55 protein-coding genes and 1 tRNA gene (2 of these 56 only partly in view) are annotated in these 56,936 nt (G+C 72.8%); 37 read left to right on the forward strand and 19 right to left on the reverse strand.

Going from position 1 to position 56,936, the window contains the following annotated elements:
* Nucleotides 1-1,141, reverse strand: the 5' portion of a protein-coding gene (locus tag OG989_RS06205; protein ID WP_151453785.1) for an FAD-binding oxidoreductase. The gene continues 257 nt to the left of window position 1, outside the view; 1,141 of the gene's 1,398 nt are visible here — the first part of the coding sequence; it begins with the start codon at nt 1,139-1,141; the stop codon falls past the left edge of the window.
* Between the two features lie 341 nt (nt 1,142-1,482).
* On the opposite strand from OG989_RS06205, the gene OG989_RS06210 reads away from it, so the two are divergent.
* The 7 genes from OG989_RS06210 (at nt 1,483) to OG989_RS06240 (ending at nt 10,137) form a co-directional block, all read left to right on the forward strand.
* Complete coding sequence (locus OG989_RS06210; RefSeq protein ID WP_151453784.1) at nt 1,483-2,913, forward strand: FAD-dependent oxidoreductase; 1,431 nt, start codon at nt 1,483-1,485, stop codon at nt 2,911-2,913.
* A gap of 230 nt (nt 2,914-3,143) precedes the next feature.
* Nucleotides 3,144-3,944 carry a DUF6202 family protein gene (locus OG989_RS06215; protein WP_151453783.1) on the forward strand — a complete coding sequence of 267 codons (801 nt, stop codon included), beginning with the start codon at nt 3,144-3,146 and terminating at the stop codon, nt 3,942-3,944.
* A gap of 100 nt (nt 3,945-4,044) precedes the next feature.
* The gene (locus OG989_RS06220) at nt 4,045-5,172 is read left to right on the forward strand and encodes a DUF6421 family protein (protein ID WP_151453782.1); all 1,128 of its coding nucleotides are present in this window, start codon (nt 4,045-4,047) and stop codon (nt 5,170-5,172) included.
* 65 nt (nt 5,173-5,237) lie between these two features.
* Entirely contained in the window at nt 5,238-6,083 is an 846-nt protein-coding gene (locus OG989_RS06225) for an aspartyl/asparaginyl beta-hydroxylase domain-containing protein (RefSeq protein WP_327029960.1), read from the forward strand.
* 8 nt (nt 6,084-6,091) lie between these two features.
* Nucleotides 6,092-7,357 (forward strand): hypothetical protein, encoded by a 1,266-nt coding sequence (locus OG989_RS06230; protein WP_151453780.1) that lies wholly within the window; start codon nt 6,092-6,094, stop codon nt 7,355-7,357.
* Between the two features lie 78 nt (nt 7,358-7,435).
* Nucleotides 7,436-8,797, forward strand: coding sequence for a hypothetical protein (locus OG989_RS06235; protein ID WP_151453779.1), 1,362 nt, complete (start codon nt 7,436-7,438; stop codon nt 8,795-8,797).
* Nucleotides 8,798-8,889: 92 nt separating this feature from the next.
* Nucleotides 8,890-10,137 carry an MFS transporter gene (locus OG989_RS06240; RefSeq protein ID WP_327029961.1) on the forward strand — a complete coding sequence of 416 codons (1,248 nt, stop codon included), beginning with the start codon at nt 8,890-8,892 and terminating at the stop codon, nt 10,135-10,137.
* Here the strand turns inward: OG989_RS06240 and OG989_RS06245 are convergent.
* Complete coding sequence (locus OG989_RS06245; RefSeq protein ID WP_327029962.1) at nt 10,127-10,954, reverse strand: PhzF family phenazine biosynthesis protein; 828 nt, start codon at nt 10,952-10,954, stop codon at nt 10,127-10,129. The two genes, OG989_RS06240 and OG989_RS06245, sit on opposite strands and share 11 nt — an antisense overlap.
* 17 nt (nt 10,955-10,971) lie before the next feature.
* Nucleotides 10,972-12,441 (reverse strand): circularly permuted type 2 ATP-grasp protein, encoded by a 1,470-nt coding sequence (locus OG989_RS06250; protein ID WP_151453776.1) that lies wholly within the window; start codon nt 12,439-12,441, stop codon nt 10,972-10,974.
* A gap of 231 nt (nt 12,442-12,672) precedes the next feature.
* Here OG989_RS06250 and OG989_RS06255 point away from each other — a divergent pair, with 231 nt between their 5' ends.
* Nucleotides 12,673-13,476: a cyclase family protein gene (locus OG989_RS06255; protein ID WP_327029963.1), complete on the forward strand. Its 804-nt coding sequence runs from the start codon at nt 12,673-12,675 to the stop codon at nt 13,474-13,476.
* 59 nt (nt 13,477-13,535) lie between these two features.
* Nucleotides 13,536-14,054, forward strand: a complete 519-nt coding sequence (locus OG989_RS06260) for a hypothetical protein (protein ID WP_327029964.1) — start codon at nt 13,536-13,538, stop codon at nt 14,052-14,054.
* 38 nt (nt 14,055-14,092) lie between these two features.
* Here OG989_RS06260 and OG989_RS06265 read toward each other — a convergent pair.
* A tRNA-Ser gene (locus OG989_RS06265) sits at nt 14,093-14,179 on the reverse strand.
* Nucleotides 14,180-14,264: 85 nt separating this feature from the next.
* Here OG989_RS06265 and OG989_RS06270 point away from each other — a divergent pair.
* A complete protein-coding gene (locus OG989_RS06270; protein ID WP_327029965.1) occupies nt 14,265-14,816 on the forward strand; it encodes an AAA family ATPase in 552 nt (183 codons plus the stop codon).
* 9 nt (nt 14,817-14,825) lie between these two features.
* Nucleotides 14,826-15,803 (forward strand): NAD(P)H-quinone oxidoreductase, encoded by a 978-nt coding sequence (locus OG989_RS06275; RefSeq protein ID WP_327029966.1) that lies wholly within the window; start codon nt 14,826-14,828, stop codon nt 15,801-15,803.
* Nucleotides 15,804-15,824: 21 nt separating this feature from the next.
* On the opposite strand, the gene soxR is transcribed toward OG989_RS06275, so the two are convergent.
* Entirely contained in the window at nt 15,825-16,289 is a 465-nt protein-coding gene (soxR, locus tag OG989_RS06280; protein ID WP_327029967.1) for a redox-sensitive transcriptional activator SoxR, read from the reverse strand.
* Between the two features lie 46 nt (nt 16,290-16,335).
* Here soxR and OG989_RS06285 point away from each other — a divergent pair, with 46 nt between their 5' ends.
* Together OG989_RS06285 and OG989_RS06290 are read left to right on the forward strand one after the other, a co-directional pair.
* Nucleotides 16,336-17,100: a transketolase gene (locus tag OG989_RS06285; RefSeq protein WP_327029968.1), complete on the forward strand. Its 765-nt coding sequence runs from the start codon at nt 16,336-16,338 to the stop codon at nt 17,098-17,100.
* Nucleotides 17,101-17,102: 2 nt separating this feature from the next.
* Nucleotides 17,103-18,005, forward strand: a complete 903-nt coding sequence (locus OG989_RS06290) for a transketolase family protein (RefSeq protein ID WP_327029969.1) — start codon at nt 17,103-17,105, stop codon at nt 18,003-18,005.
* Nucleotides 18,006-18,074: 69 nt separating this feature from the next.
* Here OG989_RS06290 and OG989_RS06295 read toward each other — a convergent pair whose 3' ends face one another.
* Complete coding sequence (locus OG989_RS06295) at nt 18,075-18,782, reverse strand: glycosyltransferase family 2 protein (RefSeq protein ID WP_327031122.1); 708 nt, start codon at nt 18,780-18,782, stop codon at nt 18,075-18,077.
* A gap of 121 nt (nt 18,783-18,903) precedes the next feature.
* On the opposite strand from OG989_RS06295, the gene OG989_RS06300 reads away from it, so the two are divergent.
* Both OG989_RS06300 and OG989_RS06305 read left to right on the forward strand, forming a co-directional pair.
* Nucleotides 18,904-21,069 carry a hypothetical protein gene (locus tag OG989_RS06300; protein WP_327029970.1) on the forward strand — a complete coding sequence of 722 codons (2,166 nt, stop codon included), beginning with the start codon at nt 18,904-18,906 and terminating at the stop codon, nt 21,067-21,069.
* A 156-nt stretch (nt 21,070-21,225) separates the two neighbouring features.
* A complete protein-coding gene (locus tag OG989_RS06305; protein ID WP_327029971.1) occupies nt 21,226-22,824 on the forward strand; it encodes a ricin-type beta-trefoil lectin domain protein in 1,599 nt (532 codons plus the stop codon).
* A gap of 96 nt (nt 22,825-22,920) precedes the next feature.
* On the opposite strand, the gene OG989_RS06310 is transcribed toward OG989_RS06305, so the two are convergent.
* The 4 genes from OG989_RS06310 to OG989_RS06325 all read right to left on the reverse strand — a co-directional run bounded on the left by OG989_RS06310 (nt 22,921) and on the right by OG989_RS06325 (nt 26,251).
* Nucleotides 22,921-23,511 carry a hypothetical protein gene (locus OG989_RS06310; RefSeq protein WP_151456805.1) on the reverse strand — a complete coding sequence of 197 codons (591 nt, stop codon included), beginning with the start codon at nt 23,509-23,511 and terminating at the stop codon, nt 22,921-22,923.
* A gap of 55 nt (nt 23,512-23,566) precedes the next feature.
* Nucleotides 23,567-24,985, reverse strand: coding sequence for a sensor histidine kinase (locus tag OG989_RS06315; RefSeq protein WP_327029972.1), 1,419 nt, complete (start codon nt 24,983-24,985; stop codon nt 23,567-23,569).
* Nucleotides 24,978-25,670, reverse strand: a complete 693-nt coding sequence (locus tag OG989_RS06320) for a response regulator transcription factor (RefSeq protein ID WP_151456807.1) — start codon at nt 25,668-25,670, stop codon at nt 24,978-24,980. The genes OG989_RS06315 and OG989_RS06320 overlap by 8 nt, the downstream gene beginning before the upstream one ends.
* Nucleotides 25,671-25,738: 68 nt before the next feature.
* Nucleotides 25,739-26,251 (reverse strand): hypothetical protein, encoded by a 513-nt coding sequence (locus tag OG989_RS06325; protein WP_151456808.1) that lies wholly within the window; start codon nt 26,249-26,251, stop codon nt 25,739-25,741.
* A 27-nt stretch (nt 26,252-26,278) separates the two neighbouring features.
* On the opposite strand from OG989_RS06325, the gene OG989_RS06330 reads away from it, so the two are divergent.
* Nucleotides 26,279-26,548, forward strand: a complete 270-nt coding sequence (locus OG989_RS06330; RefSeq protein ID WP_327029973.1) for a PP2C family protein-serine/threonine phosphatase — start codon at nt 26,279-26,281, stop codon at nt 26,546-26,548.
* A 78-nt stretch (nt 26,549-26,626) separates the two neighbouring features.
* Here the strand turns inward: OG989_RS06330 and OG989_RS06335 are convergent, their stop codons facing one another.
* The 3 genes from OG989_RS06335 to OG989_RS06345 all read right to left on the reverse strand — a co-directional run bounded on the left by OG989_RS06335 (nt 26,627) and on the right by OG989_RS06345 (nt 30,761).
* Nucleotides 26,627-27,229 (reverse strand): hypothetical protein, encoded by a 603-nt coding sequence (locus tag OG989_RS06335; protein WP_327029974.1) that lies wholly within the window; start codon nt 27,227-27,229, stop codon nt 26,627-26,629.
* Nucleotides 27,230-28,443: 1,214 nt separating this feature from the next.
* A complete protein-coding gene (locus tag OG989_RS06340; protein WP_327029975.1) occupies nt 28,444-29,511 on the reverse strand; it encodes a phosphotransferase in 1,068 nt (355 codons plus the stop codon).
* 77 nt (nt 29,512-29,588) lie between these two features.
* Nucleotides 29,589-30,761: a thiolase family protein gene (locus tag OG989_RS06345; RefSeq protein ID WP_311409871.1), complete on the reverse strand. Its 1,173-nt coding sequence runs from the start codon at nt 30,759-30,761 to the stop codon at nt 29,589-29,591.
* An 88-nt stretch (nt 30,762-30,849) separates the two neighbouring features.
* On the opposite strand from OG989_RS06345, the gene OG989_RS06350 reads away from it, so the two are divergent.
* Nucleotides 30,850-31,278 carry a PH domain-containing protein gene (locus OG989_RS06350; RefSeq protein ID WP_151457294.1) on the forward strand — a complete coding sequence of 143 codons (429 nt, stop codon included), beginning with the start codon at nt 30,850-30,852 and terminating at the stop codon, nt 31,276-31,278.
* A 26-nt stretch (nt 31,279-31,304) separates the two neighbouring features.
* Here OG989_RS06350 and OG989_RS06355 read toward each other — a convergent pair whose 3' ends face one another.
* Both OG989_RS06355 and OG989_RS06360 read right to left on the reverse strand, forming a co-directional pair.
* Nucleotides 31,305-32,219: a rhomboid family intramembrane serine protease gene (locus OG989_RS06355; protein WP_151457295.1), complete on the reverse strand. Its 915-nt coding sequence runs from the start codon at nt 32,217-32,219 to the stop codon at nt 31,305-31,307.
* 94 nt (nt 32,220-32,313) lie between these two features.
* Nucleotides 32,314-32,844: a peptidylprolyl isomerase gene (locus OG989_RS06360; RefSeq protein WP_151457296.1), complete on the reverse strand. Its 531-nt coding sequence runs from the start codon at nt 32,842-32,844 to the stop codon at nt 32,314-32,316.
* A gap of 84 nt (nt 32,845-32,928) precedes the next feature.
* On the opposite strand from OG989_RS06360, the gene OG989_RS06365 reads away from it, so the two are divergent.
* A complete protein-coding gene (locus tag OG989_RS06365; RefSeq protein WP_327029976.1) occupies nt 32,929-33,741 on the forward strand; it encodes a hypothetical protein in 813 nt (270 codons plus the stop codon).
* A 126-nt stretch (nt 33,742-33,867) separates the two neighbouring features.
* Here the strand turns inward: OG989_RS06365 and corA are convergent, their stop codons facing one another.
* From corA to OG989_RS06380, 3 genes are all read right to left on the reverse strand, one after another.
* Nucleotides 33,868-34,926, reverse strand: coding sequence for a magnesium/cobalt transporter CorA (corA, locus tag OG989_RS06370; protein WP_327031123.1), 1,059 nt, complete (start codon nt 34,924-34,926; stop codon nt 33,868-33,870).
* Nucleotides 34,927-35,363: 437 nt separating this feature from the next.
* Complete coding sequence (locus tag OG989_RS06375) at nt 35,364-36,458, reverse strand: aminotransferase-like domain-containing protein (protein ID WP_121397512.1); 1,095 nt, start codon at nt 36,456-36,458, stop codon at nt 35,364-35,366.
* Nucleotides 36,459-36,564: 106 nt separating this feature from the next.
* Nucleotides 36,565-37,023, reverse strand: coding sequence for an ester cyclase (locus tag OG989_RS06380; protein ID WP_151455569.1), 459 nt, complete (start codon nt 37,021-37,023; stop codon nt 36,565-36,567).
* 180 nt (nt 37,024-37,203) lie between these two features.
* On the opposite strand from OG989_RS06380, the gene OG989_RS06385 reads away from it, so the two are divergent.
* The 5 genes from OG989_RS06385 (at nt 37,204) to OG989_RS06405 (ending at nt 40,983) form a co-directional block, all read left to right on the forward strand.
* A complete protein-coding gene (locus tag OG989_RS06385) occupies nt 37,204-37,653 on the forward strand; it encodes an NUDIX domain-containing protein (protein WP_089002894.1) in 450 nt (149 codons plus the stop codon).
* Nucleotides 37,650-38,420, forward strand: coding sequence for a hypothetical protein (locus OG989_RS06390; protein WP_327029977.1), 771 nt, complete (start codon nt 37,650-37,652; stop codon nt 38,418-38,420). The genes OG989_RS06385 and OG989_RS06390 overlap by 4 nt, the downstream gene beginning before the upstream one ends.
* A gap of 79 nt (nt 38,421-38,499) precedes the next feature.
* On the forward strand, nt 38,500-39,231 hold the full coding sequence (locus OG989_RS06395; protein ID WP_151455571.1) for a phosphocholine cytidylyltransferase family protein: 732 nt from the start codon (nt 38,500-38,502) through the stop codon (nt 39,229-39,231).
* Nucleotides 39,219-40,286: an iron-containing alcohol dehydrogenase family protein gene (locus OG989_RS06400; RefSeq protein WP_151455572.1), complete on the forward strand. Its 1,068-nt coding sequence runs from the start codon at nt 39,219-39,221 to the stop codon at nt 40,284-40,286. Before OG989_RS06395 ends, OG989_RS06400 begins: the two co-directional genes overlap by 13 nt.
* Entirely contained in the window at nt 40,261-40,983 is a 723-nt protein-coding gene (locus OG989_RS06405; RefSeq protein ID WP_327029978.1) for a CDP-alcohol phosphatidyltransferase family protein, read from the forward strand. Before OG989_RS06400 ends, OG989_RS06405 begins: the two co-directional genes overlap by 26 nt.
* Nucleotides 40,984-41,283: 300 nt before the next feature.
* On the opposite strand, the gene OG989_RS06410 is transcribed toward OG989_RS06405, so the two are convergent.
* Nucleotides 41,284-42,543: a glycosyltransferase gene (locus OG989_RS06410; protein WP_327029979.1), complete on the reverse strand. Its 1,260-nt coding sequence runs from the start codon at nt 42,541-42,543 to the stop codon at nt 41,284-41,286.
* Between the two features lie 24 nt (nt 42,544-42,567).
* On the opposite strand from OG989_RS06410, the gene OG989_RS06415 reads away from it, so the two are divergent.
* The 14 genes from OG989_RS06415 to OG989_RS06480 form a co-directional block, all read left to right on the forward strand.
* Complete coding sequence (locus OG989_RS06415; protein ID WP_151455575.1) at nt 42,568-43,428, forward strand: Fpg/Nei family DNA glycosylase; 861 nt, start codon at nt 42,568-42,570, stop codon at nt 43,426-43,428.
* 265 nt (nt 43,429-43,693) lie between these two features.
* Nucleotides 43,694-45,265, forward strand: coding sequence for a sugar transferase (locus OG989_RS06420; protein ID WP_151455581.1), 1,572 nt, complete (start codon nt 43,694-43,696; stop codon nt 45,263-45,265).
* A 38-nt stretch (nt 45,266-45,303) separates the two neighbouring features.
* The gene (locus tag OG989_RS06425) at nt 45,304-46,554 is read left to right on the forward strand and encodes a sensor histidine kinase (protein WP_151455576.1); all 1,251 of its coding nucleotides are present in this window, start codon (nt 45,304-45,306) and stop codon (nt 46,552-46,554) included.
* 17 nt (nt 46,555-46,571) lie between these two features.
* Nucleotides 46,572-47,333, forward strand: coding sequence for a LytR/AlgR family response regulator transcription factor (locus OG989_RS06430; protein WP_151455582.1), 762 nt, complete (start codon nt 46,572-46,574; stop codon nt 47,331-47,333).
* A gap of 81 nt (nt 47,334-47,414) precedes the next feature.
* The gene (locus OG989_RS06435) at nt 47,415-48,080 is read left to right on the forward strand and encodes a DUF5701 family protein (protein WP_327029980.1); all 666 of its coding nucleotides are present in this window, start codon (nt 47,415-47,417) and stop codon (nt 48,078-48,080) included.
* Between the two features lie 287 nt (nt 48,081-48,367).
* A complete protein-coding gene (locus OG989_RS06440) occupies nt 48,368-48,757 on the forward strand; it encodes a DUF485 domain-containing protein (protein ID WP_151455584.1) in 390 nt (129 codons plus the stop codon).
* 1 nt (nt 48,758) lies between these two features.
* The gene (locus OG989_RS06445) at nt 48,759-50,399 is read left to right on the forward strand and encodes a sodium/solute symporter (RefSeq protein ID WP_327029981.1); all 1,641 of its coding nucleotides are present in this window, start codon (nt 48,759-48,761) and stop codon (nt 50,397-50,399) included.
* A gap of 155 nt (nt 50,400-50,554) precedes the next feature.
* Complete coding sequence (locus tag OG989_RS06450) at nt 50,555-51,319, forward strand: ABC transporter ATP-binding protein (RefSeq protein WP_151455374.1); 765 nt, start codon at nt 50,555-50,557, stop codon at nt 51,317-51,319.
* Entirely contained in the window at nt 51,304-53,004 is a 1,701-nt protein-coding gene (locus tag OG989_RS06455; protein WP_327029982.1) for an ABC transporter permease, read from the forward strand. The genes OG989_RS06450 and OG989_RS06455 overlap by 16 nt, the downstream gene beginning before the upstream one ends.
* Before the next feature lie 23 nt (nt 53,005-53,027).
* A complete protein-coding gene (locus OG989_RS06460) occupies nt 53,028-53,522 on the forward strand; it encodes an SRPBCC family protein (RefSeq protein ID WP_327029983.1) in 495 nt (164 codons plus the stop codon).
* 116 nt (nt 53,523-53,638) lie between these two features.
* Nucleotides 53,639-54,046, forward strand: a complete 408-nt coding sequence (locus OG989_RS06465) for a hypothetical protein (protein ID WP_151455377.1) — start codon at nt 53,639-53,641, stop codon at nt 54,044-54,046.
* 99 nt (nt 54,047-54,145) lie between these two features.
* Nucleotides 54,146-54,709, forward strand: a complete 564-nt coding sequence (locus OG989_RS06470) for a flavin reductase family protein (protein WP_442791943.1) — start codon at nt 54,146-54,148, stop codon at nt 54,707-54,709.
* Nucleotides 54,710-54,919: 210 nt separating this feature from the next.
* On the forward strand, nt 54,920-55,291 hold the full coding sequence (locus OG989_RS06475) for a DUF485 domain-containing protein (RefSeq protein ID WP_327029984.1): 372 nt from the start codon (nt 54,920-54,922) through the stop codon (nt 55,289-55,291).
* Nucleotides 55,269-56,936 carry the 5' portion of a solute symporter family protein gene (locus tag OG989_RS06480; protein WP_327029985.1) on the forward strand. It continues 6 nt past the right edge of the window, so only the first 1,668 of its 1,674 coding nucleotides appear in the window; the start codon lies at nt 55,269-55,271; the stop codon falls past the right edge of the window. The genes OG989_RS06475 and OG989_RS06480 overlap by 23 nt, the downstream gene beginning before the upstream one ends.

Raw genomic sequence — 56,936 nt, forward strand, 5'->3', positions numbered from 1 at the left:
CGGCGTGGCCGACCACGCCGATGGTCACGTCGCACTCCGCCGCGATCCGGGCCACCCCGTCGAGCAGCGCTGCCAACGCCGCCCGGGGCACCGCCACGTCGTCGATCACCATCCCACCGTTGCCGGCGGGGAACGACTCCCTGGCGAACTTCTCCATCGCCGCGTGCCCCAGCCGGCGGGCCTGCAACAGGGCCGCCGCCTCCACGGCGTCGGTGGCCGTGTGGATCTCGTCGGCGCCGGCCGCCTCGCACAGCTCGGCGAGCCGCGCCAGGTCCCCGGCGGCCTGGGGTCCGGTGTCCGCCGACGCCAGCAGCAGCGCCTCGACGTCGGTACGCAGGCCCATCGGCCGGTACGCCTCGATCGCCCGCAGGTACGTGCGGTCGATCAGTTCCAGCAGGCTGGGGGTGAGTCCGTGTTCAGCGATCCGGGCGACCGCCCGACCGGCGGCGGCGGTGGTCGGGAAGACCGCCACCATGGTCAGCGACTCCGCCGGCGCGGGCCGCAGCGCCACAGTCACCTCCGTGATCACCCCGAGGGTGCCCTCGGAACCCACGAAGAGCCGGGTGAGGTCGTACCCCGCCACCCCCTTGGCGGTACGCCGACCAGTACGCAACACCTCCCCGGAAGCCAACACGACCTCCAGACCCAACACGTACTCGGTGGTCACGCCGTACTTGACGCAGCACATGCCACCCGCGTTGGTGGAGACGTTCCCACCGATCGTCGACATCTCCCACGATCCCGGATCCGGCGGATACCACAACCCCTGTTTCGCCACCTCCGCCGACAACGCCGCATTGACCACCCCGGGCTGCACCACGGCGATCCGGCTGACCGGGTCGATCTCCAGCACCGCGTCCATCGCGACCATGCTGATCACCACCGCGCCGTCAACCGCGTTCGCCGCGCCCGCCAGCCCAGTACGCGCCCCCTGCGGCACCACCGGCACGCCGTACCGCCCGGCGATCGTCACCGCCTCGACCACATCGGCCGTGCGACGTGGACGGACGACGACCAGCGGGGTGCCGGCCTCGCACAGATCGGCCTCGTCCTTGCGGTGCATCCGGAGCAGGTCGGGGTCGGTCAGCACGGCGTCGCCGAGCGCCGCACGCAGGTCGTTGACGAGGGGGGAACCAGACATGGCAGAGAGGGTACAGATCGGCGTCATCCGCTCCGGAGCGCGAACGTGGGCGCCCCCGATCCGGCATCGGCGCTGGTGAGAGCGGTGTGAGCGGGCCCGGTCGCTCGAACCCCTGTCCTATCGGAAGATCCTTCCGGGGTTGATCGAAGTTTGTTACCGTCTACCGCCAACGAGGGCACCCCTCCTCCAGCCAACGTCCCCCGGCCTGCCACCTCACCGCTCTTCCACCCCAAGATCCGCAGCAGGACGCGCTGTCCGGCCGGGCACGGTGTCGAAACCGGGACCTGGTTCAGCTCGTGTTGCGGCAAAGGATCGTTGCCCATGACAGAGGGATTGACAGAGTGAAGCGAACCGAGCTGCACATCGTGATCGGCGGAGGTATCGCGGGCTGCCTGACCGCGATCATGCGTAGCCGCGCGGGATACCGGGTCCTTCTGCTGGAGCGGGCCGAGGCCCGCTCGCCCGAGGCCCACCCGATCTGCACGGGGGCCAGCAACATCGTCAGCGAGAACCACAGCGGTGCCGAGTATCCGTTCGATCCGCAGAGCGCCCGGGACTGCTTCGACGGGCGCCTGGTCAACGAACGCTTCTTCCCCGACCTCGTCTTCGGTGGCAAGGACCACAGCCGGGTCATCGCCTCCCAGGCCATGCAGGACAGCGGCACCGACATCATCGGCCAGTGCCGGGAGAACATGCGGGTCATCCAGGACCGTTACGCGCAGCTCTGCGCCGAGGACCCGGCCAACTCGTTGTTCGGCGCGCCGGAGCAGGTCTGCCGCGAGATCCCCGCGCCGGACGGGGTCGCCGACGTCGGCGCCGCCTTCGTCACTCCGCAACGGGGCATCAACCCGGTCGTGGTCACCGCGCTGCTCGACCAGGAGCTGCGCCGCAGCGGCGTCGAGGTACGCGGTGGCGCCGACGTGACCGGGGTGAGCCGCCGCTCCGACGGCACCTACGAGGTGGAGTACGTCGAGGACGGCGCGCGGCAGACGATCGTCGGCGACCAGGTCGCCCTCTGTGCCGCCACCGAGACCCCGGCGATCGCGCGCCGTCTCAACCCGTCGCTCGCGCTGCCCCCCATCTACATGGCGCTGCGCCAGATCCTCTTCGTCGAGCTGCCCGAGCGCACCACGAAGAACTACACGTGCCTGAAGCTCGAGGACGAGTACGGCGGCATGTTCAGTCCCTTCAGCCAGGACACCGCGCTCGTCTACTACCCGCCGGCGGCGCACATCGCGGTGCACCGCGTCGACCCGACGACCTACGCGCTGCCCGACGACTTCCGGCACTTCCTGCGCAACGGTCACCCCGAGGCGGCCGAGCGCGCTCAGCTGGCGCTCCGTCAGCTCAGCCAGTGGTATCCGGAGGTGCGCGGCGCGGAGGTGGTGTCCGCCCACCTCAAGGTGGCGATCAACACCACCGACTCGTCGCGGCTGCGGCGCAACGCCGGGGTGCTCGACGTCGCACCCGGTTGCACCGCGACCGTCCTGCTCAAGTGGACGATGTGCGTCGTCAACGCCCAGCGCGACCTGGAGGCGGCCCTCCGGCACTCGATCGCCACCGGCAACGCGGATCGCGACGAGTACGCCGAGCTGGTCGCCCGCGGCACCGTGCCGATCGCGCCACCGACCGATGTGCCCGCCTGGCAGCGCCGGCTCGGGATCTTCGCGCGCAACATGGGGGTGCCGGAGCGACTGGCGGCGCCGTTCGTGGACGCCGACGAGCCGGACAGCGGTCTGGCCCGCGCCGTACCGTCGCTCGCGTCGAGTTGACGCTGGTCACGCTTAACTGGCGGGAACTACTACCCGCTCCTGAGGCAACGCACGAGGGGTCGCCACCCGCTTAGGGGGCAGCACAGGGGTTCGGCCGTCTTCCCGTTGCGCGATACACCAGATTCGATGATCATAGGCCCGCGTCGACTCGATGACCTTCGTCGACATCGGCCTGTCCTGGCGGGCTTCGGGGAGCACTCCGCCTGGTCCCTACAAGCGAGGAGGGCACGATGACCACCGCACTCGACCTGACCGACCTCCGTGTGCAGGCCGACGCCACCATCGATCGACTGATCGACGAGGCAGGCCTCACCCGACGCAACAACCGGTTCTTCGCGGGCGCGAAGGAGGCCACCTCGGTGAGCCCCGCCGGTGCGCTGCGCATCGCGGAGAAGTGGCAGCGGACCACTCAGGCGTTCATGTTCACCACCATCTCCAGCCTCGGTGCCCACGGGCGACGCCTGGCTCGCGACTACACAGTGAGTCGAGAGGTACTCGGAGCGTATCAGATGGCGTACCGAGTCATCGGGGACGATCTGGACAATCGGGCGGCGGCCTTCGCGGAGGTCGCGCCGGAGGGTGTGGACGGTGTCCACTACCTGTGGTGGGCGGACACGATCTGCGCGCCGCTGCGCTCGGCCCTGGGCAGCGCGGACGCGCCCGCCGAATCCGCCGCGCTGACCCGCATCCTCGACGTCATGGACTCCATGGCGGCCGAGGAGCTGGGTGGCGCGGTCCAGCTCCGTGTCGTGGAGACCATCGCCCTCGACATCGCGGTCGCGTTCCGGCGCCTGTACGGCAAGGTCACCGTGGATGGTCGCCAGGTCCTTCCCGAGCAGCGCGACTACGCCTGGATCGACTCGCACATCCGGGCGGAGACGGGCCACGCCGCGTCCGTCAGCGACGACGAGGCCGGTATGAGTCACCTGGTCTCCACCCCGGCCGAGGCGGAGCACTTCGTCGCGCTCGCGGAGTCGTACGTCCCGGCGTGGGCGGACCTGCTGGACGACTTCGCCCGGGACCTGTCGTAGCGCGACCAACCGAGAACGGCACTGACGGCCGCCACCGACGACGCCCCGGGCCCGTGGTGGCGACCGCCGGAGTCATCCGGTTCCGAGGAAAGGAGCTGCCATGCGATCGTCCCTGCCAACAGTGGAAACAGACGCCGTCGTCAACGAAGTGAACGAGCTGCGTGCCCGCTACCAGCGCGAGACCGAGCCTGGATCGCCGGAGGCGCTGCGCCGGCTGGCCGGTTGGATCGCCGACTCGGCGTCGCTCGGTGCCCAGCCCGTGGCCAGGGCACTCGTCGAGGACCTGTCCGGCGCACACGACACGCCGCAGCTCACGGCCACGAAGCGGCACATCAACTCGCGGGCCGACAACAGGCTCCTGTCCGTGTTCTCGGCCGCGTACTTCCCGACCCTCGGTCTGGACTACCTGGAATACGAGCCCATCCCGTCCGACCCCGTGCTGGTGGACCGCTACCCGAGCCCGACGATGCCGGTCAACCTGCTCCGGCACAGCGCCGGCTTCGACAGTCGGGTCGTCGTGGCGCTCTTCCCGGAGAACCACATCGACGGGCGCCAGGAACCGGACGACCTGATCTTCTACTTCATCGACAAGTTCGTCGCCCGGCACCGCCTCACCCGCCGGCTCATCGACGCCGCCATGGTTCCGGGCTCGTTCCCGCTGCTGTCCGGCGTCGACGACTCCGGCGTCGAGCGGGCCGCCGGTTCCTGGGTACGGCTGCACGAGTTCCACCACCGCACGGGCAGCATGCCGATCCCGCAGTTCCTGTCCGCGAAGAGCTACAAGCCGCTGGCCGGCCTGGAGGAGATGCGGGTCGACGTCAAGTCGATGCTGGTCTGCCTCGACGACGCGGACATCGATCGTGAGCTCGCCGCGCTGACCTTCGAGTTCGTCCTGGCCGAACGGCTGCTGCGGTACTCGGTCGAGGGGATCCCGAAGCCGAACTACGACGCGATCGCGTCGCAACTGCTCTTCAACTACCTGCGCGGGCAGGGCGCCCTGACGATCGACGAGGGGCGGATCCGGCTCCTGCCGAGCCTGCCCGAGGCGCTGAGCACGCTCGTCACCGAGATCACCGAGCTGGAGGACGTCGTCCTGACCGAGGGGGTCGAGGCCGCCCGCGCGGGACTGATCGACTTCACCCGCCGGTACACCCGGTACGACGAGGAGAAGCGGGAGTTCCTCCACGTGCCCTTCTTCGCCGAGCTCAAGGAGCGACTCGGCGTGTGAGTCACGCCGGCCGCCCTCCCGACGACGTGCGGCTCCGCCCCTCACCCCGCTGGAAGGTACCGACCATGACCACCGTTATGAACTCGACCGAAACCGGCATCCTCGGCACGTGCGACATCGACGCCGACAGCCTCGCCACGGACCTCGACACCATGGCGTCGTTTCCCTACACGGACAAGTACAGCGACTTCGTCTGCGGCGCCTGGAAGAGTTGCGCGGTGTGGAACGGCACGGGCCTCGGCCTCGACGCGGGACTCGACCCGTTCGAGGGCCCGGCCGTCGTCACCGACCTGGGGCAGCGCCTGCCGTACGTGCGGCACCTGGTGGGTGAGCTGTTCGACATGTCCCGCCTCAAGTACGGCCGGCTCGCCCGGCTGACCCCCGGCAGCGCGCTCGTGCCGCACCGGGACTACCTCGAACTCGACAGCAACCTGATCCGGATCCACCTTCCGCTGGAGACCCACGAGTCCTGCGTCAGCTCGCACAACTCGACGCTCTACCACATGAACGTCGGTGAGATCTGGTTCCTCGACGCCACCCAGGCCCACAGCGCGGTCTCCGGGTGGACGAAGGACCGCACCCACCTCGTCCTCGACTTCGAGGCCGACTCGCTCGCCGCCTGCTTCACCGGCGAGGTCCAGTCGCCCCGCATCCCGAGCACCCACCAGGTCGCGCGGCAGCCGATCGACCAGGAGGAACTCGCCGCGTTCGAGCGCGCCGGGGTGCTCATGGACACCACCAACTACCGGGACTTCCTGAAGATCGCCATCAAGACGATGTTCACCCGGGACATCACCCCGGACAACGTGTTCGACCTGCTGGAGGGGGCGGCCCGGCACTCGCCCGTGGCCGCGCGGCTCGACATGATCCCCCCGATGCGGACGTACTTCCTGCTGGCCCGAGAGTCCTGAGGCGGATCATGCGACACGCCAGCCAAGTCTGTGTCGTCGTGGACGGGTACTCGACGGCCAACGCGCTCGCGCCGGCCCTCGCCGGTTACGGCTTCGGCGCGGTGCACGTGCAGAGCGACCCGGACCTGCCGCAGTTCCTCCTGCGTACCGGCGTCGACCACGCCTATCTCGACAACTACCTCCACGACGGCGACGTCAGCACCATCGTCGACCGGCTCGACCGGGCGGGCCTGCGCGCGCGCAGCGTGGTGGCCGGCGCCGAGACCGGGGTCGAGCTGGGTGACCAGCTGGCCAGGGCGCTCGGCGTGCCCGGCAACGATCCGGCGACCACCCGGTGCCGCCGCGACAAGCACCACATGGCACGCGCCGCGGCGGCCGGGGGCGTCGCCGTCATCCCGCACCTGAGCACCGCCTCCCGCGACGAGGCGGCGGAGTGGCTGCGCGCGGGGGGCTGGCTCGGCGACGCCGTCGTCAAGCCCCGAGCCAGTTCCGGCAGCTTCGGCTTCCTGCGGTGCCGCTCCGAGGCGGACCTCGACACCGCGTTCAAGAGCTGGCTGGGCGCACCCGACGTGTTCGGCGACCCGATCGGGGAACTGCTCGTCCAGCCGTTCATGACCGGCGACGAGTACGCCGTCAACACCGTGTCGGCGGGGGGCGGGTACGTCGTCTCGGACATCTGGCACACCAGGAAGCGGCACGAGGGCGGGACGGCGCTCTACGACCTGGAACGGCTCGTCGATCCGCGCGATGCCGTCTTCGACCAGCTGCACGGCTTCGTCGGGACCGTGCTCGACGCCCTGGACATCCGCGAGGGGACGGCGCACACGGAGGTCATGATGATCGCCGGTGAGCCGGTGCTCGTCGAGACCGGCGCCCGGTTCATGGGCTCGATCGACATCTCGCAACTGACCGAGGCGACGGGCACCAACGCGGTGCAGTTGGTGGCCGAGACGATCGTGGCCCCGGACCGCTTCGCCGCCCGGGTCCGCGAGGGCTGGCGTCCCGTGCTCCGCCGGCACGCCGCCATGGTGCAGTTGCTGTCCCGCCACTCGGGGACCCTCGCCGGCTACGATCTGCGCCTGCTGCGCGGGCTGCCGTCCTTCCACACCGTCGACACCTACCTGGAGACCGGCGACCCGTTGCAGGTCACCGTCAACTCGTACACGACCCCGGGCCTGGTCTTCCTGGTCCACGAGAGCCCGGAGACGATCTCGGATGACTACCGCCAGCTACGCGAACTGGAGGCAGCGGGTGCCCTGTTCCTGTCGGCCTGACCAGCGCACGCCACGGCTGACCGTCGGCGGCACCGCATGCGCCCGCCGGCGGGCCGCCGCCACGCGGGAGGCAGCCGCATGAGCGCGCCGCACCGGTCGGCGTCGCAGGACCCGGCGACCGACTACCTGCGGGCGATACGCGACGGTGAGCTGCCACCGGATCTGCCGGCGCGCACCGCCGGCCGGGTGCTGGGGCCCGACATCGAGGCACAGAGCTTCCACCGGGTGATGTTCGTCGACGAGCGGGAGCTCACGTCGTTCTACGCCGACTTCACGGTGCTGCTCGACGTCGTGGGGCGGCTGCCGCACCTGCTCGCGGGTGGCAGCACGGCCGCGTTCGGCGCGCTGACCGACGTGCCGGAGGTGCTGCGCCCGCTGTTGGCCGGAACCGACCTGCCCGCCCTGGTGCCGTACGGCCGCGCCGACCTGATCCACGACGGGACCGGCTTCAAGGTCCTGGAGCTGGGCCTGAGCCCCGCCGTCGGCGGTGCCGAACGCACCGCCTGGCTCCCCGCCGTCATGGCGGAGCCGGCCTTCCGGCCCTTCGCCGAGCGGCACGGACTGCGACACCTCGACCCCATCACCGCCCTGCTCGACCTGCTGCGCACGGTGGAGACCACGCGTACGGGGCACGACGCCGAGGCGCCCGGGCAGGCGGAGGTGCTGATGGTCGAGGCGACCGGCGCCCTCGCGGAGTGGGCCGGCGACTGGCGTCCCCTGGGCGAGTGCCTGGAGGCGTACTCCGATCGTCCGCTGCGGACCCGCCTGGCGGAGGTCGCGGACCTGCACGAGCCGGACGGCAGCGTCGCCGGCCACGTCGCCGGGGTGACCCACCTGCTGCGGTTGTTCAACCTGACGGAACTCGCGGAGGAGCCGGACCCCGTGGCGGCCTGGCAGCGGCTGCATCCGGAGCCGGGCTCCGCCCTGCCGCCGATGGCCACCTCGCCGGTGCACGACATGTACAACAGCAAGGCGTGCCTCGCCCTGGTGTGGCTCCCCGAGGTGCAGGACGCGCTGACCGACGGCGAACGCGCCGCGTTGCGGCGCGTCCTCCCCGAGACGACCCACGTCGACACGGCCACCGACCTGACCGGCTTCGTCGGCGACCGGGCGGACACCATCCTGAAACCCACCACCCTGGCCCGTGGCGAGGGCACGGTGGCCGGCTGGACGGTCGACGACGAGACGTGGCGGGCGGCGCTCGCCGCGGCGGCCGAGAGCGGTCGCCACATCCTGCAACGGAGGGTCGTCCAGCGGGCGGAGCCGGGCTTCGACACCGACGGCGTCACGGAACGGGACTGGTACGCGGTGTGGGGGATGCACTACGGGCCCGGTGGGCACACCGGCTTCACCTGCCGCCTGACCACCGTGCCGGGGACCGTGGTCCGAGGCATCTCGAACGTCCTGCTGGCACCGGTGCTGCTGCACCCGGGGGCCTGAACATCGCCGCCGGTCACGGGTAGGAGATCACCCTGAAGAAGAACTTCCGCCTGCTGTGGAGCGCCGAGACCGTCAGCCAGTTCGGCTTCGAGGTGGCGACGGTCGTCATTCCGCTGTTCGCCGTGAAGACCCTGAACGCCACACCGGCGCAGGTCGGTTTCCTGGTGACCTGCGAGTTCCTGGGCTTCCTGCTCCTCGGACTACCGGCCGGCGCGTGGATCGACCGCCGGCGCGGGGAACGGGTCCTGGTGTTTTCCAGCCTGGGCCGTACGGCCGTGTTCGGGGTCGTCGCGGCACTGGCGCTGGCCGGCAACCTCACCATGCCCGCGCTGTACGCGTTGATGTTCGCGGGGAGCCTGTGCACGGTCTTCCTGGGGATCTCCTACCAGAGCGTCCTGCCGCGGATCGTCGACCGGCAGCTGCTGCCCGGCGCCAACTCGCGGGTGGAGTTCACCCTCTCGCTGGCGGAGATCACCGGCCCCGCCATCGCCGGCTTCCTGTTGGCGCTGGCCACGTCGTCGTACGTGCTCGGCGCGGCGGCCGTCTGCTTCGGCATCGCCACCGTGCTGCTCAGCCGGATCCGGGTGACCGGGGCGGCGGCGGCCCCGCCGGCACGCAACACCACGCTGGTCCGGGACGTGCGCGACGGCATCAGGTACGTGCTGCGGGTGCCGATGTTCCGGGTGATGGCGATCCGCAGCTCGACGTACAACTTCTGCAACATCGCGACCACCACCATGTTCCTGCTGCTGCTGGCGTCGGTGCTGCGGCTGCCGTCGGCGTACATCGGGATCATCTTCTCCGGCGCCGGTGCCGGCGCGACCCTCGGCGCGCTCTCGGCGGTCCGGCTGTCCCGGCGCTTCGGCGTCGGGCCGACGGTCCTCGGCGCGTGCGTGCTGGCGGGGATCGCCTCGATTCCGCTGCCGTTCGCGCGCAGCGGTGGCTGGCTGATCGTCGCCGGCATCGGCTACGGCATCGCCTCGGGATGCATCGTCGTCTCCAACATCCTGCAACTGTCGGTCCGGCAGGCCCTGTGCGCGCCGGGCATGCAGGCGCGGTTGAGCGCGACGATGCGGTTCCTGGTCTGGGGCGTGATCCCGCTGGGCGCGTCGGTCGCCGGGCTGGTCGCGAACGTGATCGGCGTCCGCCAGACCCTCGCGCTCGCGGTCGCGGGCGAACTCGTCTCCATCGTTCCGCTGTACTTCTCGCCGCTGCGTCGGGTGGTGGAGATGCCCACCGAGCCCGAGTCCGAGCCCGAGTCCGAGCCGGCCCCGGAGCCGCCGCCCGGAGGGGCGGCGGCCGACGGGGCGCGGCCGGAGGCACGGCAGCTCAGCGACTGAGCCGGGCGACCTCGTCGTCGTCCAGCGTGATGACGCCGGCGAGGTACTGGCGCGTCGACCCGCCCAGGATGACCCGGTCGCCACGCAGCTCGCAGTTGGCGTGGATGGTCAGCGTCTTGCCGAGCCGGGGAGAGAACTGCCGGGAGGTCAGGCTGGTCCTGCCCAGCTCCTCCGCCCAGTAGGGGATCAGCATGCAGTGGGCCGACCCGGTGAACTGGTCCTCCGGGATCGACTGCTTGGGGCCGAAGAAGCGGGCGACGAAGTCGGAGGAGATGCCGGGGGCCGTCACGACCACCGCGCGCCGGTCGAGGGTCCCGAGCATCCGCTGGTCGGGTTCGATCGCGCGCAGGTCCTCCTCGTTGTCGTAGACCGCCATGTAGTCCATGCCCCCGTACACCGCGGTGGGCGCGATCGACAGCCCGGCGAGCAGGGCCTCCGGCGGGTCGACCCGCTCGCGCGGCAACGCGGGGAAGGACATCACGAACTGCCCCTCCGGCGTACGGCTGACGACGAGGGGACCCGTGTTGGAGTGGAAGGTGACCTCGTCCCACTCGGGCCGCAGGTGGTTCAGCACCACGTGGGCGGCGGCGAGCGTGGCGTGCCCGCACAGGTCGACCTCCATCGACGGCGTGAACCAGCGCAGCGCGAAGCTGTCGCCCCGGTCGATGATGAACGCGGTCTCCGCGAGGTTGTTCTCCAGGCCGATCGCCTGCATCACCTCGTCGCTGAGCCACTCGTCCAGGGGGCAGACCGCGGCCGGATTGCCGAAGAACACCCGGTCGGTGAACGCGTCGACCTGGTAAAGGGGAATTTCCATCGTGCCTCCAACTGGTGTCAGTGTCGTTCGCGGGCCGCCGGCCCGATCGCCCGCACGCGCTCGATGAGCTGTCGCCGTTCGTCGGCGTCCATGGGGATGGCCCAGCCGCTGGCCGCCGACTGGTGGATGTTGACCACGGCCGAGCCCCGGTCGGCGCGGATGTTCATGCCGGAGCACTCGCCGCCGAGCACGTAGAGCCCGAGCACCACGTGGTGGGGCACCGGCTCGGCATCGGCCTCGGGGGCGAACCGGCACTCGGCGAGCTGCACGCGGCGCTGGGCGAGCCAGCCGTCGGGGCCGCGTTCGGCCAGCCGGGCGGCGATCGTGTCCGCGTCATGGTCGGCCCCGAGCAGGACGTCGTGCCCGCCGGACGAGTGCCCGAACTTGAACACGTACTCGGCGCGGTCCGCCAGCAGGCGGTCACGGTTCTCCGGGGTCACCGAGACGGTGTGGGGCACGTACCGGGCGACCATGTCGCGCACGCCTTCGGGCAGCAGGCTGGCGAAGCGCTCCTCCCAGAGCATCGCCAACCAGCGCTTGTGCGTGCGGATCTCGGCCTCGAAGAGGTTGATCACGGAGGCGCCGCTGCCGACCAGCCGGGTGATGAAGTCGTAGTCGTCGTCCATGTCCTCGTGCATGAAGCCGCGATAGACCAGGGTGCGCTTTCCGGCTGCCGGATCGAGCCACCGCTCCGGATAGTCGGCGTGGAAGACCAGCTCGACCGGCACGTCGGGCAGGCGCCGGCGCAGCGTCTCGGTCAGCAACTCGAAGCCGAAGTAGCCGACCCCGATGCGGCTCGACCAGTCACACACCACCACCCGGTCGAAACTGCCCTGGTGGAAAGCCCTGATGACGACGTCCGCGATCTGTTCCTCAGGCCGCGGCGTGCCGGCGAGCCACGGAATGTCGACCGCCTCACCCATCACCTGATAGCAGTCGTGGAACTCGAATCCGGAAATCGACGAGTCGATGTTGAATTCACAGAACTGGTATCCGGACGGGGTCGGCAGCACGTCGACGCGGGCGAAGACCTGCTCGACGGAATCCAATTGTTCCCAATTGACGAAGGGCGCGATCTCGGCGGGCAGGCCGAATTCCGTCAACAGTTTCTCGGGAGGCCCCGACCGGAGGAACTCGCGGATCACCGCCGTCTGCGCCTCGATCATGGCGCAGGCCGCCTCCGCCATCCGGTCGAACTCGTCCCGGTCGATGACCAGCGGATAGGGGATGAACCGCATCCGGGTGGCACCGAGATCGTCCATGAAGCGCCGTACCGACGGCGCTGCCGCGACGAGCGCGGACCGCGCCGGCTCGGCCTGAAGCGCGGCCACCAGCGGCGCGTTCAATTCCGCGAAATTGCAGTCCGAATTGTCGTGTCGCACCGTGAACCGCACCCCTTCGCCCGACTCGCTATTGAATCGGATGCGAGTGTACGGCACGAGCGGCTTGGCGGGCAGGGGCGAACTCGCGGTATTGATTGCAGACACGGTAAGTGTCGAACATTTCAGGGGTCGACCGGTCCGGGGTCGCCGAGTACAGTGACCGGCCGTCGGCTGGTCCCGCTTCACACGCGACGGCGACGACATCGGCCGTTGCAATCTCGATTTCGTCGCGTGACCCGTGCCGGACACGTGGCGGAGCCATTACGGAGAATCATCACCGCACCCGGAATCGGCCCGGCACGCATCCGTCATCCCCGCAGAGACAGGATCACCGCCATGACCGCACTCCTGGACGCCGTCGCCGCGGGCGTCACCATCCACGACCTCGCCCAGCCGTTCGAGGAGGGGATGCCCTGTGCGCCGAACCATCCCGGGTTCCGCCTGGCCCTGCTCCGCCGGCACGGCGACGTGGTGCGTGCCGACGGCGGTTCGTCGGCCGGCGAGCTGATCGTCACCGGCGCGCACGTCGGGACCCACGTCGACGCGCTGTCACACATCTCGCAGGACGGGCTGCTGCACGGCGGCCACGACGCCGCCGAGGCGCAATCGGGTGGCCGGTTCGGCGTACACGGCGCCGAGACCATTCCGCCGCTCGTCCGGCGGGGGGTGCTGCTGGACGTCGCCTCGGCCCACGAAGTCGACGTCCTTCCCGGCGGGTACGGCGTGACCGCCGACGACCTCGAACGGTGCCTGCGGCGTACGGGTGTGCGGCTGACCGAGGGCGACGTGGCGCTGGTGCGTACCGGCTGGGCCCGGCACTGGTCGGATCCGGCGGCCTACCTGGGTCTCGACACGGGGGTGCCCGGCGTCGACCCCTCCGGCGCGGGCTGGCTCGCGGAGCACGGGGTCGCCCTGACGGGCGCGGACACCACCGCCTACGAGCAGATCCCTGCCGGCGCCGGGTTCCGGGTGCTACCGGTCCACCGCCTGCTGCTGGTGGAGGCGGGCATCTACATCGTCGAGCACCTGCGGCTGGACTCGCTGGCGGAGGCCGGCGTGAGCGAGTTCCTGTTCGTCCTCGCCCCGCTGCCGATCGTCGGCGGCACGGGCTCGCCCGTACGCCCGCTGGCCGTCGTGTGACACGCGCCCGACCGCCTCGCGCCCCCGCCCGTCGTCGCTCGGGCACGTAGTCTCGCCCGGTGCTCGAGATGCCTCTCACCGCTCGTCAGTGGCGTCGCCGCGCGACGATCGCCGCCGCCGTCGCCTTCGCGATTGCCTGCATCGGCGCGCCGGTCAGGCAGGCGGTGACGAGGGCGATCGAGGCAGGCCGGGGCGAGAAGACGCCCGCTGCGGCGGCCGAGGCGTACCTCCTGGCGGTCTTCCAGCCGGACGAGAACCCCGACATCAACCGGTGCCTGTGCGGCGACAATCAGGACGAGCTGTTTCGGCAGGCTCGCGACCTGCGCAAACAGGTCGAGTCGCAGGTCACGTTCGGCGTGCGGGTCGAGACGACCAACTGGCAGACCGACCCGGACGGCACGGTCTCGACGATGGTGGACCTCCGGTTCACGGAGGTCGACTCCACGGGGAGCGTCACCTTCACCGGCGCCACCCACCGGTGGCGCTTCCACACCACGGAGGAGAAGGGCCTCGGCGGCGGCTGGAAGGTCTGTCGCGTCGACGCGCCGCCGCTGTGCGGCACCTACCTCCGCTGCTGACGACACCTGGTTGCCCAGGCTCTCTGCTGCTCAGGAAGCGGAGGGTGTGGGATTCGAACCCACGAAGACATCGCTGCCTTACCGGTTTTCAAGACCAGCGCCATCGGCCACTAGGCGAACCCTCCCGGGCCACGCTCCCCGCAGGGTGCGCGACGTGCCTAGTCTGCCACGGACCCGCTGCGGGCGAGCGGGCACCGCACCCGCGCTGGCATGATCGACGGCGTGTGGGAGACCCCGTCGGTGGTGCTGATCAGCGGAATCATGGCCGCCGGAAAGTCCACTGTGGCCGAGGCGCTGGCCCGGCGGCTGCCCCGCGCGGTGCACCTGCGCGGCGACGTCTTCCGGCGGATGGTGGTCAGCGGCCGGGAGGAGATGACCGCCGAGCCGTCGGCGGAGGCCTGGCGGCAGCTGCGGCTGCGCTACGACCTCGCCGCGTCGGCGGCGGACCGGTACGCCGCCGCCGGCTTCACCGTGGTGCTCCAGGACGTGGTCCTCGGGGCGGAGCTGCCGGCGATGGTCGACCGGATCCGGCACCGGCCGTTGGCGGTCGTGGTGCTCGCGCCGAGCCCCGAGGCCGTCGCCGCCCGCGAGGAGGCGCGGGAGAAGAAGGGGTACGGGGACTGGCCGGTCGCCGACCTGGACGCGGATTTCCGGGCGCAGACGCCCCGGATCGGGCTCTGGCTGGACACCTCGGCGCTGACCCCGACGCGGACGGTGGACGAGATCCTGGCCCGGGCGTGGACCGACGGGCGGATGGGGTAGACACGGAACATGCGCGCGATGACTGTCCCGGAGCCCGGCGGACCCGACGCACTGGTCTGGAGCGAGGTGCCCGATCCCGAGCCCGGCCCGGGCGAGGTGGTCGTCGACGTGCGGGCCAGCGCGGTCAACCGGGCCGACCTGCTGCAACGGCAGGGGCACTACCCGCCGCCGCCGGGCGCGCCCGCGTACCCCGGGCTGGAGTGCTCCGGGGTGATCAGCGCGATCGGGCCCGACGTGGCCGGCTGGGAGGTGGGCCGGGAGGTCTGCGCGCTGCTGGCCGGCGGCGGCTACGCGGAGCGGGTCGCGGTGCCGGCCGGGCAGCTCCTGCCGGTGCCGGCCGGCGTCGATCTGGTCGACGCGGCGGCGCTGCCCGAGGTCGCCTGCACGGTCTGGTCGAACGTGGTGCAGGTGGCCCGGCTCGCCAAGGGCGAGACGCTGCTGCTGCACGGCGGCGGCAGCGGGATCGGCACCTTCGCGATCCAGCTCGCGGTGGCGCTGGGCGCCACTGTGGCGGTCACCGCCCGGGCCGCCAAGCACGAGCGGCTGCGTGAGTTGGGGGCGGCGTACACGATCGACTACCGCGAGCAGGACTTCGTCGAGGAGGTCCGGCGGGTCACCGGCGGCCGGGGCGCCGACGTCATCCTCGACATCATGGGCGCGGCCTACCTGCCCCGGAACGTGGCGGCGCTGGCCACGGGCGGCCGGCTGGTGGTGATCGGCATGCAGGGTGGCCGCAAGGGCGAGCTGGATCTCGGGGCGCTGCTGGCCAAGCGGGGCACGATCGCGGCCACCGCGCTGCGGTCCCGGCCGCTGGAGGAGAAGGCGGGGATCGTGCGCGGCGTCCGCGAGCAGGTGTGGCCGCTGGTCGAGTCGGGGGCGGTCCGGCCGGTCGTGGACCGACGGGTGCCGATCACGGAGGCGGCGCGGGCGCACCGGCTGGTCGAGTCGAACGACCACGTCGGCAAGGTGCTGCTCACGACCGGCTGACGCGCGGTCCGCCCCGGCGGGTCAGGACGCCGACGTCGGATCCGCGACCTCGCGGGGGAGCACCAGGCGGGCGCCGGGGCCCTCGCCAGCGAGGGAGTCGCCAGGGTTGTTGAGCGTGCAGCGTTGCAGGGACAGGCAGCCGCAGCCGATGCAGCCGTCGAGGTCGTCGCGGAGCTTCGTCATCAGCCGGATCTTCTCGTTCAGCCGCTCCCGCCAGGTCGCGGAGAGCCGCGCCCAGTCCTCCGCACTCGGCGTGCGGGACGCGGGCAGGGAGTCCAGCGCCTCCCGGATCTCCTCCAGCGAGATGCCGACCTGCTGGGAGATCCGGACGAAAGCCACCCGGCGCAGCTCGGTGCGGGCGTAGCGGCGCTGGTTGCCGCCCGTCCGCTCCGCCCGGATCAGCCCGAGCCGCTCGTAGTAGCGCAGCGCCGAGGGCGCGACGCCGCTGCGGACGGAGAGCTGGCCGATGGTCAGAGACTCGTGCATCACGTCGCCTTGAGTTGAAGTGGACTTCAACTTGCAGGCTAGCGGCATGACCACGACCACCGCCAGCGCGGGTCCTGCCCCGACCGCCGCGCCACTCCGTGACCCCACCGCCGCGCCCCGCCACCCGGGCGCCCCGCCGCTGCCGGGACCCGTCGCGCCGCTGTACGAGCGGGTGCGCGCGGGCCGGGAGTTCAGCGCGAACGTCCGCTCCACGGTCGACGTGCTCTGGGTGCTCTACGACCGGGTCCTCCGGGTCACCCCGGAGACCGTAGACGACCCCGGGCGCGACCGCTTCCTGCTCTCCAAGGGCCACGCCGTGGCCGGCTACTACGCCGTACTCGCCGCGAAGGGGTTCGTTCCCGCCGACTGGCTCGACGACCAGGGCGGGCCCGCCAGCCGGCTCGGCGACCACCCCGACCGGGTGCTGGTGCCCGGGGTGGAGATCGGCTCCGGCTCGCTGGGCCACGGGCTCGGGCTCGGCGTGGGCACCGCGCTCGGGCTGCGCGCCCAGGGCCTGCTGACGCCCCGGGTGCACGTGCTGCTCGGCGACGCGGAGTTGGACGAGGGCTCCAACCACGAGGCGATCGCGTACGCGGGGGCGACCGGGCTGGGCAGCCTGACCGCGATCGTGGTCGACAACGGCTCGGCCACGCACGGCTGGGCGGGCGGCGCCGCGGCCCGGTTCACCGTCAACGGCTGGACCGCCACCACGGTCGACGGGCACGACCACGACGCCCTGCACACGGCCCTGACCGGGCACGACAACCACCGGCCGCACGTCGTCGTCGCGGTCGTCGACCAGGGGGAGTGACCGTGCGGGACCGTTTCATCGAGACCACCACCGCGCTGCTGGCGGAGGATCCGCGTACGGCCCTGGTGCTGGCCGACATCTCCGCCGACGCGTTCGAGCCGGCCGCGTACCGGCACCCGGACCGGGTGCTGAACGTCGGCATCCGGGAACAACTGCTGGTGGGTGTGGCCGGCGGGCTCGCCCTGACCGGGCTCCGGCCGATCGCGCACAGCTACGCCCCGTTCCTCGTCGAGCGGGCGTACGAGCAGCTCAAGCTCGACCTGGACCATCAGGGCGTGGGCGCGGTGCTGGTCAGCATCGGCGCGTCGTACGACCGGGCGGCCGCCGGCCGGACCCACCTGTCGCCGGCCGACGTCTCGCTGATCGACACCCTGCACGGCTGGACCGTGCACGTTCCCGGTCACCCCGACGAGGTGCCGGCGCTGCTGCGGGACGCGGTGGCCGCCGACGGCTCGGCGTACCTGCGGCTGTCGACGCTGCACAACGCCCGGCCGTACGGCGGCGGCGGCGCGCTGCGGGTCGTCCGGGATGCGGGGCCGGGCGCACCGCTGCTGGTCGCGGTGGGGCCGGTGCTGGACGCGGCGGTGGCTGCGGTGGCCGACCTGGGCGTGACGGTGGCCTACACCCACCGGCCGCGGCCGTTCGACACGGCGGGGCTGCGGGCGCTGGCCGGCGACGCGGTGATCCTGGTGGAGCCCTACCTGGTCGGTACGTCGGCCCGGGTGGTGTCGGCGGCCCTGGCCGACCGGCCGCACCGGCTGCTGGCGCTCGGCGTGGGACGGGAGGAGCTGCGCCGCTACGGCTCGGCCGAGGACCACACCCGCTGGCACGGGCTGGACGCCACCGGGCTGCGCCGTTCGGTCGCCAACTTCCTGGACGCGGCGCCGGTGCCGGCCGGCCGCTGAGTCACGCCGGCCGCGGCGGCGTGGAGGCCGGCGGTGGCGGGGGGGGGTGACGCGGGAGGGCGGGAGGGGTCAGCGGGTCGGGGCGCCGAGGGGGCGGCGGCGGGTGCGCTCGCGGCCCAGGATCCAGATCGCCTCGACGCCGTCCTTCCAGGTGATCTTCTTGCCCTCTTCGCGGCCCCGCGCGCGGTAGCTGATCGGGACCTCGTAGGGGCGGATCCGCTGGCGCAGCAGCTTGCCGGTGACCTCGGCCTCCATGCCGAAGCCGCGCGAGCGGATGTCGAGCGAGCGGTAGAGCGCGACCGGCATCAGCTTGAAGCAGGTCTCCAGGTCGCCGATGTAGGAGTTGAACAGGACGTTCGCCGCCATCGTGACGCCCTTGTTGCCCATCACATACCAGAAGCTGTAGGCGCTGTGGCTGCCGAAGGTGCGGTTGCCGTAGACCACCGTGGCCCGCCCGTCGAGCACCGGGTCGAGCAGCTTCGGGATGTCCAGCGGGTCGTATTCCAGGTCGGCGTCGAGAATGACCATGTAGTCGCCCTCGGCGTTGTCGACCGCCGTCTTGATGGCGGCACCCTTGCCGGCGTTACGCTGGTGGGTGATGACCCGCAGGCGCGCGTCGTCGGCCCGACCGAGGACCTCACCGGTGCCGTCGCGGCTGCCGTCGTCGACCACGACCAGCTCGATCTCACACGGGTAGTCGACCGCCAATGCCTGCTTGAGGGCATCCGCGATGCGTTCTTCCTCGTTGTAGACCGGCATGAGGATCGAGAGCTTCACGGGAATCTCCACGGTGGCGACGATATGTCGGCCCTAGCCTAACCTGGCGGTTGACGACGCGGTGTTCAGCACTGCGGGCATTGGGCGCGGCGACCTCAGGTTCATGGTGTTTACTGCCGCCATGTCGGCAGTCGGCTACCCGCTCGCCCTGGCGCCGGTCGCCGCGATCGGACTGCTCGCCGTCGCGCTCCGTCCGGTCGCGGCCGGGACCGTGGCGGGGCGGCGCCTCGCGCTGGTCCGGGCGGCTCTGGTGACCGGGGCGTTCGCGGTGCTCACGGTGGAACTGCTGGGCGTGCTGCGGCTGCTCACCCTGCCGGCGTTCGCCGTGGCCTGGCTGACGTTCCTCGCCGGCGCGCTCGCCGCCGTCGGCTGGCGACGCCGCCGGGACGAAGCGCGCGGCACGGCCGTGGTCGCCGCCGCGCACCGCGCCGTCGAGGCCGTCGCCGCGCCCGAGCCCGCGCTGGTCGGCGCGACGGCCGGCCCGGCCGTCGGCGCTCCGCCCCCTCCTCCTCCGCCGCCGGCCGCCACGCGCCGCGTCGCACCCCGCCACGCCGGCTGGTGGACCCGGCTGGCTGACGCCTGGCGTACGGCGGGTCGGGGTGAACGGCTGCTCGCCGGCACGGTCGGCGGGCTGCTGCTGGTCGAGTTGCTGATCGCCCTGCTGGCCGAGCCGAACAACTTCGACTCGCAGACCTACCACCTGCCGAAGGTGGAGCACTGGGTGGCGCAGGGCGGCCTGGACTTCTGGCCCACCGCCATCCACCGGCAGGTGACCATCCCGCCCGGCGCCGAGTACCTGCTGCTGCACCTGCGCCTGTTCACCGGCGGGGACGCGCTGCACCACCTGGTGCAGTGGGCGGCCGGCGTCGGCGTACTGCTGGCGGCCACCCGGATCACCGCGCAGCTCGGCGGGGGGCGGCGGGCCCAACTGCTGACCGCGTTCGTGCTCGCCACCACTCCGATGGTGGCGCTCCAGGCGACCAGCACCCAGACGGACCTGGTCTGCGCCGCCTGGGTGGCCTGCGCGGCGACGGTGGCGCTGGACGGGCTGCGCCGGCGCGCCGGGGCCGGGGCGATGCTGGCGCTGGGGGCGGCCACCGGGCTGACCGCGCTGACCAAGACCAGCGGCCTGGTCGCGGTCGGGCCGCTGCTGCTGCTCTGGGGGCTGGCCCAGCTCCGGCTGGCCCGGGCCGGTGGCGTCCGGTCGCGGCGGCAGGTGCGTCGGACGGTCGCCGGGTCGGCGCTGATCCTGCTGGTGGCGGTGGCGGTGGTCGGGCCGTTCCTGGCCCGGGTGACCGCCGAGTTCGGGCATCCGCTCGGGCCGCCCCGGCTGCGCGAGTCCATTCCGATGGAACGGCACGACCCGCCGTCGCTGCTGGTCAACGCGCTGCGGATCGCGCACACCGCGTTCGACACGCCGCTCGCGCCGCTGCGTCGGGCGGGTGCCGAGGCGATCGTCGGCGCTGCCGGGATCATCGGGGTGGACCCGCAGGACCGGGCCACCACCTTCGGGCGGGAACGATTCCCGGTGCCGTCGTGGTACCCGGACGAGGACCGGGTGGCCTTCCCGCTGGCCGGGGCGCTGGCGGCGATCGGGGCCGCGTACGCGCTGGCCCGGCCCGGTCGGGTCGCCCCGGCGCAGGCGGGTCCGCTGCGCGCGTACGCGGTCGTCGTGGTGGCGGCCGTGCTGCTGCACACCGCCATGATCAAGTGGCAGCCGTGGGGCAACCGCCTGCTGCTCTACGCGCTGGCGCTGGCCGTACCGCTGGCGGGGCTCTGGCTGGACGCGCTGTTCCGGCGCCGGGCCGGCGGCGGGGGTGGGCGGCGGCCGGTGGCGGCCGGGCTCGCGGTGAGCGTGCTGGCCGGCTGCGCGCTGGCCGGGGTGCTGGCGGTGTCGTACGGCTTCCCGCGCCGGCTGGTCGGGGCGGGCTCGGTCTTCACCACCTCCGACTGGGACACCCGGTTCCTGCGCCGTCCCCAGTGGGCGGAGGAGTTCCGCTGGGCCGCCGGGGCGGTACGCGCGGCGGACGCCCGCCGGATCGGCCTGGTGCAGCAGAACGACAACTGGGAGTACCCCTGGTGGCTGCTGCTGCGCGGCGCGGACGGCCGCCCGCCGGAGCTGGTGGCGCTCCAGTCGGTGCTGCCCGGGCGCCCGCCGGCCGACCCGGCCTCGGTGGACGCCATCGTCTGCACGGGCAGCCGGCCGGCGTGCACGGCGCTGGTGCCGGCGGGCTGGCGCGTGCAGTTCCGGGGCTACGTGGGCTACGCCCTCCCGCCGGGGAGCTGACCCGTCGGGAAGCCGACCACCGCGCGATTCGACCGGATCGCCCGGTTCTGCACTCTGCGCGCAACGATTACGAGACGCATTCACATACCTCGAAGCCGACGCTACCTTCTGGTAACTCGATCGACGTCCCGCGATCGAGCCGAAAGGAGTGCGTCGATGCTTGGTTCCTCTGCCAGGCGCGAACGCGCGACCCGACGACGGGCCCTCACCGTCGTCGCCGCCGCCGCTCTCGTCCTGCCGATGCTCGCCGGAACGGCCTCCCCCGCCACCGCGGCCGACCGTCCGGCCGTCCAGCCGCTCCCCGCCAACCTGGAGACGATCCGCGCCGCCGAGGCCACCGCGCTCTACGGCACGCCCGCCGTCCGCCCCATCGAGCAGCGCCGCACCGCGCTGATCACCATGGGCGACAGCGAGATCTCGGGCGAGGGGGTGGGCAACTACGTGCCCGGCACCCACGAGCCCGGCAACTGGTGCGACCGCTCGTACGACCAGGCGGTGTTCCGCACCGGCCTCACCGCCGACGAGAAGTACAACATCGCCTGCTCCGGCGCGACCCCGTGGAACCTGATCCGGGGCGGGCCCACCCAGCACAACGAGCTGAACCAGGGCGACCACCTGGCCGTCAAGGCGCGCAACACGCACATCAAGCTGATCTGGGTGGTGGTCGGCGCCAACGGCGACGGCACGATCCAGTTCGGCCCGGTCGCCACCGACTGCGCCGTCCGCCGGGTCCTCCTCCAGGGCGCCTGCCACCCCACCTACACCGACCAGTGGAGCGTCCGCACCGACGGCAGCCGGCGGGCGGTCGAGGACGCGCTCACCGACATCCGGCAGACCATGACCGGCGCCGGCTACCTGCGCTCGGACTACGAGCTGGTGCTGATGTCGTACCCGAGCCCGGGCAGCCCGGACGTCGAGGACAACCCGAACTTCCCCGGCTGGTACGCGGGCGGCTGCCTGCTCTACCTGGCCGACGCCGCGTTCGCCCGGAACAAGGCGGTGCCGATGTTCGAGTCGGCGCTGCGGGCGGCGGCGACCAACACGGGCACCCGCTACCTGGACGCCAGCCGCCTCTTCCACGGCCACGAGGTGTGCACCGACAGCACCTCCGTACGCGGCCTGTTCATCGAGATCGGCGTCTGGGACGAGAACGCGGCCCGGCAGTCGTTCCACCCGAACAAGCGGGGACACGGCATGTTCGCCCAGTGCGTCACCCAGTTCGTCAACTCCGGGCGGCAGCGGGCGACCTGCGTGGACCCGGCCAGCACCGGCAACGGCGTGCTCTACGACGGGCTCTTCGAGTTCAAGCAGCTGCGCAACGCAGCCACGGGCACCTGCGTCGACGGCAAGGGCTACGACTCGCGCAACGGCACCCCCCAGCAGTCGTACGGCTGTCACGGCGGGCGCAACCAGGGCTTCTGGTACGACCCGACCCGCCAGTCGCTGCACTCGGAGCTCTCCCACGACCGCTGCCTGGACGTCTCGGGCGGATCGCTGAGCGCCGGCACGGCGGTGAACATCCACGACTGCCACGGCGGCGCCAACCAGAAGTTCGTGCTGGCCGGCAACCAGATCCGGACGGCCGGCAACGCCAACCTCTGCCTGGCGTTCGACAACCCGCTGCTGGGCACCCCCCGGCTGCGCCTGGCCGCCTGCTCCACCAGCAGCCGCCAGCAGTGGTCCTTCGAGTCCCGCAACTTCGCCAACCCGGTCGGCTACGGGCACGACGACTTCATCGGCTCCCGCGTCTACTGAGTCGCCCGCGTGAGCGGTGCCGCCCTCCCCGGGTGGCACCGCCCGCGCTGACCGGCGTGGGGGTGGCCCGCCTTCACCGACGGGCCACATGCACACCTACTTCTGCCGGGCCGGCACGACGACCAGGCGGGCGACCCCGCCGTCACCCTCCTTGGCACCGGCCACGCCGACCGTCGTGCCGACCTTCACGTCGGCGGACCGGATCGTCGTGCGACGCTCCACGACGCGCAGCTTGTCGCCGAAGGTCCAGGTCATGGTGAAGCCGTCGGCGGACTTCACGGTCATCGAGTCGCCGTCGACGGCGGTCACCTCGCCCCGCTGCACGGCGACGGTCCGCGTACCGCCGTCCTTCGTCCGCACCACGGCCTCGCCGTGCAGGGCGTCCCGCCGCAGCAGCACCCGGGCCTGCCGGCGCTCGCGGCGCTCCTGGGCGCGTTCCCGCCGCTTCTCCCCGGCCGCGCCCGGCGACGCCTCCGGCGAGGCGGGTGCGGCCAGCGGCTCGACGTCCAGGTCGCCGGCGTCGAAGCCCAGCGCGGCCAGCGCCTGGCCCTCCGCGCCCAGCGCCGCGGCGACCTCGACGGCGGTCTCCCGGGCCGGCTGACCGGCCGGTCCGGCGGCACCGCATCCGCCGACGCCGAGCGCGACCGCCGCGAGCAGCGTGGTGGTGGCGATTCCCCAACGTGCCATGGGTCTCCCTCTCGTCCGTGGAATCCCAGCCTCCCGCCCACCGGCGAGCGGCGGGTCAGAGCGATGTTCGGATCCGGTAAGGATCCGGGGGCAGCCGGACGGTGAACGCGGCGCCGCCCTCCGGCGCGTGCCCGGCCGCGACGTCCCCGCCGAGCCGGCGGACCAGGCCGGCGGCGAGCGCCAGCCCCAACCCGCTGCCGACCTTGCGCACCCCCCGGTAGCGCTGGTGCAGGGCGCCGCGCTCGAAGGCGACCGCCAGGTCGTCGTCGGTGAGGCCCGGTCCGCCGTCGCGGACCTCGACCACGCCGCCCGCCAGCGGGTCCGCGCCGGCCGCCCGGACCGCGAGCACGATCGGCGCCCCCGGCGGTACGACCCGCAGCGCGTTCTCCAGCAGCCCGTCCACCACCTGCCGGATCCGGCCCGGATCGGTGTGGACCGGCACCGGCGCGTCCGCGACCTCCGCGCGGAACGGCACCCCCACCTTCGCGCACCGGTCGGCCCAGGTCCGGCCCGCGTCGGCGGCCAGCCGGGCGAGGTCCACCGGCACCGGTTCGAGCGGGAAGTCGGCGGCCTCCAGCCGGGCCAACGCCAGCAGGTCGCTGACCAGCCGGTCCAGGCGCTGCGCCTCCGCGAGCACGGTACGACCCGCGTCGGGCGCGTCCGCCGGCCCGATCACCCCGTCAGCCAGTGCCTCGGCGTAACCCCGGATCGCGGTCAACGGGGTGCGCAGCTCGTGCGAGACGGAGAGCAGGAACTCCCGCTGCCGGCCCTCGCTCGTGGCCAGCGCGGCGGCCAGCCCGTTCAGCGCGTACGCCAGGTCGGCCACCTCGTCGGGCGGCTCCACCGGCACGCGTACCGCCCGGTCCCCGGCGCGCAGCCGGGCGGCGGCGTCGGCGGCGCGCCGGATCGGTCGGGCCAGCCGACGGGCGAGGAGCAGCCCGGCGGCCACCCCGGCGGCGAGCCCGGCCAGCAGCGGCAGCCAGAGGCTGGGCACCACCTGCCGCCACGGCGCGGTGGGCCGGGAGCGGATCAGCACCACCCCGTTGCCGCCGGGCAGGGCGCGTCCCTCGATCAGCGTGCGCCGGCCGTCGAGCGGGCGGCGGGTCGACACGTTGCGCCCCTCGGCGACGCGCCGCACCACCCTCGGCGGCAGGCCGGGGCGCTCGGCCACCCCGCCCCGCACGAGGTACGCGTCGACGCCCTGGGAGTTCAGCTGCCGGACGATCCGCTCCTCGTCGGCGGTGCGCCCGGTCTCCAGCCTGGGACGCAGCACCGCGGCCGCGAGCCGGGCCTGGGCGGCCAGCGCCTCCTGGTCGCGTCGTTCCACGCCGCGTACCGCCAGGGGCACCGCGACGATCGCGGTGACCAGCACCGAGACCAGGGCGACCGCGCAGGTGACCAGCACCGCGCGGGACGTCAGCGTCCGGCCGGGACGGTGCCGCGGCGCCGGCGGCGCGTCGGTCGGCTCAGCCATCGGCGGAGTACCCGACGCCCCGGTGGGTGCGGATCACGCCGGCCGCGCCCAGCTTCGCCCGGACCTGTGCGACGTGCACGTCGACGGTCCGGGTGCCGGCATGCGCCGCGTAGCCCCAGACCCCGGCGAGCAGCTCCTCCCTGGTGAAGACCCGGCCCGGCCGGGCCATCAGGTGCGCCAGCAGGTCGAACTCGGTGGAGGTGAGCTGGACCGGGGTGCCCGCGGCGGTCACCGTGCGGCGGGTCGGGTCGAGGGCCACCGCGCCGACGACCCGGGGCAGGCCCGTGCCCTCGGGCGTCCCGGCGGTGCGTCGCAGCACCGCCCGCACCCGGGCGACCAGTTCACGGGGGCTGAACGGCTTGGTGACGTAGTCGTCCGCCCCCAGTTCCAGCCCGACGACGCGGTCCACCTCGTCGTCGCGGGCGGTGAGGAAGATGACCGGCGTCCAGTCGCCGGCCTCGCGCAGGCGGCGGCAGACCTCGGTGCCGGTCAGCGCGGGCAGCGCGATGTCGAGGACGCAGGCCACCGGGCGCAGGCGGCGGGCGGCGGCCAGCCCGGCCGCCCCGTCCCGTTCCAGGTGTACGCCGAAGCCGTCCCGGGTCAGGTAGAGCCGGACCAGGTCGGCGATGGCCGGCTCGTCCTCCACCACGAGGACGAGCCCGCGAGGCGCGGCGTCGACGGTCACCGGCCCATGATTGCCGACCCGGTACCGCCGCGCGGGTCAGCGGATGTTCGGATTCGGTAAGAAGACGGTCAGCGCACCACGGCGGGCCGGAAGGCGACGGGCCGCGCGACCGGCGGCACCTCGCCGATGGTGGCGACGAGCCGCTCCCGGGGCGTCCGCAGCCGGGTCCGGAAGGCGTGGTTGAGCAGGGCGTCGAGCTGCCACACCTGCTTCGGGTGGCGGGTGCGGATGAGGAACCGCTCGCGGATCCCGTCGATCGCGGTGGCGGCCATCTCGACCGACTGCAGGCGCGGGTCGGGGCTCCAGGTGACGTTGCTGAGCTCCCGCAGTTCCGTGTTGAGGTGCAGGCGCAGCCGGTGCAGCACGCGGGTCTGCTGGGTGACGACCAGCCGTCGGTGGGTCAGCAGGAGCAGGTACTCGCCGGCCATCGGGCGGTCCGGCCGGGCGCACCGGGTGACGAGGATGGTGGCGTCGCCGGAACCGACGCAGCGTCGGAAGACCGGCATGTGCCGGGTGACGGTCTGCACCGCCAGCCCGGCCTCGGAGGCGGCCGGGAGGAACGTTCGGGAGAAGACGTCCATGCCCTGCCCAACGAGGCGCGACCTGGGGTGACGTGGGTCACGCGGGATTTTTGGAACTTCCACGCGGACGAGCCGGAGGCGGACCTGCTCGCGGTGTCGCTGCGCCCCGGCGACGTCTGGCTGCTCTGCACCGACGGCGTCAGCGACCAGGTCGACTATCACCTGATGCGGGAACTCCTGGCGGCACCGCGACCGGAGGAGGCAGTGCGGGACCTGCTCCACGGCACCCTGGAAGCCGGCGGCGACGACAACGCCACCGCCGTGATCGTCAGGGTCCACGCCACGGCCCCCCGCTGAAGGGGTCCACCCGCCGCAGACGCCGCTGGCCGGCACCCCGAGGTGGGGTGCCGGCCAGCGGCGATTCGGCTACTGCTGTCAGCTGTTCCAGTGCTCGGCCACCAGGTCGGCGGCCTGCTGCTCCCACTGGGCGTAGTGGTCCGGGTACGCCGACACCTGCACCGTCTGCGCGGCCTTCGTCAGCGGCATGTCCTGCCACCCGTCGACCTGCTTGAGGCCCTTCAGAAACGCCGTCGTCGAGTACTCCGGGTCGGTGATCTGCTCGATCGTGCCCCACCCGCTGGACGGACGCTGCTGGAACAGGCCCTGCGAGTCGTGGTCGTTGCGGTCACCGAGGTGACCCAGGTTCTCCAACTTCGACTCCTGCAACGCCGTCGCGATCGACACGACGGCGGCACGCTCGTCCATGCCGGCCTTCTTCGTCGCCGCGACGATCGCCTTGACGTTGGCGACCTGCTCATCGGACAGGTCGACGTGCGACTGGGCGCCCTGCACGCCGTGCGGGATCAGCTTGGCCTTGTCGACCGACGGCTTGTCGGCCTGCACGGCCACCGCCACCGCCGTGGCGTCCACGGACGGGGCACTGGTGTGGGCGGTGTCGGTCATCGGGCCGGCGAACACGCCACCAGCGAACGCGAGACCAACAACACCAAGAACGCTCTTACGAATGATCGTGTTCATCAGAAACGCTCCATTCGGGGGTTGGCACCCACACCGAGGGGGATCGGCTTCACGCGGGTGCAAGCACCGTCGGCGCTCATGCGAACTCAAGGAGGATCTCCAGCGAAACCTGGAGAGGATCTCCGACGATCAAGCCGGAGGAAAGATCAGATCGGCCATGCCGGCCGGATGTCCGACCTGTGCGGGCCGGAGGGGGGCCGGGCTGTCGTGCGGGGCGGGGGACGCCCTCACGTCGGCCGGACCATGTGTAACCACCGCCGGCCCGCCATCATTCCGGGGGCCGGGGCCCGCCAACCCATCGGGGCGGCGTGACCTCGGCGGCGTGGGTCTTGCTCCGTCGTACGCAGGGTGTAACGACCCCGCCCCCGCCACGATTCCGCCCCCACGATGCCCCCGGTCACACCCACAAACCGCACACCCGCGCACCGTCACACCACCCACCGACGACTCACCGGCTCAACCCGCCCCGGCCAGCCACCACGAAACCGGACAACCCGGTCACACCCAGGTCCACGGGTCACCGACTCCCTACTCACCCGGCTCCCTGGCTCACCAAGGGGCTCATCGGGCTCATCCCGAGTGAACCGGGTGAACCGGGTGAACCGGGTGAACCGGGTGATCGGATGAGGCCCGATTACTCGGGTCACCTGGTCACTCCGGTCACCAGGGTCACTCGAGTCATCCGCTGCCCGCGAAGTCCAGGTAGGCCACGACATGGGTCACTCGGGGTCACTCGTCACTCGGGTCACTGCGGTCACCGGGGTCGCCTCGGACGCCGGGTCACCGAGGCGCCGGTGGAGATCTTGGTACGAGAGTGCCCCTGGAGGGGCCGTTTCTTGCCAAGATCTCCGGCAGGAGCCCGGCGAACGGACGCGAGAGTAGGCACCGACGGGGTGTGGCCCGCCGTGCCCGGCGCAGGGATCAAGCCTGACCGCCCGGAGCCGGGCACGGCGGGCCACACCCCCACCACGACGCACCACAACCACCCGACGCACCACACCACTCCACGCACCACACCACTCGACGCACCACACCACTCGACGCACCACACCACACGCATCACGCCACTCGACGCACCACAACCACCCCACGCACCAAAACCACCCGACGCACCGCCTGTGCGGCCTGAGTGCCGGCCGCAGGAGGGCCGGTCGGCCGACGTCGCGCCGACACCGGCACGTCCGACACCCGCACCCGCCGACGTCCGCGTCGGCTCAGACCGGATCCGGCGCGAACAGTTCCTGCAACCAGCCGGGCACCGCGGCCGCGTACTCCGCGCGGGTCGGGTCGGCGCTGCGGAGGGCGCGGCGCCAGGAGAGCGCCCGGCTGACCCGGGTGACGCGGACGGCCAGGCGGGCCGCCTCGCGCAGCGTCGGCCGGTCGTGCCCGTCCGACCACGGCTCCAGGTAGGCGTCGCGCAGCCGCGTCAGCGCCGGGTCGCCCTCGGGCAGCCCGAACGCGTCCGCGACCGAGTTGAGCGTCACCAGCAGGGTGCCGAACGGATGGGCCACGGAGGCGTCGCCCCAGTCGAAGAAGCGGTGCCCGTCGCCGGCCACGAACACGTTGCCGTCGTGCAGGTCGTCGTGCTGGACGGTCGGCGTGAGGCCCGACGCGGCCAGCCGCCGGCAGTCCTCGGCGAAGGCGGGCCGGTGGGCGCGCAGCCGCCCGTACGCCTCGGCGGTGAGCCCGTCCGCCGCCCCGAGCAGCAGCGACTCCTCGTCGTCCAGCAACGCCTCGAACAGTTCCGGCAGCATCTCCGGCCGGTGGTCGGGCACGCCGAGGGCGAGCAGTTCGCCGGCCCCGGGCGCAACCACGCGCTGAAGGTCGGCGTACTCGGGCAGGACCCGTTCCCAGCGGCTCAGCAGGCTCCGGTCGCCACCCAGCGCGTCGCGCAACGTCCGGCCGCCGTCGGGCAGCAGGGACCAGCCGCGCTCGGCGTCCACGGCGACCGGGTCGAGCACCCGGCCGGGGGCGAGCCGGGCCAACGCGGCCAGCAGCGCCGCCTCGTACCGGGTGCCGGGGTTGTTCGCCTTGAACCAGACGTCGCCGGCGTCGGTCGGCACCCGCCAGACCAGCGACCAGGGTCGGACCCGCGGCTCGACCGGCCCGACGATCCGCCGCCCGAGCCGGCCGAGCTGGTCGCCGACCCAGCCGAGCGCGGCATCCCGCCAGTGCGGGTCCGCCCAGTCGACAGGTGGTGTGGTCGCCCGGTCGGCGCGTGGCGTGGTCGCCCGGTCGGCGGGCGGCGTGGTGGCGTCAGTCACGCCGGGCAACTCAGTCACGCCGGGCAACCTAGCCGCCGCCCGTGCCGCGGGACCACGGGTTTTCCCGTTGCCCCACGGCAGCTCGGCGGTGCGCCCTACAGCAGCTCGACGATGGTCGCGTTGGCCATGCCGCCGCCCTCGCACATCGTCTGGAGGCCGTAGCGGATGTCGTTGTCCCGCATGTGGGCGAGCATGGTGGTCATGATCCGGGCGCCGGATCCGCCGAGCGGGTGGCCGAGGGCGATCGCGCCGCCGCGCGGGTTGAGCCGCTCCGGGTCCGCCTCGGTCTCCGCCAGCCAGGCCAGCGGCACCGGCGCGAACGCCTCGTTCACCTCGTACACCCCGATCTCCTCGATGCCCAGCCCGGCGCGGCGCAGCGCCTTCGCGGTGGCCGGGATGGGCGCGGTGAGCATGGTGACGGGGTCGTCGGCGGCGACGACGGCGGTGTGCACGCGGGCCAGCGGGCGCAGGCCGTGCCGGCTGGCCCACTCGCTGGTGGTGACGGCGAGCGCCGCCGCGCCGTCGGAGATCTGCGACGCGGAGCCGGCGGTGACGACGCCGTCGGGGCGGAACGGGGTGGCCAGCTCGCCGAGCTTCTCCAGCGAGGTGTCCCGCCGGATGCCCTCGTCGGCGGCGAACTTGCCGCCGTCCGCCAGGGCGACCGGGGCGATCTCGGCGTCGAAGGCGCCGGCATCCTGCGCGGCGGCGGCCTTCTCGTGGCTGGCGAGGGCGAACTCGTCGAGCTGCGCGCGGGAGAAGCGCCAGCGCTCGGCGATCAGCTCCGCCCCGACGCCCTGGTTGAACGGCAGCGGCGCGTCGTCGGCGAAGCCCTCGACGCCGCGGTAGCGGTCGCGCAGCTGGTCGCTGAAGGGCGACCCGCCGGCCACGCTGGAGCCCATCGCGACCCGGGTCATCGACTCGACGCCACCGGCGACGACCAGGTCGGCCTGGCCGGAGAGGACGGTGGCGGCGGCGAAGTGCAGGGCCTGCTGGCTGGAGCCGCACTGCCGGTCGAGCGTGGTGCCGGGCACCGACTCGGGCCAGCCGGCGGCGAGCACGCCGTTGCGGGCGACGTTCCACGACTGGTCGCCGACCTGGGAGACACAGCCCCAGACCACGTCGTCGACCTGCGCCGGGTCGATGCCGGTGCGCTCGGCGAGGGCACGCAGCACGTGCGCCGAGAGGTCGACCGGGTGCACGGCGGCCAGGCTGCCCTTGCGCCGCCCCACCGGGGTGCGTACCGCGCCGACGATGACTGCGTCACTCATGACTACTCCCCGGTAACTTGGGCCGGCCCCGATCCTACGTCGTCGGCGGGTCGGGCGTCCTCCCCCGGTGCCCTGGCATGCTGAACGGATGGCTGCACACCCGGCCCCGACCCGGCAGTGGCGGGTGCCGCCCACCCTGCCGGCGCTCAAGCTGACCGGCGCGGTCGCGCTGCTCGCGCTGGCCCTGCTCCTCGACGGGAGCGACCCGATCCGGCTGGCGCTGGCCGTGCTCACGGCCGCCGCGCTTGCCGGCTGGGCCGCGCGCGACCTGGTCGCGCCCGTCCGGCTCGCGGTCGACCCGGACGGGATCACGGTCGTCCGGGGCTTCGCGGGACACCGACGGCTGCCCTGGTCGGCCGTCGAGAAGGTGACCGTGGACCGCCGCGCACGGCGGGGCCTGACCAGCGAGCTGTTGGAGATCGACGCGGGGGAGTCGCTGCACCTCTTCGGCCGCCACGACCTCGGCGCGGACCCCGCCGAGGTGGCCGAGGCCCTGCGCGAGGCCCGCCCGCACTGAGCGGGCCCGCGCATCCGGGCGGAGGGTCAGCCGCCGACGATGGCCGCGGTACGGACCATGGCCAGGCCGATCAACGCCACCACGATCAACGCGCCGCCCGCGAACTGCACCAGCGTCCGGCGCGACCGTGGGGCGTACGCGAACACGAGCGCCAGCAGCGCGCCGACCACCAGGCCGCCCAGGTGCCCGGGAATCGAGATGCCCGGCACGGTGAACGTGAAGACCAGGTTGATCACCAGGACGGGGAGCACCTGGGAGATGTCCCGCCCCATCTTCCGTTCGATGACCACCAGCGCGGCGAACAGGCCGAAGATCGACGTGGAGGCGCCGGCGGTGAGTTGGTTCTCGGCGCTGAACAGGTAGGCGGCGACGTTCCCGCCCAGCCCGGCGACCAGGTAGAGCGTCAGGAACCGCAGCGGCCCGAGGCTGGCCTCCAGCGACCGGCCGAGCACCCACAGTGCCCACATGTTCAGCAGCAGGTGGACCACGCCGTAGTGCAGGAACATCGCGGTGACCAGGCGGTACCACTCGCCCTCGGCGATGCCGCCGACAGTGCCGTCCGGGAAGAGCGCGCCGCCGAGCACCGAGCCCCAGTCGGTCAGCGGCGTGCTGCCGCCCATCAGACCGCCGAAGCCGGAGCCGCCGACCGCCGCGTCCCCGCCCCGGTCGGAGGCGATGGAGAGCAGCATCATCAGCACGTTGAGCGCGATCAGCGCCTTGGTGACGTAGCCGTGGCGGCCGGCGGCACCGCCACCGAAGGCGGTACGCGCCGGCCGCACGCTACGACGTCCCTCCGCCACGCACTCCGGGCACTGGAACCCGACCGACGCCTCCCGCATGCAGTCCGGGCAGATCGGCCGGTCGCAGCGGGTGCAGCGGACGTAGGTCTCCCGGTCGGGGTGCCGGTAGCAGACCGGGGTGGTGGGTGGTGACTCGCTCACCACGCCAGCCCGCCGTCGCGGATCGCGCGGACCACCAACCGGTTCCGGCCCTCGGAGCGCTCAGTCATGTCGGCAAAGGTACCTCGCGGACCGCTCAGGCAGCGGTCCGCTCGATCTCGACCCGCTCGATGACGACGTCCTGCAGCGGCCGGTCGTTCGGACCGGTCGGGGTGTTGGCGATCGCGTCGACGACCTTCACGGACTGCTCGTCGGCCACCTTCCCGAAGATGGTGTGCCGGTTGTTCAGGTGCGGCGTCGGCGACACGGTGATGAAGAACTGCGAGCCGTTGGTGCCCGGCCCGGCGTTCGCCATCGCCAGCAGGTACGGCTGGTCGAAGCGCAGCTCCGGGTGAAACTCGTCACCGAACTTGTAGCCCGGGCCACCGCGCCCGGTGCCGGTCGGGTCGCCCATCTGGATCATGAAGCCGCTGATCACCCGGTGCGAGATCGTGCCGTCGTAGTACGGCCCGTTGCCCGGCTGACCCGTACGCGGGTCGATGTATTCGCGGTTGCCCTCCGCCAGCTCGACGAAGTTCTTCACGGTCTTCGGGGCGTGGTTCTGGAAGAGCTCCAGCCGGATCGGGCCAGCGTTGGTGTGCAAGGTGGCGTAGACAGCCTCGGCCACGGGTACTCCTCACTCGTTGGTCAGTTCCATGCGGATCCTCCCATGTGCCCGATCTGGCAGTGCGGAGGCATCCGAAGGTGGAGGATGACGAAGGAACAACTCCCAGGAGGTGGGACCGTGTTTGGAATCGGGCGGCGTAAGACCCAGGGGCAGCTGGCCAAGGTAGAGCTGAACCAGGGCCTCGGTCACCTGAGGCAGGCCGCGACGTACGCCGCGAGGGGTGCCGGCGCCACCGTCGCCCCGCGGGTCCAGGCGGCCCGGGGCGCCGTCGCGCCGACGGCCGTCATCGTGCGCGACCGCGCGTCCAGCGGCCTCGCGTCCACGGTCGCCGCGCTCGCGCCGCTGGCCCTGGCCGTCCGCAAGGCGCAGGCCGAGGCGGCGGGCAAGGCGGTCACCGGCAGGAAGGCCCTGGCAGCCAAGCAGGTCGCGGCCGGCAGGAAGGTCAAGGCGAAGAACATGAAGGCTTCCCGGAAGAAGAGCTCCCGGCGGGGCGGGTCCATGATGACCGGTCTGCTCGCGGCCGGCGCGGTGGCCGGGGTCGCCGCGGTGGCGATGCGGCGGCGCCGGGAGCAGCAGGAGTGGGCCGAGTACGACCCGACCCGCACCCTGGAGCCGATGCGCGACGAGGTGGAGACCATGGAGATCCGGACCCCGGTGACCGACGCCTCGACGGTGTCGAGCGGTTCGGGCGTGGCCGGCGGCCCGACCGGCGCCGGCAGCTCGGCGGTGGCCGGCGGCGACAGCGCCTCCACCACCACCCCCGGCAAGCAGCCGACGGTCCACGCGACGGACAAGGTCCCGTCGGTGGCCGAGGGCGCCAAGGACACCTCGGGCCGCCCGGCGGACGACCTGACCGAGGCGCTCGGCAAGGGCGGCGCCAAGAACGGCCGCCGCTGACACCCCTGTCGGTTCCGGAAAGCGCCGGCGAAGCGGCTCCCCGCCGCACCGCCGGCGCTTCCGCGCCCGGCGGGGCCACGGCGCCCGGTCCGCGCCCGGCGGCGGCTGCGCGTCAGGCCCGGACCGTCAGAGCCAGCCGTTGCGGCGGAACCAGCGGTAGAGGGCCAGCGAGATCGCGAGCATCAGGGCGAGCACGACCGGATAGCCGTACGTCATCCGCAGCTCGGGCATGACCTCGAAGTTCATCCCGTAGATGCCGGCGATGGCGGTCCACACGGCCGCGATGGCGGCCCACGCCGCGATCTTGCGCATGTCGTTGTTCTGGTCGACCGTGACCTGGGCCAGCCGCGCCTGGAGGATCGAGTTGAGCAGGTCGTCGTAGGAGTTGACCTGCTCGACGGTGCGGCTCAGGTGGTCCTGCACGTCGCGGAAGTAGCGGCGGATCTCCTTCGGCACGTCGCGGTTCATCTGCGCGGTGAGCGTCATCAGCGGGCGTTGCAACGGCATGACCGCCCGCTTGAACTCCACCAGTTCCCGCTTCATCTGGTAGATCCGCTGGATCCGGCCGGTGGACTGGCGGTCGAACACGTCGGCCTCCAGCGTGTCGAGGTCGTCCTCCAGCCGGTCGGCGACCTCCAGGTAGATGTCCACCACCCGGTCGGTGACCGCGTACGCCACCGCCCAGGGCCCCTGGAGCAGCAGGTCCTGCTTCGTCTCCAGGTCGGCGCGGACGGGGGCCAGCCGGCAGGCGTCCCCGTGCCGCACGCTGATCAGGAAGTTCGGGCCGATGAAGAGCATCACCTGGCCGGTCTCGACGACCTCGGAGTGCTCGGTCAGCTCGGCGTGCTCGCAGTACCGGGCGGTCCGCAGCACCAGGAAGCTGACCTCGCCGAACTGCTCCAGCTTGGGGCGCTGCTGCGCCTTCACCGCGTCCTCGACGGCCAGTTCGTGCAGCCCGTACGTGGCGGCGATGGCGGTCATCTCGGCCAGCTCCGGCTCGTGCAGACCGAGCCAGACGAAGCCGTGCTCCTCGCGGCGGGCCGCGGCGAGCGCCTCGGCGTACCGCCAGTCGCCGGGCTGCCGGCGGCCGTCCACGTAGAGGGCGCAGTCGACCACCGCGCTGCGCTGCGGGCCGGTCGGCGGGGACGCCTGCTGGGGGGTGTCGGAGTTGAGCCGGCGGGTCATCGCCCGCACCGGCGCCACCCAGTCCCGGGGCCTGAGCACCCGTCCGCCGTTCGACGCGGTCGTCCGCTCCCGGTCCGTCATCACGCCCCCTCCCCACGCGCTGCCGCCGGTGAACAGTACGCCGCCGTCGATGATCACCGCCGGTGACGATCGGCGGGAGGGTGGCGCCGGGTGGGCCGGGTCGCTTCAGGGGGGTGAGGGGACGACACGGCCCACCCGGCGCCCTTTGGGGGCGGGGGTTGTGCTGGTCGCGCCGCCCCACGTGCCGCCGGTCGGGCTGGCCCGGTCCCGTCGCCGGGCGCGGCGGGGGCCGGCACCGGGCGGTGAGTTCCGCTACACGTGGTGAGTGACGCTCGCAGCATTGTGGGCCGTCGGCCGCCCCGGCGGGAGTCCCGGGGCGGCCACGATCGTCCAACTGTCAGGAATCTGACAGAAATTCAGCTCCGTACGGCCGCCATGGCCTCCGCCAGGCGCCGCACGCCCTCGTCGATGCGGTCGGCGGTCACCGCCGAGTACGCCAGCCGCAGGGCGTGCCGCCCGCCGTCGACGACGAAGTCACTGCCCTTGACCACGGCGACCCCGCGCTCGGCGGCGGCCGGCGCGAGCCTGTCGACCTCGACGTCCTCGGGCAGCTCGACCCAGAGGAAGTAGCCGCCGTCCGGCTCCACGAACCGGGCCTCCGGGATGTGCCGGCGCAGGGACTCGGCCAGCACCCGGGCCCGCTCGCCGAGCGCGGCGCGCACGGTCTCGATGGAGCGCTCGATGTCGCCGGAGACGCAGAACTGGTGCACGATCGCCTCGGAGACCATGCCCGGCGAGATGTAGAGGCTGGTCGCCTTCTTCGCGATGTCGCCGATCAGGTCCGCCGGACCCACCAGGTAGCCGACCCGTACCCCCGGGCAGACCGTCTTGGTGAAGCTGGAGGCATGCACCACCACGTTGCGGGTGTCCAGCGAGAGCATCGACGGCAGCGCCTCGCCCCGGAACCGGATGTCGGCGTACGGGTCGTCCTCGAAGATCGTGAACTCGTACTCGGCAGCGAGGTCGAGCAGCTCCCGGCGCTTCTCCAGGCTCAGCGTCACGCCGGCCGGGTTCTGGTAGTTCGGGATGACGTGCGCCAGCCGGGGACGCACCCCGGACTCCAGCAGCTTGCGCAGCTCGGCGGTGTCGAGCCCGTCCGGCTGGATGGAGACGCCGTGCAGCTCGCTGCCCATCCGCTGGAGGTTGAGCAGCGTACGGTCGTACGTCGGACGCTCCACCACCACCGCGTCGCCGGGGCGGACCAGGTGGTCGAAGAGGAACGCGTCCGCCTGCAACGACCCGTTGGTGATCAGCACCTGGTCGGCGGAGACCCCGTGCTTCTCGGCGATCCACTTCCGCAGCGGGAGGTAGCCGACGGAGGTGCCGTACGCGGTCACCCCGGCGGGGTCGGCGTCGAACGCGCGGACGGCGGCGGCCTTGAGCCCCTCGACATCGACGATGTCCAGCGAGGGAGCGCCACGGGCGAAGGAGATCAGCTGCTCGGCGGTCATGGCTGTTCAGCGTACGGAAGGCAACGGGGTGCGCGCGGAAGGCACGGCGATGTCCGCATCCTGAGCCACCGGGACGGGTGACCGGCGTCGACCGGTCGGCGACAGGTCAGACCGGAAGGCCGAGCGGGTCGTGCTGCGCTTCCCGGGAGAGCCCGTCAACGTGCAGGCCGAGCGCCGCGATGAGCTGCCCCCAGTCGAAGTAGGACCGCCAGGCCGCGATCCGTCCGCGCCGGACCCGGACGACGTCGACCACGTCCCAGCTCACCAGCCGGCCGGTCGGCGCGACGGTGCCGAACGGGGTGTGCAGCACCCCCGTGTGGGTGCCGGTCAGCCGCTGCTCGACGGCAGCGCCGCCGGCCGTCTGCACCGACCCGAGCGGGTCGACGAACAGGTCCGGGAAAGCCCCGGTCCAGGTGCGCAGCAGGGCGGGCAACTCGATCGGACGCACCGTGACACCGGGCATCGAGTAGAAGGCGTCGGCCGCGTAGAGGTCCGGCAGCCGGGCCACGTCCCGCCGCAGGAGCATCGCGTACTGCTGCTCGACCAGCCGATCCGCGCCACGCATGAGGACCTCCGTCGCGGGTCACGGCCCGTCCGTGCCCGCACGGAATCCTTACCCGTCGATCGGCCCGCCACACCATCGCGCGTGCCGGCGTTCCGGCCGGCCCGGCCATCGGGGCCGCCCACGCACCGGCGACGAGGCCGGGCGTCGCCGGAGGGGGCCACCGCTCGCTACTGTCGTGGCGTGTCCACCGAGCCTCTACGCTGCGCCGGCGCGCTGATCGTCGACGACGACGGTCGACTCTTCGTCCAGCGACGGTCTCCCCACCGGCGCATCTTTCCCAACTGCTGGGACATCGTCGGCGGCCATCTGGAACCGGGCGAGGACTGGATGGACGCGCTGCGCCGGGAGGTGACCGAGGAGACCGGCTGGACGGTGTCGCACGTGCTCGGCCACGTCGGGGAGTACCGCTACGTCGCCGACGACGGCCTGGCCCGCGTCGAGCGCGACTGGCTGGTCCGGGTCGACGGCGACCTGGCCCGGCCGACGCTGGAGGCGGGCAAGCACACCGAGTTCCGGTGGCTCGCCGCCGACGAGCTGGACCTGCTCGACGAGCACCGCGACGTCAACGACGGCCTCATCCGCCGGATCGCGGCCGAAGGCTTCGCCGCCCTGCGTTCGATCGGTCTGTGAACGACACCGTCGAGCTGGCGCCGCACCGGTTCGCCGGCCTGGTCGCCCCGGCGATCGACCGGGCGTTCGTCGCCGGCATCCTCGCCGGCCGCGACGGCGGCGGCGCCGAGCTGAGCCAGCGGTACGGCGGGCCGGCGGCCACCGGCTTCCTGCTGGAGTTCCGCACCCGCCTCGCGGCGCCGGGCGGGACGGTCGACGAGGCCGGCTTCGCCGCGGTCACCCGCTACCGGGACCCGGTCGAGTGCCGGCGGGCCCTGGACAAGCAGGTCGCGTACGGGATGATCCACCGCAGCCCCGAGGGTGGGCTCACCGCCACCGAGCGCGGGCTGGCCTTCCTCGCCGAGATCTGGCAGGTGCACGCGGAGGTCACCGAGGAGCTCTGGGCGGGGCACGAGGAGCGGGTGCTGCGGCTGGTCGAGGCGTTCGGCCGGGTACTCACGTGCGCGCTGGTGCTGGCCGACGAGGAGGGCGCCGACGCGGGCGCCGCGTTCGCCGCGACGGCGCCGCCCTACGAGCCGGACGGCACCACGACCGGCGTGCTGCTGCTGAACCGGCTCGGCACGATGCGCTACCACCGGGCCGACGCGCACGCCGCCGCGTGGACGGCCGCCGGGCACAGCGCGGCGAGCGCCGCCGCCCTGCCGCCCGGCCCCGAGCAGCTCGCCATCGAGCTGGAGACCGACCGGCGGGCCGCCGCCCCGTACGCCGTGCTGACCGCCGAGGAGCGGCTGGCGGTGCTGGCCGACCTGGCGGCGCTGCCCGGCTGACCCGGTTGGCCGCAGGGGTGCCGCCGCGCGGGGCTATCCTCCAGCGGTGACCGGGAGTCGTACGAGGGAGGACGCCTCAATGATCGGGATGGTGCTCGCAGCCGGGGCGGGGCGCCGGCTGCGCCCGTACACCGACACCCTGCCCAAGGCGTTGGTGCCGGTGGACGGCGACACCACCATCCTGGACATCGCGCTGCGCAACCTGGCCGAGGTGGGGCTCACCGACATCGTGATCGTGGTCGGCTACGCCGCCGACGCGGTCGTCTCCCGCCAGGCCGACCTGGAGAAGCGGTACGGCGTCACGCTCACCCTCGTGCACAACGACAAGGCCGAGGAGTGGAACAACGCGTACTCCCTCTGGCTGGCCCGGGAGCACTTCGCCCGGGGAGTGCTGCTGGTCAACGGCGACACCGTGCACCCGGTGAGCGTGGAGAAGACCCTGCTGGCCGAGCGCGGCCCGGGCATCCTGCTCGCCGTCGACACCATCAAGCCGCTGGCCGAGGAGGAGATGAAGACCACCTTCGACGCCGCCGGCCAGCTCACCCGGATTACCAAGATCATGGACCCGGGCGAGGCGTACGGGGAGTACATCGGCGCGACGCTGATCGAGCCGCAGGTGGCCGACGCCCTCGCCGACGCGCTGGAGGCGACGTGGCGACGTGACCCGAACCTCTACTACGAGGACGGCTACCAGGAGTTCGCCGACCGGGGTGGCGAGGTGCGGGCGGCGCCGATCGGCGACGTCTCCTGGGTCGAGGTCGACAACCACGCCGACCTGGCCCGGGCGCGGGAGATCGCGTGCCACTACTAGCCCGTACGGTCAACACCCCGCTGGTGATCGAGGTCCGGCGGGGTGCGGTGGCCGACCTCGGGCCGCTGCTGGCCGACCGGCGGATCTCGGCCGGCGGGGACGTGGCCGTCGTGGTCGGCCCCGGGCAGGGTGAACGGATCGTCGAGCTGTGCCGGCCGTCGCTCGGCGCGGCCGACGTCTTCACCGTCGCCGGCGGCACCATCGACGCGGCGAACGACCTCGGTGACCGGCTGCGCCGCCGCCACTACGACGCCGTGGTGGGCATCGGCGGCGGCAAGACCATCGACACCGCCAAGTACGCCGCCACCCGCTACGGGATCCCGATGGTGACGGTGGCGACGAGCCTGGCGAACGACGGCATCGCCTCCCCCACCGCCTCGCTCGACCACGAGGGCGGCAAGGGCTCCTACGGGGTGCACATCCCGATCGCGGTCATCGTCGACCTCGACTTCGTGGAGAACGGCCCGGACCGGCAGACCCAGGCCGGCATCGGCGACGCGGTGAGCAACCTGAACGCCTGCGCCGACTGGGAGCTGGCCCACGAGGTACGCGGCGAGCCCATCGACGGGCTCGCGGTGACTTTGGCCAGGACGGGCGCCGAGGCGCTGCTCAACCATCCCGGCAAGATCACCGACGACGCCTTCCTCACCACGCTGGCCGAGGCGCTGATCATGGGCGGCATCGCCAGCTCGGTGTGCGGGTCGACGCGCCCCGCCAGCGGCGGCGACCACGAGATCTCCCACGCGATCGACCGGCTGCACCCCGGCACCGCCGCCCACGGCGAGCAGGTGGGGCTCGGCGCCCTCTTCTGCACGTTCCTGCGCGGCGACACCGACCGGTTCGGCCGGCTCGCCCACTGCCTGCACCGGCACGGCCTCGCCACCACGCCTGGCGACCTGGGCCTGACCGACGAGCAGTTCGTCGATGCCGTGCAGTTCGCGCCCCGGACCCGACCGGACCGCTACACGATCCTCGAACACCTGGCGATGTCGCCTACCGAGACGCGGGAGCGACTGGCAGACTACGCCGGTGCAATCCGCGACCACCTTGGCTGAGCCCCGTCCCACCGTCGCCGACTTCCACCGGGTGAACCGGGGCGGCGGCCTGTTCAGCGAATCGATCAGCCAGTGGCTGGGCGCGGTCTTCGCGCTCGTCGCCCAGCGCCTCGGGCTGCGCCCGACCGCGCTGACCATCGCCAACCTGGTGCTCGGCCTGGCCACCTCGATCACCGTGGTCGCGCTCGCCGGGCGGGTCGCCGCCGGCGACGTGCCGGCCTGGGCGGTCGGCCTACTCGCGCTGGTCGGCTGGCAGGTGGCGTACTGCCTGGACTGCGCCGACGGTCAGCTCGCCCGGGTGACGGGGCAGGGCAGCGCGGCGGGCGCCCGCGTCGACGTGCTCTGCGACGTGGCCGCCCAGATCGCCCTGGTCGCCGCCCTGTCGGCGACGGCCGTGGCGCAGGAGCCGTCGACGCCGAGCTGGCTGGTCGCGGTCTTCGCCGGCACCTGGATGGTCAACCTGGTGACCTCCGTGATGCAGGCCGGCCCGAACGCCGCCAGCATGGTCACCTCGACCTCGCTGCCCGTACGCCTGGTGAAGCTGGTCCGCGACTACGGTGCGGTCATCTTCGCCGCCGGCCTGGTGCTGGCCTTCGCCCCCGCCCTCGTCCTCTGGGTGATGGTCGCGTTCACGATCGTCAACGGCGGTTTCCTGCTGGCCAGCATCGCCTTCTCCGCCCGCGCCTCCCTCCGCTAGCGCCTAGCCGTCACGATCCGCCAAGGCGTCTCCGGCCAGCCGAGGGTCCGCACGCGGCACGCTGTCGAGCCGATGTCGTAGCCGCTCCATCACCCTCGTGCTGATCACCGGCACGTTGGCCGCGCCGTCCTCCGGCCAACGGGAGATCTTGGTACGCAATGGCCCTTATAGGGGCCGCTAGCTACCAAGATCTCCGGAGGTCCTAAGGATTGGGACGGGGCTCCCGGAGGGCAGGAGCGGCTTCTGGTCAGGCCCCGAACCCCGCAGCAGCACGGCGATCGCTCTGCCCGCGGGCGTCGGTCAGTGGCGGCGGGCGACGCCCGCGTACACGTCAAGGAGGCGCTTGGTGACCACGTCGGGGTGGAACGTGCGCTCGTAGCGGGCGCGCGCCGCCGGGGCCAGCGTCGCGGCCCCCGCCCGGGCCACCGGCAGGGCGGCGGCCATGGCGGCCGGCTCCGGGGGGACCACCCAGCCCGCCTCGCCCGCCTGCACGCCGGCGGGCAGCGCGACGCGGCCCTCTCCCGGCACGGCCGTGGCGACGGCGGCCGGGCCGGTGCCGGCCGGCTCCCGGGGCGCGTCGGCGCCGACGAGGTACGGGATGCCGCCGAGCGCGGTGCCGAGCACCGGGCGGCCGGCGGCGAACGCCTCGATGATCACGGTGGGCAGCACGTCGTGCCAGGTGGAGGCCGCGATGATCACCGCGCTGGCCTCGACCGCGGCGCGCACCCCGGCGCGGTCCAGCGGCCCGAGGTAGGTCACGTCGGCGCGCTCGGCGGCGGCAGCCTCGGCCAGCGGGCGCAGCTCGCCGTCGCCCGCGATGCGCAGCGGGCCGAGCGCCCCGTCCGGGTGCCGCCGCCAGGCGTCCAGCAGCAGGTCCAGCCCCTTCTCTGGGGAGAGCCGGGCCATGTAGAGGAAGCCGTCGCCGAGCGGCGCGGGCGTTCCCGGGTCGGGGATGCCGTTCGGCTTCACCACGATCCGCTCGGCGGGGATGCCGTAGTCGCGCAGGTGGTCGGCGACCGCCGAGGTGAGCGCGACGAAGCGGTCGACCGAGCGCCAGGTGCCCCGGTGCACAGCCAGCGTGGTCGCCATCAGGGCGCTCTGCGCCCGCGAGCCCCGGTAGCAGCGGTGCACGATCGCCGGCACCCCCAGGGCCCGGCCCCGGCAGTCCTGGCAGATCATCCCGTCCCGGAAGTAGAGCCCCGAGGAGCAGACCTGGCGGTAGTTGTGCACCGTCTGCACCACCGGCACGCCGTGCCGGTGCGCGGTCCGCACGATCCAGGGCGAGATCAGGGGGTACGGGTTGTGCAGGTGCAGCACGTCTGGCCGGTGCTCCGTGATGAGCCGGCTCAGGTCCTCCTGCGCGCGGGGCGCCCAGATCGGCGAGATCGGCAGCAGCGCCTTGGCCGACTTCGACATCGTCGGGATCTCGTCCGAGCTGCGGATGAACGGCAGCACCTCCACCCCGGCTGCGGTGAGCTGGGCGATCTCCGCGTCGACGATCGTGTTCTCACCGGAGGGCTGAGCCTCCCGGTACCGGTTGTGCGCCACCACGATTCTCACGGGAAAGAAGGCTACCGTTGGCTGGTGCCCGAACTACCGGAGGTTGAGGCGCTCACGGACTACCTGCGTGAGCGCGCGGTGGGGCGGCGGGTCGACCGGTTGGAGGTCGCCGCGATCAGCGCCCTGAAGACGTACGACCCGGCGCCGACCGCCGCCGCCGGGCGGACCGTGACGGACGCCCGCCGGCACGGCAAGTTCCTCGACGTGGTGCTCGACGGCGACCTGCACCTGGTGGTCCACCTGGCCCGGGCGGGCTGGCTGCACTACCGGGAGGCGTTTCCGTCCGCCGCCCCGCTGCGCCCCGGCAAGGGCCCGATCGCGCTGCGGGTACGCCTCGACGACGGTTCCGGCTTCGACCTGACCGAGGCCGGCACCCAGAAGAGCCTCGCCGTCTACCTGGTCACCGACCCGCAGGCGGTGCCCGGGGTGGCCCGGCTCGGCCCCGACGCGTTCGCCGCCGACCTGGCCACCTTCACCGAGCGGATGCGCAGCCGCAAGGGCCAGGTCAAGGGGGTGCTCACCGACCAGACGGTGCTGGCCGGCGTCGGCAACGCGTACTCCGACGAGATCCTGCACGCGGCGAAGCTGTCCCCGTTCGCGATCACCAGCCGGCTGACCGACGACCAGTTGGCGACCCTGCACGGGGCGACGCGGGAGGTGCTCGGCGACGCGGTGCGCCGGTCGGTCGGGCAGAAGGCGGCCGAGCTGAAGGGCGAGAAGCGCTCGGGGCTGAAGGTGCACGCCCGGACGGGGCAGCCCTGCCCGGTCTGCGGGGACACCGTCCGCGAGGTCTCGTTCGCCGATTCCAGCCTCCAGTACTGCGCGACCTGCCAGACCGGCGGGAAGCCGCTCGCTGACCGCCGGTTGTCGCGGCTCGTACGGTGAGTGACGACACTGCCGACTACGGAACGGAATCGGCCATCCCGCGCCGAAGGTCTGAGTTGCGGCTCTACCGGGCCCGTCATCCATCGGTATAGTGGCTCGGTCCCCGGCTTCTGAAATGGCGCGGAGCCGGCCAGACGCCCGGCGGCACCACACCCGGCGCGTTGTCCCTCGGGTCAGCGCACGGGTCGGTGCCCGCGTGGGAGACTGGGACGGTGGGCGACCGGGCCCTCACGGTGAGTGAGCGGCTCGTGTCATGCGGGAGGACATGGGTGAGGTGACGACAAGCCTCCAGCGCCCGGTAACCAACACAGGCCGGAGCAAACTCGTGCGGCACGTCGACAGCTTCGAGATCCAGCCGCCGGCACCGCCGTCCCACAACGGCGTACCCCGGTCCGCGTGGGCTCGGGCCCGCCGTCGCGTGTCCCGCTGGCACCGCCCCTACATCACGCTCCTGCTGCTGCTCGACTTCGCAGCCGCCGCGGTCGCCAGCCTGATCGCCATCGAGACGTTCGACCAGTCGCGGGCGGGCTTCTACAACGCCGAGCAGGACCCGACGTGGTTCCACACGGTGGCGTTCGGGCTCCTGCCGCTCGGCTGGCTCGTCAGCCTCTGGGCCAACCGGGCCTACGACCGGCGCTACCTCGGGCTGGGCCCCGACGAGTACAAGCGGGTGATCCGGGCCGGAGTCGCCGTCGCCGCGACGGTGTCCTTCCTCGCCTTCGCCACCAAGACCGACCTGTCCCGCTACACGGTCGGCACCGCCCTGCTCGCGGCGCTGCTGCTGATCCTGCTGAACCGGATGCTCTGCCGCTTCGTGCTGCACGTGGTCCGGCGCAACATCAGCCAGGCGGGCCACCGGATGGTGCTGATCGGCACCCTGCCGGAGTGCCTGGAGGTCTACACGGCGGTCACCCGCAACCCGGCCGCCGGGCTGATGCCGGTCGCCATCCACATCACCGACGGCTACGCGGCGGCCAAGGGCATCGAGACCCCGGTCCCCGTGTACGCGGGCCGCGACGTCCTCGCCCTCGTCCGGGAGGTCGGCGGCGACACGATCGCGGTCTGCGGCTCGGCGAGCTCCGAGCCGGGCGAGCTGCGCCGGCTGGCCTGGCAGTTGGAGGGCTCGGGCGTCGACCTGGTCGTCGCCCCGCAGCTGACCGACATCGCCGGCCCCCGGGTGCACATCCGGCCGATCGAGGGCCTGCCGCTGCTGCACGTCGAGGAGCCGACCCTCTCCGGGCCGGCGCTGCTGGCCAAGAACCTGATGGACCGGGTGGCCGCCGGGTTCGGCCTGCTGCTGCTGGCCCCGGTCTTCCTGTTCATCGCGGTCGCGATCCGGATCTCCGACCCGGGCCCGGTCTTCTTCCGCCAGCCCCGGGTGGGCCACGAGGGCCGCACCTTCCGGGTCTGGAAGTTCCGCACCATGTACGTGAACGCGGAGGACCGGCTGGCCAGCCTGGTCGACCGGAACGAGACCGACGGCATGCTGTTCAAGATGAAGGAGGATCCCCGGGTCTTCCCGGTGGGCCGCTTCCTGCGCGCCTCCTCGCTGGACGAGCTGCCGCAGTTGATCAACGTGTTGAAGGGCGAGATGTCGCTGGTCGGGCCGCGCCCGCTGCCCGCCGACGACGGCGACTTCCTCGGCGACGTGCGCCGCCGCCTGCTGGTCCGGCCGGGCATGACGGGGCTGTGGCAGGTCTCCGGCCGCTCCGACCTGTCCTGGGACGAGGCGGTCCGGCTCGACCTCTACTACGTCGACAACTGGTCGCTGGCGTACGACCTGAGCATCCTGTGGCGCACCGTCGGGGTGGTGCTCGCCCGCAAGGGCGCGTACTGACCCTTGGCGTACGGGCCGGCAGGGGCCAGGATCGCTGCGTGGGTGGCAACCTCTCGGGCGTCTTCGGCGTCGTCTCGCTGCTCGCCGCGCTGGGTGCGGCCCTGTTCGCGGTGGTCCGGCTGCGCGCGCGGCGGGGCATCGCCACGGCCACCCAGCGAGCCACGTACGAGGTGCTGCACACCGCCGGGTTGGCCGCCGAGCAGCTGCGCGCGGGACTGAGCGCCGCGAACGCGGCGAAGGCCGTACGCCATCTGCGGGCGCTGGTGGGTGCGGCCGGGCTGGCGCTGACGGACCGGGAGAGCCTGCTCGCCCTCGACGGGCGGGGCGGGCACCACCACGCGCAACTGGTCGCGGCGGCCCGGCGGGCGGTGGCGACGGGCCGCTCGACCGTCCTCGGCGAGCCGGAGCTGCACTGCGACCGGGTCGACTGCCCGGTACGCGGCGCGGTGGTCGCCCCGCTGACCGGCGCGGACGGGCGCAGGGTCGGGGTGCTGGTCGCGGTCGCCGACGGCCAGCCGGAGCCGGGCCTGGTGCAGGCCACCCTGGAGACGGCACACTGGGCCGGCAACCAGCTCGCCCTGGCCGAGCTGGACTCCTCGCGGGAGCGGCTGGCCCGCGCCGAGGTACGCGCCCTGCGCGCGCAGATCAGCCCGCACTTCATCTACAACGCGCTGACCGCGATCGGCTCGTTCGTCCGCACCGACCCGGACCGGGCCCGGGAGCTGATCCTGGAGTTCGCCGAGTTCACGCGGTACTCGTTCCGGGCGCACGGCGAGTTCACCACGCTGGCCGAGGAGCTGCGCTCGATCGACCGCTACCTGACCATCGAGCGGGCCCGGTTCGGCGACCGGCTCCAGGTGCGCCTCCAGATCGCCCCGGAGGTGCTGCCCGTGACGCTGCCCTTCCTCTGCCTGCAACCGCTGGTGGAGAACGCCGTCCGGCACGGGTTGTCCCGCAAGCCGGGCACGGGCATGGTGAGCATCGAGGCCCGGGACGCGGGCACCGAGTGCCACATCACCGTGGAGGACGACGGAGTGGGGATGGATCCGAGCACGCTGACCGCCGGCATCGCCGAGCTGGCCGGCGCCGCCGGGGACCCGGGCGACGCCGCGCTGGCCGGCGTGGGGGACGACCCGGGCCAGCACGTCGGGCTCTCCAACGTCGACGAGCGGCTCCGGTCGGTCTTCGGGGACGGCTTCGGCCTCGTCGTCGAGACGGGCCTCGGCTCGGGCACGAAGGTGAGCATGCGGGTGCCGAAGTTCCATCCCGGCGTACGGGCCGGCTCGTGATCGAGCGGGCCGCGGAGGTGGGGGCGGCCGGGTTCCTGCGGGTGCTGGCGGTCGACGACGAGCCGCCGGCGCTGGACGAGTTGGCGTACCACCTGCGGGCCGACCCCCGGGTGGCCCGGCTGCACACGGCGGGGGACGCGACGGAGGCGCTGCGGGTGCTCCGCGACGGCGACGTGGACGTGGTCTTCCTCGACATCCGGATGCCCGGGCTGGACGGCATGGAGCTGGCCCGGGTGCTGCGCCGCTTCGCCCGGCCACCGGCGATCGTCTTCGTCACCGCGTACGACGACGGGGCGGTGGACGCGTTCGACCTGGGCGCCACCGACTACGTCCGCAAGCCCGTACGCGCCGAGCGGCTCGCCGAGTCGCTGCGCCGGGTGATCGGCGCGCGGGTGGTGCCGTCGCACCCGGCGGCGCTGGCCCGGGCGGAGGAGGACCCGACCATCCCCATCGAGCTGGCCGGTACGACGCGGATGCTGCCCCGCTCGGCGGTGCGCTGGGTGGAGGCGCAGGGCGACTACGCCCGCCTGCACACCGCCGACGGCTCGCACCTGGTCCGGGTGTCGCTGGCGACCCTCGCGGAGCGCTGGGCGGACGCCGGGTTCGTCCGCATCCACCGGTCCTACCTGGTGCAGCTCAAGCTGATCGCGGAGCTGCGGCTGGTCAACTCCGGCTACGTCGTGGTGGTCGACTCGGCGGAGCTGCCGGTCAGCCGCCGGCACACCCGCGAGCTGAAGGACAAGCTGGTCCGCGCGGCGAAGCAGGACTGGAACCGCTGACCCCGATCTTCATCGCGGGTCGGGAATAGGCGCGCTTCGGCGTACGCTGTACGGTACTCCGTACGACAATTGGAGGCCGCCTTGTTCGACGCCGCGACCGAATTCGACCGCCAGCTCGACCGGCTGGTGGAGCTGGGCTATCCGGCCCTGGCCGAGCTGACCGAGGACGCCTTCCGTGACCTGGTCGCGCCGCTGCGCGCGGCGGCCGTCGCCGGGGCGGCCGACCTGCCCGCCCCGACCGAGGGGCGGGTGCCCTTCCTTCTGGTGGTCACCCGCGACCTGGTGCCGGTGGAGGAGCGCGTCGCGCTGACCACCCTCGCCGGCAAGCGGAAGCCGGGGATCGTCGACCGGCACTACGCCGAGGGCGACCTGCCGAAGTTCGACCCGATCAAGGAGCTGGAGGTGCCGGCCGGGCCGGCGTACCTGCTCTTCGACGTCGACCGGGGCGAGGAGACGCTGAATCTCGCGCCCGCCGTCGCCATGGAGGTGATCACCGGCCAGGACCGGCTGCCGCTCACCATCGACGAGGGGCTCGCCTTCGTCACCCTGTACCCGGAGGCGCTGGCGAAGAACAAGTGCTTCTCGCTGGTCGGCTCCCGCTGCGGCGACAAGCGGGTGCCGGCGCTCTGGATCAGCCAGGGCGCGCCGAAGCTCGGCTGGTGCTGGTACGGCAACCCGCACACCTGGCTCGGCTCCGCCTCCGCCCGCCCGGAGCGCGTCGGCCTGGAGCACGTCGACACGAAGTGAGTGCCGCGCGGTGGGGTGACCGACCACCGGCTGCCCCGCCGCGCCCGCCACGAGTTATCCACAGGCGTGACCCGTTCTCCACAGGTTGTCCACAGCCCGGTGTGGACGGCTTCGCCCGAGCCGGCCCGGGCGGGCGTGACGCCGACGACTGCCCTTGACATTCGCGGCGATCGGGCGAGACTGCCGGGGTGGCCGCTGCCGACGATCCCGTCCCCGCGCCCCGGCAGGGCGGGTCTGGGACGCCCGAGCACGCGAGCCGGACGCCCGGGCACGCGGGCCGGCCCGGGGTGCCGGGGCGGCCCACGCCACCCCAGCCCCGGACCCGGATCGTGCTGGCCGAGGTGTCCCGCCGCGAGGACCGGGCGGAACGCACCCGCGCCGAGCTGGCCCAGCAGACCCGGGTCGGCGACGCGCTCGTACGGGGGCTGGTCCGGGCCCAGTTCGCGCTGGCCCTGCGGCTCTCCCTGGTGGTGGCGATCGGGCTCGGCGGGCTGCCGTGGCTCTTCGCCGTCGCGCCCGCCGTCGGCCGGGTCACCGTGCTCGGCGTCAACCTGCCCTGGCTGCTGCTCGGGGTGGCGTCGTTCCCGTTCCTGATCGCCGTCGGCTGGGCGTACGTGCGGTTGGCCGAGCGCAACGAGCAGGACTTCACCGACCTGGTCCAGCGGCCGGAGCGCTGAGGTGGGCAACGGCTTCGTCGTACCGGCGATCGTGGCGGTCACCCTGGTCACCGTCGGCATCGGCTTCTACGGGCTGCGGCTGGCGCGGACCACCTCCGACTTCCTGGTCGCCTCGCGGGCGATCAGCCCCACCTGGAACGCCGCCGCCATCGGCGGGGAGTACCTGTCGGCGGCGAGCTTCCTCGGGGTCGCCGGGCTGATCCTCAAGTACGGCGTCGACGTGCTCTGGTATCCCGTCGGCTTCGCCGCCGGCTACCTCGCCCTGCTGCTCTTCGTGGCCGCGCCGCTGCGCCGCTCCGGTGCGTTCACCCTGCCGGACTTCTGCGAGCTGCGGCTCGGGTCGCGTCGGCTGCGCACCCTCGCCACCGTCTTCGTGATCTTCATCGGCTGGCTCTACCTGGTGCCGCAGCTCCAGGGGGCGGGGCTGACGCTGGCCACGGTGACCGGCTCGCCGTACCCGTTGGGGGCCCTGCTGGTGGCCGTGGTGGTCACCGCGAACGTCGCGCTCGGCGGCATGCGCGCGATCACCTTCGTGCAGGCCTTCCAGTACTGGCTGAAGCTGACCGCGCTGGCCGTACCGGCGATCTTCCTGGCGTTGCAGTGGCAGGCCGACGCCCGCCCGGCGGTGACCCCGCCCGACGGGCCGACGTTCCGGACCGCCACCACCGTCGTGGTCGAGCACCGCGCGACCCTCACCCACCCCGACGGCCGGATCCAGGAGGTACGCCCCGGCGACGAGCTCTCCTTCGCCGCCGGCGACCCGGTGCCGGAGGTGTCCGGGGTCGCCACCGACGCCGCCGACTGGCTGCTGCCCAGCGCCGCCGGGGACGACGACCGAGGGCTGTTCGCCACGTACTCGCTGATCCTGGCCACGTTCCTCGGCACGATGGGCCTGCCGCACGTGCTGGTCCGCTTCTACACCAACCCCGACGGCGCCGCCGCCCGCCGCACCACGCTGGTGGTGCTCGCCCTGGTCGGGGCGTTCTACCTGCTGCCCACCATCTACGGGGTGCTCGGCCGGATCTACACCCCGCAACTGCTGCTCAGCGGGCAGACCGACGCGGTGGTGGTGCTGCTGCCCGGCGCGGCGCTCGGCGACGGCACCGCCGGCCGGCTGCTCGCCGCGCTGGTCGCGGCCGGCGCGTTCGCGGCCTTCCTCTCCACCTCGTCGGGGCTGCTCACCAGCGTCGCCGGGGTGATCTCCACGGACGTGCTGGGGCGCGGCTCGGTACGCGGCTTCCGGCTCGCCACGGTGATCGCCGGGGCCGTGCCGACGGTGCTCGCGCTCAACCTCGCCGGGCTGGACGTGTCCCAGGTCGTCGGGCTGGCCTTCGCGGTCGCCGCGTCCAGCTTCTGCCCCCTGCTGGTGCTCGGCATCTGGTGGCGCGGGCTGACCGACCTCGGCGCCGCCGCCGGGATCCTGGTCGGCGGCGGCGCGGCGGTCGGGGCGGTGCTGGTCACGGTGCTCGGCCCGCCGCTGTCCGGCTGGCCGGCCACGCTCACCGCCCAGCCGGCCGCCTGGACGGTGCCGCTCGCCTTCACCGTGATGGTGGCGGTCTCGATGGCGACCCGCCGCCGGGCGCCGGCTGACATCGGCGCCACCATGCTCCGCCTGCACGCCCCGGAGGCGCTACGGCTGTAAGGAAGGGCCCCTGTCAACGCCTGCGGTAGCGGGAGGGGCCCTTCCTGACAGGCGGGCCGGACGTTCCAGCGGCGCCGACGGGTACGACTCGGGGATGACCGGGGATCATCCTGCGGCCGGAGCAGCCGCTGGTCGCGGCCGGATACGGTCGACACATGACTGCTGAGCACCCGGCGCTCTCCCTGCGTGGCCTGGCGAAACACTTCGACGGCAAGGTCGCCGTCGCCGGTGTCGACCTCGACGTGCCGGCCGGCTCCTTCTACGGACTGCTCGGCCCGAACGGCGCGGGGAAGACCACCACCCTGTCGATGGCGGTCGGGCTGCTCCGACCGGACGCCGGCGACGCCCGGGTGCTCGGTCACGACGTCTGGGCCGACCCGGTGCAGGCGAAGCAGCTGCTCGGCGTGATGCCCGACGGCGTACGGCTCTTCGACCGGCTCAGCGGCGCGGAGCTGCTCGCGTACCACGGCCTGCTGCGGGGGATGGACCCGGCGGTGGTCGACCAGCGGGCGGCGGAGCTGCTGGACGTGCTCGCGCTCGGCGACGCCGGCCGGACCCTGGTGGTCGACTACTCGGCGGGCATGAAGAAGAAGATCGGGCTGGCCTGTGCGTTGCTGCACGGGCCCCGGCTGCTGGTGCTGGACGAGCCCTTCGAGGCGGTCGACCCGGTGTCGGCCGCGCTGATCCGGGACATCCTGCACCGCTACGTGACCGGGGGCGGCACCGTCGTCTTCTCCAGCCACGTGATGGAGGTCGTCGAGCGGCTCTGCTCGCACGTGGCGATCCTGGCGGCGGGCACCATCAAGCGGGTCGGTCCCATCGACGAGGTGCGCGGCGGCCGCTCGCTGGAGCAGGTCTTCGTCGAGGTGGTCGGCGGCCGTACGGCGACCGGCGAGGAGTTGGCGTGGCTGTCGCGGTGACCGAACCGACCGTCTCCGCCCAGCCCGTCCGGAAGGTCTCCGCCCGGCACTTCGTCCGGCTCAAGCTGCGGGTGATGGGCAACAACTTCCGGGGTCAGGGCTGGCGGGTCGCCCTCTTCGTGGGCGGCGCGGTGGCCGGGCTCTGGTTCGCCGGCACCGGCTTCTTCCTCTTCGCCGCGCCCGGCCTGGCCGACGAGAGCCGCTGGGCGCTGATGGTGGCCGCCTTCGGCGGTGGCCTGACGGTGCTCGGCTGGCTGCTGTTGCCGCTGGTCTTCTTCGGGGTGGACGAGACGCTGGACCCGGCGAGGTTCGCGCTGCTGCCGCTGCCCCGCCGCACGCTCGTCACCGGGCTCTTCGCCGCCGCCTTCGTCAGCGTCCCCACGATCTCGGTGCTGCTGGCCCTGTGCGGGCTGGTGGTCACCGCCGGAGCGCTGGGCGGCTGGTCGGCCGCCGCGGTCGCCCTCGTCGGGGTGGTCGGCGGGCTGCTGCTCTGCGTCGCCGCGGCTCGCGCGGTGACCAGCGCCTTCGCCACCGCGCTGCGGTCCCGCCGGGTCCGCGACCTCGCCGCCGTGCTGCTCGCCGTACTCGCCGCGCTGCTCGGGCCGTTGCAGCTCCTGGGCATCGCCGCCCTCTCCGACGCCGACTGGGACCGCCTCCAGGGGGTGGCAGAGGTGGTCGCCTGGACCCCGTTCGGCGCTCCCTGGACGGCCGGCATCGACGTGGCCGAGGGCCGCCCCTGGGCCGCGCCGGTGAAGCTGCTGATCACGGCGGCGACGATCGTCGCGCTGCTGGCCTGGTGGTCCCGCTCGCTCGAGTCCGCGATGGTGGGCACGGCCAGTGCCGGGCCGGCCCGCCCCCAGCGCGGCGCGACCGGTGGAGCGGTCGCCCAGCTCTTCCCGAGGGCCGTCGGCTGGGCCCGGCGGGACCGGTTCGGCGCTCTCGTCGCCCGGGAGGCCCGCTACTGGTGGCGGGACGCCCGACGCCGGGCCAACCTGATCACCGTCGCGGTCGTCGGTCTCTTCGTGCCGGTCATGGTCAACCTGGGCGGCTCGGGCTTCACGATCGACGGCGCGGAGGGGTTCACGGCCAGCTCCGACCCGTCCCCGGTGCTGTCCAGCCTGTCGATGCTCTTCGTCGGGCTGCTCGCCGCCGTCACCCTGGCCAACCAGTTCGGCTTCGACGGCAGCGCGTACGCGGCGAACGTGGTCGCGGGCGTCTCCGGCCAGCAGGAGCTGCGCGCCCGGATGGCCGCGTTCTCGCTCTATGTCCTGCCGATGCTGGCGGTGATCTCCGTGGTCGTCGCGGTGGTCATCGGCGAGCCCGGCTGGATCGGGCTGATGGCGGGCACCCTGTTCGCCACGTACGGCGCGGGGCTGGCGGTGAACTGCTTCGTCTCGGTGCTCGGGGCGTACTCGCTGCCGGAGACGAGCAACCCGTTCGCGCTGAACACCGGTGCCGGGATCGCGAAGAGCTTCCTCACCCTGCTGGCGATGCTCGCCACCGCGGTGGCGGCGGTGCCGATGGTGGTGGCCGCCGGGCTGCTCGGCGACGTCTGGCTCTGGCTGGCCCTGCCGCTCGGGGCCGCGTACGGCCTGGGGGCGGCGCTGCTCGGCGCGTACCTGGCCGGCGACGTGCTGGACCGCCGGATGCCGGAACTGCTCGCCACGGTCACCCCGCGCCGCTGACGATCGAACAGGACAATGGCCTGATGCCCGTCGTCGAAGCGGTGATCACCGTGCCGGTCCCACCCGAACTGGCCTTCGCGGTCTCCCAGACCACGGCGCCCGTGCGCTACCGGTGGGACCCGTTCGTGCGGGAGCAGCACTTCACCGACGGGGCGACCCGGCCCGGCAAGGGCGTGCGGACCTTCACCAGGTCCCGGCACGGCCTGGCGATGGTCAGCGAGTACGTCTCCTGGGCCCCACCGAGCCACGTCGGGATGAAGATGGTGCGCGGGCCGTGGTTCTTCGAGATGTTCGCCGGCGGCTGGCGGTTCGCGCCGGCCCCGGAGCCCGGCCACGCCATCGCCACCTGGCGGTACAGCTTCCGCTGCCGGCCCGCGTTCCTCCGCCCGGTCGCGGACCGGATCGGCTCCTGGCTGCTCGGCCGCGACATCCGCCGCCGGATCGCCGGGTACGCCGCCGGCTGCACCGACCCGGAGGTGCTGGCCGCCGCCCGCCGGTCACTGACCGCCGACGACTGACCCCCAGCGGTACGCGCACCTCGTCGAGTTCTTGGCAGGGAACGGCCCCTGGAGGGGCGCAGAACGTCCAAGATCTCGACGGCTGCACCGAGGGTCGGTGCCGGTAGGGTCAGCGGGTGAGCCGCGCGAACTTCCGCACCCTGTACCACGGGCAGGCATCCGGTGCCGGCTCGAGTTACGGCCTGTTTCTGATCCGCCGATCAGGGTCGTGGGCGCAGCACTGGGCATCGGTCAATCGGGGAGTGCAGCCTGTCCCGCCACCGCCGCTGGTGGACCTCGCACGTGAGACGGTCATCATGCTCTCGGTGGGGACCCGCCCCGTGCTGGGCTACGACGTCACGATCGAGGACGTGACGGTACGGGGGACGACCCTGGTGGTGACCGGCGTCGAGAGGCGCCCCGTGGGCGTCGCGACACTGGACATGGTCTGTTCACCGGTGCACATAGTGGCGGCGCGATTCGGCCCCGAGGCCTTCGAGGACATGCTGCTGAACCTGCACATCAAGCCCGCTGAGATCATGTGATCTGGTGACGTGGGGCCGCGAGGGCGGGCACTCACCGCACCGCATCACCGACGCGCCGGCAACAGCGGCGGCGCGCCGTCTGTCGACGCCAGGGGCCGCATCCGGGCCCGTCGGGGCGGGGCAGGCCGCACAATGTTTCACGTGAATCATGAGCCGGGCGCCGAGATCCACCACATCGACCCGTTCGCCGTGCCCGCCGACCAACGCTCGCCCGTACGCCGGCTGCGCGGTCGGCTGGCGTCGCCGGTGACGCTCTGGACGGCGCCGGAGCCGGCGGGCCTGACGGTCTCCTCGACGCTGGTCGCGGAGGGTGAGCCGGACCGGCTGCTCGGCCTGGTCGACCCGGAGTCCGACCTGTGGGCGGCGGTCGAGTCCGCCGGCCGCTTCGCGGTGGCGCCGCTCGGCCCGGCGCACCGGCAGCTCGCCGACCGGTTCGCGGGCCTCTTCCCGTCCCCCGGCGGCCTGTTCGCCACCGGCGTGTGGACCGACACCCCCTACGGCCCGGTGCCGGCCGACGCGGGCGGCTGGGCGGGGTGCCGGCTCGACTCCGCCCGCGAGTACGGCTGGGGCCTGCTGGTGGAGGCCACCATCGAGGCCGTCGAGCTGACCGGGGAGACGGACCCGCTGCTGCACTACCGGGGCCGCTACCGCGAGCTGACCTGACGACCGTCACCGGCGGCGTCGACGGCGACCGTCCGGCCCACCCGGGGCCACTCCCGCTACCGGTGAACGGAGTGAGCTGCGTCACTCGGCGCAGCCACCGTGCCGTTCGGCGCAGCCGCCGACCGGCGTCGATCTCGCCCTTCCGTGGCGGGGAGCGCGCTTTCTACCGTGCGCGAAACTCCCCACGCCTGTGAAGGTGGTGATCCACGAATGTCCACGGACACACCCGCGTCCACGCCGTCGACCTCGGCGGCGGACCGGTACCTGGCCGTGCAGCGGTCGGACGAGTTCGCCGGGTTGCGGCGCACGCTGCGCGGCTTCATCTTCCCGATGACCGTCGCGTTCTTCCTGTGGTACGCGCTCTACGTCATCCTGTCCGCGTACGCGCGGGACTTCATGGGCACGAAGCTCTTCGGCAGCAACATCAACATCGCCCTCGTCTTCGGCCTGCTCCAGTTCGTCTCGACCTTCCTCATCGCCTGGCTCTACTCGCGGTTCGCCGACCGGAAGATCGACCCGGTCGCCGACCGGATCCGCGCCGAGATCGGGGAGGTGGGCAATGAACACGGTCCTCGCGGCTGAGGCGGGCAGCACCACCGCCCGCAACCTCACCATCACGCTCTTCCTGGTCTTCGTTGCGGTGACCCTGGCCATCACCATCTGGGCCAGCCGGCAGACCAAGACCGCCACCGACTTCTACGCCGGTGGCCGGTCCTTCTCCGGTTTCCAGAACGGCATGGCCATCGGTGGCGACTACATGTCGGCCGCCTCGTTCCTGGGCATCGCCGGCATGATCGCCCTCTACGGCTACGACGGCTTCCTCTACTCCATCGGCTTCCTGGTCGCCTGGCTGGTGGCGCTGCTGCTGGTCGCGGAGCTGCTGCGCAACTCCGGCCGGTACACGATGGCCGACGTGCTGGCCTTCCGGATGCGCCAGCGCCCGGTGCGGACCGCCGCGGCCGTCTCCACCATCACGGTGTCGATCTTCTACCTGCTGGCGCAGATGGTCGGCGCGGGCGCGCTGGTCGCCCTGCTGCTCGGCATCAAGCCGGGTACGACGTTCCTCGGCATGGACGCCGACACCGCCAAGGTCGCCACCATCATCATGGTCGGCGCGCTCATGATCGTCTACGTCACGGTGGGCGGCATGAAGGGCACCACCTACGTGCAGATCGTCAAGGCGTTCCTGCTGATGGGCGGCGCGACGATCATGACGGTGCTGGTGCTGGCGAAGTACAACTTCAACCTGTCGGAGCTGCTCGGCGCCGCCGCGGCCTCCTCCGGCAAGGGCGACGCGCTCCTCGGACCGGGGTTGCGCTACGGGGTCGAGGTGGCCGGCGACGCGACGCAGACCTTCTACAACAAGATGGACCTGCTGTCGCTCGGCATCGCGCTGGTGCTCGGCACCGCCGGCCTGCCGCACATCCTGATCCGCTTCTACACCGTGCCGACGGCGAAGACGGCCCGCAAGAGCGTGCTCTGGGCGATCGGCATCATCGGCACCTTCTACCTGCTCACCCTGGCCCTCGGCTTCGGCGCGGCGGCGCTGGTCGGCAGCGAGGCGATCACCGCGCAGGACAAGGCCGGCAACACGGCCGCGCCGCAGCTCGCCGAGGCGCTCGGCATCGAATTCCTCGGCGGCGATCTCGGCGGGGCGACCCTGCTCGCGGTCATCGCGGCGGTCGCCTTCGCCACGATCCTGGCCGTGGTCGCCGGCCTGACGCTGGCCTCCTCGTCCAGCCTGGCGCACGACTTCTACGCCAACGTGATCAAGGACGGTAAGGCGTCCGAGCGCCAAGAGGTCAGGGTCGCCCGGGTCTCCGCCCTGGTGATCGGCGCGATCTCGATCGTGCTGTCGATCTACGCGCAGAACCTGAACGTGGCCTTCCTGGTGGCGTTGGCGTTCGCGGTGGCCGCCTCCGGCAACCTGCCGGCGATCCTCTACAGCCTGTTCTGGCGGCGGTTCAACACCTCGGGCGCGGTGTGGGCCATCTACGGCGGCCTGCTCTCCGCCGTACTGCTGGTGTTCTTCTCGCCGGTGGTCTCCGGAGCGGCCACCTCGATGTTCCCCGAGCACGACTGGCAGTGGTTCCCGCTGTCCAACCCGGGCATCCTGTCCATCCCGTTCGGTTTCCTGTGCGGGTGGATCGGCACCGTGATCTCCAAGGAGCACGACGAGGCGAAGTACGCGGAGCTGGAGGTGCGTTCCGTCACCGGCGCCGGCGCC

The sequence above is a fragment of the Micromonospora sp. NBC_01740 genome (assembly GCF_035920365.1).
In the GTDB taxonomy this organism is placed as follows: Bacteria; Actinomycetota; Actinomycetes; order Mycobacteriales; family Micromonosporaceae; genus Micromonospora; species Micromonospora reichwaldensis.

Bases quoted from the DNA above. Each gene is read 5' to 3' on its own strand.
- OG989_RS06275 (WP_327029966.1), top strand. From the start codon at position 14,826: ATGCGCGCGATGACTGTCCCGGAGCCCGGCGGACCCGACGCACTGGTC.
- OG989_RS06375 (WP_121397512.1), bottom strand. From the start codon at position 36,458: ATGACCGCCGAGCAGCTGATCTCCTTCGCCCGTGGCGCTCCCTCGCTG.
- OG989_RS06285 (WP_327029968.1), top strand. From the start codon at position 16,336: ATGACCACGACCACCGCCAGCGCGGGTCCTGCCCCGACCGCCGCGCCA.
- OG989_RS06420 (WP_151455581.1), top strand. From the start codon at position 43,694: ATGGGTGAGGTGACGACAAGCCTCCAGCGCCCGGTAACCAACACAGGC.
- OG989_RS06255 (WP_327029963.1), top strand. From the start codon at position 12,673: ATGACCGCACTCCTGGACGCCGTCGCCGCGGGCGTCACCATCCACGAC.
- corA (WP_327031123.1), bottom strand. From the start codon at position 34,926: ATGACCCGCCGGCTCAACTCCGACACCCCCCAGCAGGCGTCCCCGCCG.
- OG989_RS06450 (WP_151455374.1), top strand. From the start codon at position 50,555: ATGACTGCTGAGCACCCGGCGCTCTCCCTGCGTGGCCTGGCGAAACAC.
- soxR (WP_327029967.1), bottom strand. From the start codon at position 16,289: ATGCACGAGTCTCTGACCATCGGCCAGCTCTCCGTCCGCAGCGGCGTC.
- OG989_RS06300 (WP_327029970.1), top strand. From the start codon at position 18,904: ATGTCGGCAGTCGGCTACCCGCTCGCCCTGGCGCCGGTCGCCGCGATC.
- OG989_RS06475 (WP_327029984.1), top strand. From the start codon at position 54,920: ATGTCCACGGACACACCCGCGTCCACGCCGTCGACCTCGGCGGCGGAC.
- OG989_RS06325 (WP_151456808.1), bottom strand. From the start codon at position 26,251: ATGGACGTCTTCTCCCGAACGTTCCTCCCGGCCGCCTCCGAGGCCGGG.
- OG989_RS06345 (WP_311409871.1), bottom strand. From the start codon at position 30,761: ATGAGTGACGCAGTCATCGTCGGCGCGGTACGCACCCCGGTGGGGCGG.
- OG989_RS06220 (WP_151453782.1), top strand. From the start codon at position 4,045: ATGCGATCGTCCCTGCCAACAGTGGAAACAGACGCCGTCGTCAACGAA.
- OG989_RS06460 (WP_327029983.1), top strand. From the start codon at position 53,028: ATGCCCGTCGTCGAAGCGGTGATCACCGTGCCGGTCCCACCCGAACTG.
- OG989_RS06310 (WP_151456805.1), bottom strand. From the start codon at position 23,511: ATGGCACGTTGGGGAATCGCCACCACCACGCTGCTCGCGGCGGTCGCG.
- OG989_RS06235 (WP_151453779.1), top strand. From the start codon at position 7,436: ATGAGCGCGCCGCACCGGTCGGCGTCGCAGGACCCGGCGACCGACTAC.
- OG989_RS06225 (WP_327029960.1), top strand. From the start codon at position 5,238: ATGACCACCGTTATGAACTCGACCGAAACCGGCATCCTCGGCACGTGC.
- OG989_RS06230 (WP_151453780.1), top strand. From the start codon at position 6,092: ATGCGACACGCCAGCCAAGTCTGTGTCGTCGTGGACGGGTACTCGACG.
- OG989_RS06270 (WP_327029965.1), top strand. From the start codon at position 14,265: ATGATCGACGGCGTGTGGGAGACCCCGTCGGTGGTGCTGATCAGCGGA.
- OG989_RS06245 (WP_327029962.1), bottom strand. From the start codon at position 10,954: ATGGAAATTCCCCTTTACCAGGTCGACGCGTTCACCGACCGGGTGTTC.
- OG989_RS06350 (WP_151457294.1), top strand. From the start codon at position 30,850: ATGGCTGCACACCCGGCCCCGACCCGGCAGTGGCGGGTGCCGCCCACC.
- OG989_RS06215 (WP_151453783.1), top strand. From the start codon at position 3,144: ATGACCACCGCACTCGACCTGACCGACCTCCGTGTGCAGGCCGACGCC.
- OG989_RS06395 (WP_151455571.1), top strand. From the start codon at position 38,500: ATGATCGGGATGGTGCTCGCAGCCGGGGCGGGGCGCCGGCTGCGCCCG.
- OG989_RS06365 (WP_327029976.1), top strand. From the start codon at position 32,929: ATGACGAAGGAACAACTCCCAGGAGGTGGGACCGTGTTTGGAATCGGG.
- OG989_RS06335 (WP_327029974.1), bottom strand. From the start codon at position 27,229: ATGAACACGATCATTCGTAAGAGCGTTCTTGGTGTTGTTGGTCTCGCG.
- OG989_RS06305 (WP_327029971.1), top strand. From the start codon at position 21,226: ATGCTTGGTTCCTCTGCCAGGCGCGAACGCGCGACCCGACGACGGGCC.
- OG989_RS06315 (WP_327029972.1), bottom strand. From the start codon at position 24,985: ATGGCTGAGCCGACCGACGCGCCGCCGGCGCCGCGGCACCGTCCCGGC.
- OG989_RS06380 (WP_151455569.1), bottom strand. From the start codon at position 37,023: ATGCGTGGCGCGGATCGGCTGGTCGAGCAGCAGTACGCGATGCTCCTG.